At 66.5% G+C, this 56315-nt stretch carries 52 protein-coding genes (1 of these 52 cut by a window edge); 11 read left to right on the top strand and 41 right to left on the bottom strand.

From position 1 onward, the window contains the following. Window positions 1-104: 104 nt before the first annotated feature. On the top strand, window positions 105-248 hold the full coding sequence (locus AC1RQF_RS04345) for a hypothetical protein (protein WP_274004456.1): 144 nt from the start codon (window positions 105-107) through the stop codon (window positions 246-248). Between the two features lie 7 nt (window positions 249-255). Here AC1RQF_RS04345 and AC1RQF_RS04340 read toward each other — a convergent pair whose 3' ends face one another. Together AC1RQF_RS04340 and hemE are read right to left on the bottom strand one after the other, a co-directional pair. Next, window positions 256-2514, bottom strand: a complete 2259-nt coding sequence (locus AC1RQF_RS04340) for a primosomal protein N' (protein WP_492871383.1) — start codon at window positions 2512-2514, stop codon at window positions 256-258. A 434-nt stretch (window positions 2515-2948) separates the two neighbouring features. Next, window positions 2949-4040, bottom strand: a complete 1092-nt coding sequence (gene hemE, locus AC1RQF_RS04335; RefSeq protein WP_337995301.1) for a uroporphyrinogen decarboxylase — start codon at window positions 4038-4040, stop codon at window positions 2949-2951. Between the two features lie 138 nt (window positions 4041-4178). Between hemE and AC1RQF_RS04330 the strand changes: the two genes are divergently transcribed. Continuing rightward, window positions 4179-4955 (top strand): transporter substrate-binding domain-containing protein, encoded by a 777-nt coding sequence (locus AC1RQF_RS04330; protein ID WP_492871382.1) that lies wholly within the window; start codon window positions 4179-4181, stop codon window positions 4953-4955. A gap of 510 nt (window positions 4956-5465) precedes the next feature. Here AC1RQF_RS04330 and AC1RQF_RS04325 read toward each other — a convergent pair. From AC1RQF_RS04325 to AC1RQF_RS04195, 27 genes are all read right to left on the bottom strand, one after another. Next, window positions 5466-7193: an AMP-binding protein gene (locus AC1RQF_RS04325; protein WP_274000179.1), complete on the bottom strand. Its 1728-nt coding sequence runs from the start codon at window positions 7191-7193 to the stop codon at window positions 5466-5468. Between the two features lie 146 nt (window positions 7194-7339). Further along, window positions 7340-7765: a F0F1 ATP synthase subunit epsilon gene (locus AC1RQF_RS04320; protein ID WP_274000177.1), complete on the bottom strand. Its 426-nt coding sequence runs from the start codon at window positions 7763-7765 to the stop codon at window positions 7340-7342. Window positions 7766-7881: 116 nt separating this feature from the next. Continuing rightward, window positions 7882-9276, bottom strand: a complete 1395-nt coding sequence (atpD, locus tag AC1RQF_RS04315) for a F0F1 ATP synthase subunit beta (protein WP_274000176.1) — start codon at window positions 9274-9276, stop codon at window positions 7882-7884. Between the two features lie 66 nt (window positions 9277-9342). Then, a complete protein-coding gene (atpG, locus tag AC1RQF_RS04310) occupies window positions 9343-10218 on the bottom strand; it encodes a F0F1 ATP synthase subunit gamma (protein ID WP_274000174.1) in 876 nt (291 codons plus the stop codon). Between the two features lie 69 nt (window positions 10219-10287). Next, window positions 10288-11829 (bottom strand): F0F1 ATP synthase subunit alpha, encoded by a 1542-nt coding sequence (gene atpA / locus AC1RQF_RS04305; protein ID WP_252982015.1) that lies wholly within the window; start codon window positions 11827-11829, stop codon window positions 10288-10290. Window positions 11830-11877: 48 nt separating this feature from the next. Further along, complete coding sequence (locus AC1RQF_RS04300) at window positions 11878-12417, bottom strand: F0F1 ATP synthase subunit delta (RefSeq protein ID WP_274000172.1); 540 nt, start codon at window positions 12415-12417, stop codon at window positions 11878-11880. 2 nt (window positions 12418-12419) lie between these two features. Beyond that, a complete protein-coding gene (locus AC1RQF_RS04295; protein WP_274000169.1) occupies window positions 12420-12890 on the bottom strand; it encodes a F0F1 ATP synthase subunit B in 471 nt (156 codons plus the stop codon). Window positions 12891-13017: 127 nt separating this feature from the next. Further along, on the bottom strand, window positions 13018-13287 hold the full coding sequence (atpE, locus tag AC1RQF_RS04290; RefSeq protein WP_025990054.1) for a F0F1 ATP synthase subunit C: 270 nt from the start codon (window positions 13285-13287) through the stop codon (window positions 13018-13020). 75 nt (window positions 13288-13362) lie between these two features. After that, window positions 13363-14214, bottom strand: coding sequence for a F0F1 ATP synthase subunit A (gene atpB / locus AC1RQF_RS04285; protein WP_274000161.1), 852 nt, complete (start codon window positions 14212-14214; stop codon window positions 13363-13365). A 113-nt stretch (window positions 14215-14327) separates the two neighbouring features. Then, window positions 14328-14861 carry an ATP synthase subunit I gene (locus tag AC1RQF_RS04280; protein ID WP_274000158.1) on the bottom strand — a complete coding sequence of 178 codons (534 nt, stop codon included), beginning with the start codon at window positions 14859-14861 and terminating at the stop codon, window positions 14328-14330. 546 nt (window positions 14862-15407) lie between these two features. After that, window positions 15408-16538, bottom strand: coding sequence for an SLC13 family permease (locus tag AC1RQF_RS04275; protein WP_274000156.1), 1131 nt, complete (start codon window positions 16536-16538; stop codon window positions 15408-15410). 10 nt (window positions 16539-16548) lie between these two features. Continuing rightward, on the bottom strand, window positions 16549-17436 hold the full coding sequence (locus AC1RQF_RS04270; RefSeq protein WP_274000153.1) for a ParB/RepB/Spo0J family partition protein: 888 nt from the start codon (window positions 17434-17436) through the stop codon (window positions 16549-16551). A gap of 39 nt (window positions 17437-17475) precedes the next feature. Continuing rightward, window positions 17476-18246: a ParA family protein gene (locus tag AC1RQF_RS04265; protein ID WP_274000150.1), complete on the bottom strand. Its 771-nt coding sequence runs from the start codon at window positions 18244-18246 to the stop codon at window positions 17476-17478. Window positions 18247-18300: 54 nt separating this feature from the next. Next, entirely contained in the window at window positions 18301-18939 is a 639-nt protein-coding gene (gene rsmG, locus AC1RQF_RS04260) for a 16S rRNA (guanine(527)-N(7))-methyltransferase RsmG (protein ID WP_274004410.1), read from the bottom strand. Between the two features lie 47 nt (window positions 18940-18986). After that, window positions 18987-20960, bottom strand: a complete 1974-nt coding sequence (gene mnmG / locus AC1RQF_RS04255) for a tRNA uridine-5-carboxymethylaminomethyl(34) synthesis enzyme MnmG (protein WP_274000147.1) — start codon at window positions 20958-20960, stop codon at window positions 18987-18989. Window positions 20961-21124: 164 nt separating this feature from the next. After that, complete coding sequence (locus AC1RQF_RS04250) at window positions 21125-21883, bottom strand: ABC transporter ATP-binding protein (protein WP_443111607.1); 759 nt, start codon at window positions 21881-21883, stop codon at window positions 21125-21127. Then, window positions 21883-23667, bottom strand: coding sequence for a branched-chain amino acid ABC transporter ATP-binding protein/permease (locus tag AC1RQF_RS04245; protein ID WP_492871380.1), 1785 nt, complete (start codon window positions 23665-23667; stop codon window positions 21883-21885). Before AC1RQF_RS04245 ends, AC1RQF_RS04250 begins: the two co-directional genes overlap by 1 nt. Before the next feature lie 5 nt (window positions 23668-23672). Continuing rightward, complete coding sequence (locus tag AC1RQF_RS04240) at window positions 23673-24728, bottom strand: branched-chain amino acid ABC transporter permease (protein ID WP_274000144.1); 1056 nt, start codon at window positions 24726-24728, stop codon at window positions 23673-23675. Window positions 24729-24820: 92 nt separating this feature from the next. Beyond that, on the bottom strand, window positions 24821-25978 hold the full coding sequence (locus tag AC1RQF_RS04235; protein WP_492871379.1) for an ABC transporter substrate-binding protein: 1158 nt from the start codon (window positions 25976-25978) through the stop codon (window positions 24821-24823). 158 nt (window positions 25979-26136) lie between these two features. Then, window positions 26137-27096, bottom strand: a complete 960-nt coding sequence (locus tag AC1RQF_RS04230) for a hypothetical protein (protein WP_492871378.1) — start codon at window positions 27094-27096, stop codon at window positions 26137-26139. A gap of 457 nt (window positions 27097-27553) precedes the next feature. Then, window positions 27554-28528, bottom strand: a complete 975-nt coding sequence (locus AC1RQF_RS04225; protein WP_274000140.1) for a branched-chain amino acid ABC transporter permease — start codon at window positions 28526-28528, stop codon at window positions 27554-27556. Further along, complete coding sequence (locus tag AC1RQF_RS04220; RefSeq protein WP_492871441.1) at window positions 28528-29412, bottom strand: branched-chain amino acid ABC transporter permease; 885 nt, start codon at window positions 29410-29412, stop codon at window positions 28528-28530. The genes AC1RQF_RS04225 and AC1RQF_RS04220 overlap by 1 nt, the downstream gene beginning before the upstream one ends. A 60-nt stretch (window positions 29413-29472) precedes the next feature. Then, window positions 29473-30669, bottom strand: a complete 1197-nt coding sequence (locus tag AC1RQF_RS04215) for an ABC transporter substrate-binding protein (RefSeq protein WP_274000138.1) — start codon at window positions 30667-30669, stop codon at window positions 29473-29475. 106 nt (window positions 30670-30775) lie between these two features. Further along, window positions 30776-31531 carry an ABC transporter ATP-binding protein gene (locus AC1RQF_RS04210; protein ID WP_274000137.1) on the bottom strand — a complete coding sequence of 252 codons (756 nt, stop codon included), beginning with the start codon at window positions 31529-31531 and terminating at the stop codon, window positions 30776-30778. Further along, window positions 31528-32307 (bottom strand): ABC transporter ATP-binding protein, encoded by a 780-nt coding sequence (locus tag AC1RQF_RS04205; protein WP_274000134.1) that lies wholly within the window; start codon window positions 32305-32307, stop codon window positions 31528-31530. The genes AC1RQF_RS04210 and AC1RQF_RS04205 overlap by 4 nt, the downstream gene beginning before the upstream one ends. Before the next feature lie 337 nt (window positions 32308-32644). Further along, on the bottom strand, window positions 32645-34333 hold the full coding sequence (locus AC1RQF_RS04200) for a GMC family oxidoreductase (protein WP_492871377.1): 1689 nt from the start codon (window positions 34331-34333) through the stop codon (window positions 32645-32647). A gap of 116 nt (window positions 34334-34449) precedes the next feature. Beyond that, the gene (locus AC1RQF_RS04195; RefSeq protein ID WP_274000131.1) at window positions 34450-35973 is read right to left on the bottom strand and encodes a CoA-acylating methylmalonate-semialdehyde dehydrogenase; all 1524 of its coding nucleotides are present in this window, start codon (window positions 35971-35973) and stop codon (window positions 34450-34452) included. Between the two features lie 111 nt (window positions 35974-36084). Here AC1RQF_RS04195 and AC1RQF_RS04190 point away from each other — a divergent pair, with 111 nt between their 5' ends. Continuing rightward, window positions 36085-36984, top strand: coding sequence for a LysR family transcriptional regulator (locus AC1RQF_RS04190; protein WP_274000129.1), 900 nt, complete (start codon window positions 36085-36087; stop codon window positions 36982-36984). Window positions 36985-37187: 203 nt separating this feature from the next. Further along, on the top strand, window positions 37188-37721 hold the full coding sequence (locus tag AC1RQF_RS04185; RefSeq protein ID WP_274000128.1) for a class IV adenylate cyclase: 534 nt from the start codon (window positions 37188-37190) through the stop codon (window positions 37719-37721). Between the two features lie 27 nt (window positions 37722-37748). Here AC1RQF_RS04185 and AC1RQF_RS04180 read toward each other — a convergent pair whose 3' ends face one another. Continuing rightward, window positions 37749-38240: an Lrp/AsnC family transcriptional regulator gene (locus AC1RQF_RS04180; protein ID WP_274000126.1), complete on the bottom strand. Its 492-nt coding sequence runs from the start codon at window positions 38238-38240 to the stop codon at window positions 37749-37751. Window positions 38241-38380: 140 nt separating this feature from the next. Between AC1RQF_RS04180 and phhA the strand changes: the two genes are divergently transcribed. Both phhA and AC1RQF_RS04170 read left to right on the top strand, forming a co-directional pair. Beyond that, a complete protein-coding gene (gene phhA / locus AC1RQF_RS04175) occupies window positions 38381-39274 on the top strand; it encodes a phenylalanine 4-monooxygenase (RefSeq protein WP_274000124.1) in 894 nt (297 codons plus the stop codon). 84 nt (window positions 39275-39358) lie between these two features. Further along, window positions 39359-39664: a 4a-hydroxytetrahydrobiopterin dehydratase gene (locus AC1RQF_RS04170; protein ID WP_274000123.1), complete on the top strand. Its 306-nt coding sequence runs from the start codon at window positions 39359-39361 to the stop codon at window positions 39662-39664. A gap of 97 nt (window positions 39665-39761) precedes the next feature. On the opposite strand, the gene AC1RQF_RS04165 is transcribed toward AC1RQF_RS04170, so the two are convergent. Continuing rightward, window positions 39762-39992, bottom strand: coding sequence for a DUF3717 domain-containing protein (locus AC1RQF_RS04165; protein WP_252982067.1), 231 nt, complete (start codon window positions 39990-39992; stop codon window positions 39762-39764). A gap of 121 nt (window positions 39993-40113) precedes the next feature. Between AC1RQF_RS04165 and AC1RQF_RS04160 the strand changes: the two genes are divergently transcribed. Beyond that, window positions 40114-40806 carry a response regulator transcription factor gene (locus tag AC1RQF_RS04160; protein WP_004195796.1) on the top strand — a complete coding sequence of 231 codons (693 nt, stop codon included), beginning with the start codon at window positions 40114-40116 and terminating at the stop codon, window positions 40804-40806. Window positions 40807-40908: 102 nt separating this feature from the next. Further along, on the top strand, window positions 40909-42453 hold the full coding sequence (locus AC1RQF_RS04155) for a sensor histidine kinase (RefSeq protein WP_492871370.1): 1545 nt from the start codon (window positions 40909-40911) through the stop codon (window positions 42451-42453). 19 nt (window positions 42454-42472) lie between these two features. Here the strand turns inward: AC1RQF_RS04155 and AC1RQF_RS04150 are convergent, their stop codons facing one another. The 8 genes from AC1RQF_RS04150 to mnmC form a co-directional block, all read right to left on the bottom strand. Beyond that, window positions 42473-43966: an insecticidal delta-endotoxin domain-containing protein gene (locus tag AC1RQF_RS04150; protein WP_492871369.1), complete on the bottom strand. Its 1494-nt coding sequence runs from the start codon at window positions 43964-43966 to the stop codon at window positions 42473-42475. Window positions 43967-44061: 95 nt separating this feature from the next. Then, window positions 44062-44583: an SET domain-containing protein gene (locus AC1RQF_RS04145; RefSeq protein WP_274000117.1), complete on the bottom strand. Its 522-nt coding sequence runs from the start codon at window positions 44581-44583 to the stop codon at window positions 44062-44064. Window positions 44584-44783: 200 nt separating this feature from the next. After that, window positions 44784-45896 carry an NADH:flavin oxidoreductase/NADH oxidase gene (locus AC1RQF_RS04140; RefSeq protein WP_492871368.1) on the bottom strand — a complete coding sequence of 371 codons (1113 nt, stop codon included), beginning with the start codon at window positions 45894-45896 and terminating at the stop codon, window positions 44784-44786. 100 nt (window positions 45897-45996) lie between these two features. After that, complete coding sequence (locus AC1RQF_RS04135) at window positions 45997-46707, bottom strand: glutamine amidotransferase (protein WP_274000114.1); 711 nt, start codon at window positions 46705-46707, stop codon at window positions 45997-45999. 36 nt (window positions 46708-46743) lie between these two features. Further along, window positions 46744-47385: a MarR family winged helix-turn-helix transcriptional regulator gene (locus tag AC1RQF_RS04130; protein ID WP_274000112.1), complete on the bottom strand. Its 642-nt coding sequence runs from the start codon at window positions 47383-47385 to the stop codon at window positions 46744-46746. 522 nt (window positions 47386-47907) lie between these two features. Further along, entirely contained in the window at window positions 47908-49023 is a 1116-nt protein-coding gene (locus AC1RQF_RS04125) for a YbdK family carboxylate-amine ligase (RefSeq protein WP_492871367.1), read from the bottom strand. Window positions 49024-49066: 43 nt separating this feature from the next. Beyond that, window positions 49067-50281: a cation:proton antiporter gene (locus AC1RQF_RS04120; RefSeq protein WP_274000109.1), complete on the bottom strand. Its 1215-nt coding sequence runs from the start codon at window positions 50279-50281 to the stop codon at window positions 49067-49069. Window positions 50282-50949: 668 nt separating this feature from the next. Then, window positions 50950-52914 carry a bifunctional tRNA (5-methylaminomethyl-2-thiouridine)(34)-methyltransferase MnmC2/FAD-dependent 5-carboxymethylaminomethyl-2-thiouridine(34) oxidoreductase MnmC1 gene (gene mnmC, locus AC1RQF_RS04115; RefSeq protein WP_492871366.1) on the bottom strand — a complete coding sequence of 655 codons (1965 nt, stop codon included), beginning with the start codon at window positions 52912-52914 and terminating at the stop codon, window positions 50950-50952. A gap of 172 nt (window positions 52915-53086) precedes the next feature. Here mnmC and AC1RQF_RS04110 point away from each other — a divergent pair, with 172 nt between their 5' ends. After that, the gene (locus AC1RQF_RS04110; protein ID WP_492871365.1) at window positions 53087-53287 is read left to right on the top strand and encodes a hypothetical protein; all 201 of its coding nucleotides are present in this window, start codon (window positions 53087-53089) and stop codon (window positions 53285-53287) included. A gap of 18 nt (window positions 53288-53305) precedes the next feature. Further along, window positions 53306-53584: an HU family DNA-binding protein gene (locus tag AC1RQF_RS04105; protein ID WP_006401505.1), complete on the top strand. Its 279-nt coding sequence runs from the start codon at window positions 53306-53308 to the stop codon at window positions 53582-53584. A gap of 100 nt (window positions 53585-53684) precedes the next feature. Here AC1RQF_RS04105 and AC1RQF_RS04100 read toward each other — a convergent pair whose 3' ends face one another. Continuing rightward, a complete protein-coding gene (locus AC1RQF_RS04100; protein ID WP_492871363.1) occupies window positions 53685-54995 on the bottom strand; it encodes a GTP-binding protein in 1311 nt (436 codons plus the stop codon). 174 nt (window positions 54996-55169) lie between these two features. Continuing rightward, the gene (locus AC1RQF_RS04095) at window positions 55170-55625 is read right to left on the bottom strand and encodes a lytic transglycosylase domain-containing protein (RefSeq protein ID WP_443111606.1); all 456 of its coding nucleotides are present in this window, start codon (window positions 55623-55625) and stop codon (window positions 55170-55172) included. Window positions 55626-56054: 429 nt separating this feature from the next. Here AC1RQF_RS04095 and gspD point away from each other — a divergent pair, with 429 nt between their 5' ends. Beyond that, a protein-coding gene (gene gspD / locus AC1RQF_RS04090; protein WP_273999798.1) for a type II secretion system secretin GspD crosses the window boundary here: on the top strand, window positions 56055-56315 show its start. 2040 nt of this gene lie beyond the right edge of the window; only the first 261 of its 2301 coding nucleotides appear in the window; its start codon is at window positions 56055-56057; its stop codon lies off the right edge, out of view.

Raw genomic sequence — 56315 nt, 5'->3', positions numbered from 1 at the left:
TTTCCCTTATCCCTGTCAGATTTGCTGGCTACAGATTGCCGTGGATGTGGCCGTATACCCGGGTAGCATGCGGCCGCCCCTTCGCGCGGCCGCGAGGAGGCAAGATGGACGCTTGGGTAGTCATTGGAATTGTGTTGGCGGGCTGGGTGGCGGGCGTGATCATATTCGTGCGCGGCGCCTCGCCGGTCGTGGGCCAGGCCCTCGATCTCGCGCGCCTCGAACGGCGCACGCTGCGGGCGCACGAATAGCGCGGCGTCAGATGTCGAGCGGATCGACCTCGACGCCCCAGCGCAACACCCCCTTCAACGCGCGCAGCACCGGATGCCACGCGCGCAGCGTATGCTGCAGCGCCGCGCGCGACGCGCTTTCGAGCAGCAGTTGCGCGCGGTGGACATTCGCCACCTTCACGATCGTCATCGGCACGGCATCGTAGACCGTGACGCGCTCCGCGCCGGGCAAGCCGGCCAGCGCCGCGGCGGCCTGCTGCAGGAACGCCAGCGCGGCGTCGATCGTGCGCCCCTCGGCGCGCAGCAGCGCCTGATAGACGAACGGCGGCAGGTGCGCGTCGCGCCGCTCGCCGAGCGTCGCATTCGCGAACCCCACGTAATCGTGCCGCGTCAGCGCGTGATAGAGCGCGTGGCGCGGATAGCGGGTCTGGATCAGCACCTCGCCGGGCAGGCCCGCGCGGCCCGCGCGGCCGCTCACCTGCATCAGCTGCGCGAACAGCCGCTCGCTCGCACGGAAGTCGTGCGAGAACAGCGCGGTGTCGGCGTTCAGCACGCCGACCAGGGATACGCGCTGGAAATCGTGCCCCTTCGCGATCATCTGCGTGCCGACCAGGATATCGACCTCGCCCGCGTGCACGTCGGAAAACAGCGCCTGCGCGCTGCCCTTGCGGCGCGTGCTGTCAGCGTCGATGCGCAGCACCCGCGCGCCCGGCACCGCCTCCGCGAGCGTCTCCTCGACCCGCTGCGTGCCGCGCCCGAGCGGCGCGATGTCGACGTTGCCGCACTCGGGGCAATTGTGCGGAATCCGTGATTCCCAGCCGCAATGGTGGCAGCGCAGCGCGCGCTCCGGCTTGTGCAGCACCACGTAGGCGCTGCAGCGCGGGCAGCCGGCGACCCAGCCGCAGGCGTCGCACGCGAGCGCCGGTGCATAGCCGCGCCGGTTCAGGAACACCAGGCTTTGCTCGCCGCGCTCGACGCGCGCCTTCAGCGCGGCGACGAGCGGGCCGGACAGCCCGCCCTGCGAGGCGCGCCCGCGTCGCCGCTCCTCTTCGAGATCGATCAGGCGCACGCTCGGCAGCACCGCGTCGGCCACCGCGCGCCGCGACAGCGTGAGCCGCGTGTAGCGCCCCTGCTCGGCCTGCCACCAGGTTTCGAGCGACGGCGTCGCCGAGCCCAGCACGACCGGAATCGCCAGTTGCTTCGCGCGCCAGACCGCAAGATCGCGCGCCGAATAGCGCAAGCCTTCCTGCTGCTTGTACGCAGGCTCGTGCTCCTCGTCGACGACGATCAGCGCGAGCGTCGGCAGCGACGCGAGCACCGCGAGCCGCGTACCGAGCACGATGCGCGCGCGGCCGGTGTGCGCGGCGAGCCAGTGACGCGCCCGTTCGCCCTCGGCGAGGCCGCTGTGGAGCGTGACGATCGCGTCGCCCGGCAGGCTGGCCGCGAAGCGCGCGCGAAACGCGGCCTCGAACTGCGGCGTCAGGTTGATCTCGGGCACGAGCACGAGCGCCTGTGCGTCGGGCCGCGCGGACAGGAGCGCCGCGAGCGCGCGCAGATACACCTCGGTCTTGCCACTGCCCGTCACACCGTGCAGCAGGAACGGCGCGAAGCCTTGCGCGGCCGTGATCGCGTCGAGCGCCTCGGCCTGTTGATCGGTGAGTTGCGGCGGCGTCGCATCGCGCGCGTCGGCGGCCGCCGGCGCGGCGCCCGCTTGCGCCGCGCCGACCGCGATCTCGTCGCAGGCGACCCAGCCGCGCGCCTGCCATTCGTCGAGCGTCGCAACCGCCTTGGGGTGAAGCGCACGCACCTCGACGAGCGACAGCGCCACGACCGCCTCGCCGAGCGCCAGCGCGAGCCGGCGCAGCGCCCCCGCGCGCGCCGGCAGCGCGTCGGGCAGGGCCTCGCGGCCCGCCGGCAGCAGCCGGTAGCGCAGCTCGGGCGCGAGCAGCCGACCCCAGCGCCCGGCGTCGCGCAGCGCCTGCGGCAACGCCGGCAGCGCCACTTCGCCGCGGCCGCGCTGGTAATAGTCGGCGGCGAACGACACGAGGTCGAGCCAGTGCGCCGACAGCGGCGGCAGCTCCGCGCAGAGCGCCTCGACGTCCTTCACCCGCGCCGCGGGGACGTCACTGCGAGCCGTCACTTCGCAGATGAGCCCAACCGCGAGACGCCGCCCGAACGGCACCTGGACGAGCATGCCGGGCACCGGCGGCAGGTCCATGCGGTAGCGGTAGTCGAACAGCGTCTGCAGCGGATGGTCGAGCGCGACGCGGACGAAGCAATCCGTCATCGCCGCGCCGCCGACGGCGCGGGCGCCCGCGCCGCGCAAACGCCCGTCGCGGAGGCGAAGTTAAAGTAAAACATCACTTTCGGCGCTAAGTTTTGGATTCTCATTAGGAATCGCGGCCACCCGTGCAGCCTGTGGATAACTTTGTTGAGAACTTCCGTCGATCGACGCTGGAACGGCCTTGTGTCCGGCAGCCCGTCGCTTTTTCGAGATTAGGCCCGGTGGCCGCAAAGCCTTATCCCGTAAGGCTGCTATCTAATTTCCACGATCATAGCGAGACGCGGCCTGCGATACGGGTGTCTACCGCGCTGCAACGACTGAAATGTGTATAAGTCAAGTCTTGACAAGCATCGGATCGGCATGCGGTCAAGGCCGGCGAGCGATCGGGGCGGTTCTGCCCCGCATTCTCGCCTTGCAACGCAGCATGCGGAGCGCTTTCAGGCCGTGCCCTGGCGGATCGCGCGGCTATGCCGATGCACCTCGTCGACCAGCTCCGTGACGTGCTCGGGCGGCGTGAACTGCGAGATGCCGTGGCCGAGATTGAACACGTGGCCGGGATGGTTGCCGTAGCTGTCGAGCACCGCGCGCGCCTCGGCGCGGATCGCCTCGGGAGGCGCGAACAGGATGGTCGGATCGAGGTTGCCCTGCAGCGCCACCTGCCCCGCCACGCGCTCGCGCGCGCGGCCCGGGTTGACGGTCCAGTCGAGGCCCACGGCGTCGACGCCCGTCTGCGCGATCTCCTCGAGCCACAGGCCGCCGCCCTTCGTGAAGGTGATCACCGGCACCCGCTCGCCGTCGTGCTCGCGCTTGAGCTGGGCGACGACGCGCCGGATGTAGTCGAGCGAGTAGCGCTGATACGCACCGTCCGCGAGCGCGCCGCCCCAGGTGTCGAAGATCATCACGGCCTGCGCGCCCGCGTCGATCTGTGCGTTCAGGTACGCGGCCACCGCCTGCGCGTTGATGTCGAGGATCCGGTGCATGAGGTCCGGGCGCGCGTAGGCCATCGATTTCACGGTGCGGAAATCGTCGGAGCCGCCGCCCTCGACCATGTAGCAGGCGAGCGTCCACGGGCTGCCGGAAAAGCCGATCAGCGGCACGCGCTGGCGCCCCTGGCCGTCGGTCAGCGCGCGGCGGATCTCGCGCACCGCATCGGTCACATAGCCGAGCGTCGCGCCGATGTCGGGCACCGCGAGCTTCGCGACGTCGGCCTCGGTGCGCACCGGATGCGCGAACTTCGGCCCTTCGCCCGTCGCGAAATCGAGGCCGAGCCCCATCGCGTCGGGAATCGTCAGGATGTCAGAGAACAGGATCGCTGCGTCGAGCGGATAGCGCTCGAGCGGCTGCAGCGTGACTTCCGTCGCGTAGTCCGGGTTCTTCGCGAGACCGAGGAAGCTGCCCGCACGCGCGCGCGTCGCGCGGTACTCCGGCAGGTAGCGGCCGGCCTGGCGCATCAGCCAGATCGGCGTGTAGTCGGTCGGCTCGCGCAGCAGGGCGCGCAGGAAGGTGTCGTTGAGCAGGGTATGGGCCACGGTGAATCCGACGAAGCGAAAGCAAAGGGGCATTCTACCGGACAGCGGCCCGCCGCCCCGCGCTTCGCGTCCATATGACGCGCGGGGCGGCTCCGTTATGATCGGGCGCTTCCCCAGGCCCGTTTGCAAGGAGACTCCATGAAACACTCGCTGATCGCGCTCGGCGCGGCGCTCGCCTGCGCCGCAGGCCACGCCGGCGCCCAGGACGCCGCGCCGTCGCGGCTCGACGACGTGCTCGCGCGCGGCGCGCTGCGCATCTGCACCACCGGGGACTACAAGCCGTATTCATCTGCGCGCGCCGACGGCCGCTTCGAGGGCATCGACATCGACATGGCCGAATCGCTCGCGAAGTCGCTCGGCGTGAAGGCCAGCTTCGTGAAGACCAGCTGGCCGACGCTCACCGACGACTTCATCGCGCGCTGCGACATCGCCGTGGGCGGCGTGTCGACCACGCTGGAGCGCCAGAAGCGCGTGTTCTTCAGCGCGCCGTACGCGATCGACGGCAAGACGCCGATCGTGCGCTGCGCGGACGTCGACAAGTATCAAACCGTCGCACAGATCGACCAGCCGTCGACCCGCGTGATCGTGAATCCGGGCGGCACCAACGAGCGCTTCGCGAAGCAGTTCTTCACCCACGCGAATCTCACCGTCTACCCGGACAACGTGACGATCTTCAAGGAAATCCTCGCCGGCCGCGCGGACGTGATGGTGACCGACGCCTCCGAGACCCGGCTGCAGCAGAAGCTCAACCCGGGGCTGTGCGCCGTGCACCCGGACCAGCCGTTCCAGTACGGCGAAAAGGCCTACATGCTGCCGCGCGGCGACGTGGTGTTCCAGCAGTACGTCGACCAGTGGCTGCACCTCGCGCGCGAGACCGGCGCGTATCGCGCGATCTCCGATCGCTGGCTCAAGTAGTCCGTCGCGCGGCCCTGCCGCGCTCACCCGATCACGAATTCACGGATATCCGACGGCGCCCGCCAGGCGCCGGCACCACCCGCGCGACAGGAGAATAAACATTCACCCGATTCAATGCGGAAAATGCATCCAATATGGCGGTAAAAATGACTTTTTATCACATAAAGGACAGTAAAAAATCCCGGAGAGCCTTATCTGGCGGGCGTTACAACCTGAAACACTTTGTTACCGCGCGGCCTGCCTAATTCGCCCACAATGCCTCTCACGGTTTCAACACGGATGCGGTCTGGTGTGCCGAGTGTGAGCGGATGCAAAGTACACCTCATGTCCGTCGGCCTCGTGCCGAATCCCTTCTAAGGGGCATCCTTGTTGAAGTCGTGGTCGGCTCATACCGATGCGCTTCACCGATGGTCTCCTCGCGCTAACCCCGTAGCGTGTGGTTTTTAGCGGGCTAATAAGCCCGCTTTTTTTCGTCCGTTGAAAACGTCGACAGGCAGCGGGCCCGGCCGCTCAGGCCGTTTTCGGCACGTCGAGGTGCAATTCCTCGATCATCCGGTCGCGCATCACGAACTTCTGCACCTTGCCCGTCACCGTCATCGGCAGCGCGTCGACGAAGCGCACATAGCGCGGCACCTTGTAGTGCGCGATCTGGCCGCGGCAAAACTCGCGCAGCTCGTCGTCACTCATCGCCTCGCCCGCGCGCAGCACGACCCACGCACACACCTCCTCGCCGTACTTCGCATCGGGCACGCCGAACACCTGCACGCTCTGGATCTTCGGATGCCGGAACAGGAACTCCTCGATCTCGCGCGGATAGATGTTCTCCCCGCCGCGGATCAGCATGTCCTTCAGGCGGCCGACGATGTTGCAGAAGCCCTCCTCGTCGAGCGTCGCGAGATCGCCGGTGTGCATCCAGCCGTCGACGATCACCTCGGCCGTCTTCGCCTCGTCGCCCCAGTAGCCCTGCATCACCGAATAGCCCTTCGTGCACAGCTCGCCCGTCGCGCCGACCGGCACAATCGCGCCGAGCGGATCGACGATCTTCGCCTCGAGATGCGGCTGGATCCGGCCGACGGTCGTGGTGCGCTTCTCGAGCGAATCGGTGGTCGTGCTCTGGAACGACACCGGGCTCGTTTCCGTCATCCCGTAGGCGATCGTCACCTCGGCCATGTGCATCGTCGACACCACCCGCTTCATGGTCTCGATCGGGCACGGCGAGCCCGCCATGATGCCGGTGCGCAGCGAGCCGAGGTCGAAGCGCTCGAACTCGGGGTGATCGAGTTCCGCGATGAACATCGTCGGCACGCCGTGCAGCGCGGTGCAGCGCTCCTCGGCGACCGCCGCGAGCGCCGCGCCCGGCTCGAACGCCTCGCCCGGAAACACCATCTTCGCGCCCGCCGACACACAGGCGAGCACCGCCAGCACCATCCCGAAACAGTGGTACAGCGGCACCGGAATGCACAGCGCGTCGTGTTCGGTGAGCTTCATCACGCGCGCGATCGAACCGGCGTTGTTGACGACGTTGCGGTGCGTGAGCGTCGCCCCTTTCGGGCTGCCCGTCGTGCCGCTCGTGAACTGGATGTTGATCGGCTCGTCCGACGCGAGCGTCGCGCCGAGCGCATCGAGCCGCGCGGGATCGTGCGCGGCGCGGCCGCGCGCCAGCAGCTCGGCGAAGCTCAGCATGCCGCGCGGCGCGACGTCCGCCATCGACACGACCGTGCGCAGCGCCGGCACGCGCGCCGCGTGCAGCGCGCCCGGCGCATCGCCGGCCAGCTCGGGCGCGATCTCCTCGAGCATCTCGGCATACGTGGTGGTCTTGAAGCGCTCCGCGGCGACAAGCAGCGTGCAGCCGACCTTGTTCAGCGCGTATTCGAGTTCCGCGAGCCGATAGGCGGGATTGATGTTGACGAGGATCGCGCCGATCCGCGCGGTCGCGAACTGGGTGAGCAGCCACTCGACCCGGTTGGGCGACCAGATGCCGACCCGGTCGCCCTTGCCGACGCCGAGCGCGAGGAAGCCCGCGGCAAGCACATCGACTTCGGCGACGAACTCGCGCCAGGTCCAGCGCACCTGCTGCTCGCGGAACACGACCGCCGGCCGGTCCGGGAAACGCCGCGCGGCGTCGGCCAGGAACGCGCCGATCGTGGCCTCGTTCAAGGGCGCGTCGGTGGCGCCGCGGACATAGGAAACACCGCCCTGGGGCGCGATGAGCGCGTTGCTGCCTTGGACTGCCGCCATATGCTGTCTCCGCGAGAGGAATCTACCGTCGTTATCCGGCCATTGTGCCATCCCCTTACGATCGCCCGACATCAAGTGTTACCCGGGCGCGCCAACGAAAAGAGCAGCCCGAAGGCTGCTCTTGTTCGTGATGCGGAACCGCGCGCTTAGTGCTTGCTGCGGATCTTCGCGAGACGCTGGATCGCCTCGAGCTGCGCCATCGCGGTGGCCAGCTCCGACTGCGCCTTCGCGAGGTCGAGATCCGATTTCGCGTTCTGCAGCGTTTCTTCCGCGCGCTTGCGCGCTTCCTCGGCTTTCGCCGCGTCGAGATCCTTGCCGCGGATCGCGGTGTCGGCGAGCACCGTCACGGCGCCCGGCTGCACCTCGAGAATGCCGCCGGCGACGAACACGAATTCCTCGCTGCCGCTCTCGACCTCGATGCGCACTGCGCCCGGACGGATCCGGGTGATGAGCGGCGTGTGGCCCGGCAGAATGCCCAGCTCACCCGTTTCGCCCGGCAGCGCGACGAATTTCGCCTGGCCCGAGAAGATTTCCTCTTCCGCGCTGACGACGTCTACTTTGATGGTTGCCATATCGACTCCAATCTCATGCACGGGTTGAGCGTATTGCGGCCGGCGCAACCGCCCGGGATAACAGTCGGACTAATAATCCCGGCCGGTACTGCGCCAGCATGCGACCACTCGAACCCTTACTGGATCTTCTTGGCCTTCTCGAAGGCTTCGTCGATCGTGCCGACCATGTAGAACGCTTGTTCCGGCAGGTGGTCGCACTCGCCGTCGACGATCATCTTGAAGCCACGGATCGTTTCCTTCAGCGGCACGTACTTGCCCGGCGAGCCCGTGAACACTTCCGCGACGTGGAACGGCTGCGACAGGAAACGCTGGATCTTCCGCGCGCGCGCGACCGACAGCTTGTCTTCCGGCGACAGTTCGTCCATGCCCAGAATCGCGATGATGTCGCGCAGTTCCTTGTAGCGCTGCAGCGTCTGCTGCACGCCGCGCGTGATCGTGTAGTGCTCTTCGCCGATCACGTTCGGGTCGATCTGGCGCGAGGTCGAATCGAGCGGATCGACTGCCGGGTAGATACCCAGCGAGGCGATGTCACGCGACAGCACGACGGTTGCGTCCAAGTGACCGAAGGTGGTCGCCGGCGACGGGTCGGTCAAGTCATCCGCAGGGACGTACACGGCCTGGACCGACGTGATCGAGCCCGTCTTGGTCGACGTGATCCGTTCCTGCAGCTTGCCCATTTCTTCAGCCAGCGTCGGCTGATAGCCCACGGCCGACGGCATCCGGCCGAGCAGTGCCGACACTTCGGTACCGGCCAGCGTGAAACGGTAGATGTTGTCGACGAAGAACAGCACGTCGAGGCCTTCGTCACGGAAGTGCTCGGCCATCGTCAGGCCGGTCAGCGCGACGCGCAGACGGTTGCCCGGCGGCTCGTTCATCTGGCCGTACACGAGCGCGACCTTGTCGAGAACGTTCGAGTCCTTCATTTCGTGGTAGAAGTCGTTCCCTTCACGGGTACGCTCGCCCACGCCCGCGAACACGGAGTAACCGCCGTGCTCCTTCGCGATGTTGTTGATGAGCTCCATCATGTTGACGGTCTTGCCCACCCCTGCACCACCGAACAGACCGACCTTGCCGCCCTTCGCGAACGGGCAGATCAGGTCGATGACCTTGATGCCGGTTTCGAGCAGTTCGGTCGACGGCGACAGTTCGTCGAACGCCGGCGCCTTCTGGTGGATCGAACGCGTCGTTTCGCTTTCGATCGGGCCCGCTTCGTCGATCGGACGGCCGAGCACGTCCATGATCCGGCCGAGGGTCGGCTTGCCGACCGGCACCGAGATCGGCTTCCGCGTGTTCTTCACCACCAGACCGCGGCGCAGGCCGTCGGATGCACCCAGACAGATGGTGCGGACCACGCCGTCGCCCAGCTGCTGCTGGACTTCGAGCGTCAGTTCCGAGCCATCGAGAATGAGCGCGTCGTAGATCTTCGGCATGCTGTCGCGCGGGAATTCCACGTCGATAACGGCGCCGATGCACTGTACGATCTTGCCTTCTACCAAAGCAGCAGTACTCATCGCTTTTCCTTTAAATACCTGATTCTTTACTCGCGCAAGGGCGCAGTTGTCGTTCCGGGCGCCCGCTTAAACAGCGGCTGCGCCGCCGACGATCTCCGACAGTTCTTTCGTAATCGCGGCCTGACGGCTCTTGTTGTACACGAGCTGCAGTTCGCTGATCACCGTCTTCGCGTTGTCGGACGCGGCCTTCATCGCGACCATCCGCGCCGATTGCTCGGACGCCATGTTCTCCGCGACGGCCTGGTACACCAGCGCCTCGACGTAACGCACGAGCAGTTCGTCGACGACGGCCTGCGCGTCCGGCTCGTAGATGTAGTCCCACGACGTCGACGGCGTGCCGTCATTCGCCTCGAAGTGCTCCGACGACAGCGGCAGCAGCTGTTCGATCACCGCTTCCTGCTTCATCGTGTTGACGAAGCGCGTGTACGCGATATAAACCGCTGACAGCTTGCCTTCCGAGTACAGATCGAGCTGCGTCTTCACGGCGCCGATCAGCTTGTCGAGATGCGGGGTGTCGCCGAGATGCGAGACCTGCGACATCACCTTCGCGCCGAAGCGGTTCAGGAAGCCGAGGCCCTTGCCGCCGATCGCGGTGGCTTCGACCTTCTGGCCCTTCTCTTCCAGCTCCTTGAACTTCTGCACCGTCGCGCGCAGCACGTTGGTGTTCAGCCCGCCGCACAGCCCCTTGTCCGTCGTGACGAGGATGATGCCGGCCGTCTTCGCGCCGTCGTTCGCCACCACGAACGGGTGGCGGTACTCCGGGTTCGCACGGCTCATGTGCGAGGCGATGGCACGGACCTTGTCCGCGTACGGACGCGCGGCGCGCATGCGTTCCTGCGCGCGGCGCATCTTCGATGCGGCCACCATCTCCATCGCCTTCGTGATCTTGCGCGTGTTCTGCACGCTCTTGATCTTGCCGCGAATTTCCTTCATTCCAGCCATAGCTTGCTCCTTGACCGAAGCGGCGCGGGTGCGTCAGCCCCCGCGCAGCCTCAGTGTGTCACTCGCGGATCAATAGGCACCCGATTTCTTGAAGGATTCGATCGCCGCGCGCAGCGCGCCTTCGTCGTCCTTCGAGAGATCCTTGGTGTCTTCGATGCGCTTGATGAGGTCAGCGTGGCTGGTCTTCAGGTTGTCGCGCAGGCCCTTCTCGAACGGCAGCACTTGCTTGACGTCGAGGTCGTCGAGGTAGCCGTTGTTCGCGGCGTACAGCGACACGGCCAGTTCCCAGACCTGCAGCGGCTGGTACTGCGGCTGCTTCAGCAGTTCCGTCACGCGGCGGCCGCGCTCGAGCTGCTTGCGGGTCGCTTCGTCGAGGTCCGACGCGAACTGCGCGAACGCAGCCAGTTCACGATACTGCGCGAGGTCGGTACGGATACCGCCCGACAGCTTCTTCACGACCTTCGTCTGGGCGGCGCCGCCGACGCGCGACACCGACACGCCGGCGTTGATTGCCGGGCGGATGCCTGCGTTGAACAGGTCGGTTTCCAGGAAGATCTGGCCGTCGGTGATCGAGATCACGTTCGTCGGAACGAACGCGGTCACGTCGCCTGCCTGCGTTTCGATGACGGGCAGCGCCGTCAGCGAGCCGCTCTTGCCCTTCACTTCGCCGTTCGTGAACTTCTCGACGTACTCTTCCGAGACGCGGGCCGCACGCTCGAGCAGACGCGAGTGCAGATAGAACACGTCGCCCGGGTAGGCTTCACGGCCCGGCGGGCGGCGCAGCAGCAGCGAGATCTGACGGTATGCCCAGGCTTGCTTGGTCAAATCGTCATAGATGATCAGCGCGTCCTGGCCGCGGTCGCGGAAGTATTCGCCCATCGTGCAGCCGGCGTACGGCGCCAGGTACTGCATCGCGGCGGAATCCGATGCCGAAGCGGCGACGACGATCGTGTACGCCATCGCGCCGGTTTCTTCGAGCTTGCGCACCACGTTCATGATCGACGAAGCCTTCTGGCCGATCGCGACGTAGATACAGATCAGGTCCTTGCCCTTCTGGTTGATGATCGCGTCGAGCGCCACCGCGGTCTTGCCGCACTGACGGTCGCCGATGATCAGCTCGCGCTGGCCGCGGCCGATCGGCACCATCGCGTCGATCGACTTGATGCCCGTCTGCACCGGCTGCGACACCGACTTGCGCCAGATCACGCCCGGGGCGATCTTTTCGATCGCGTCGGTCAGCTTCGCGTTGACCGGGCCCTTGCCGTCGATCGGGTTGCCGAGCGCGTCGACCACGCGGCCGACGAGTTCCGGACCGACCGGGACTTCGAGAATGCGGCCCGTCGTCTTGACGATGTCGCCTTCCGAGATGTGTTCGTATTCGCCGAGAATCACCGCGCCGACCGAGTCGCGCTCGAGGTTCAGCGCGAGGCCGAACGTGTTGCCCGGGAACTCGAGCATTTCGCCCTGCATCACGTCCGACAGGCCGTGGATACGCACGATGCCGTCGGTCACGGAGATCACGGTGCCCTGGTTGCGAACGTCTGCGCTCGCTTCAAGGCCCTGGATCCGGCTCTTGATCAGCTCGCTGATCTCAGAGGGATTGAGTTGCATTATTCGCTCCTGATAGTCAATTCTGTTGCGTGCCGGCTGCCTGGGCGCTCAAGCGCTCAAGGCTGTCTGCATGCTGGCGAGCCGCGCGCGGACCGAGGTATCGAGCACTTCGTCACCGACCGTCACGCGCACGCCGCCGATCAGCGACGAATCGATCTCGACCGTCGGCTTCAGCTTGCGCTTGAACTTGCGTTCAAGGTTGGCGATGAGTTCGGTGAGCTGTGCGCCTTCGAGCGGAAACGCGCTGACGATCTGCACGTCTGCCGCGCCTTCGCGCGCGTTCTTCAGCTCGTCGAACTGCGTGGAGATTTCCGGCAGCAGCGCGATACGGTGATTTTCGACCAGCATCTGCACGAAGTTCTTCGCTTCCACGCTGGCTGCCAGCGGCGATTTCACCGCGGCGAGCAGCAGCTCGTTGACCTGCGCGCGGCTCACTTTCGGGCTCGACGCGACGGACAGCACTTCGGGCAGGTGCGCAACCTGAGCCAGCTCTTGCACGAGCGTGGACCAGGCGGCGATATCACCACCCTCGGCCACGCGGAACAGCGCTTCTGCGTAAGGGCGGGCGATGGTTGCAAGTTCGGCCATGATCAGAGCTCGGCTTTCAGTTGATTCAGCAGTTCGGCGTGGGCCGTTTGATCGACTTCGCGCTTCAGGATCTGCTCGGCGCCCTTGACCGCCAGCGTGGCGACTTCGCCGCGCAGCGTTTCACGGGCCTTCACGATTTGCTGATCCGCGTCCGCCTTCGCCTGGGCGATGATGCGGGCGGCTTCGGCATGGGCTTGCGCCTTGATTTCTTCGGCGACCGACTGCGCGCGCTTTTCAGCTTCGGCAACGCGTTGTTGACCGTCGTTACGGGCCTGCGCGAGTTCCTGATCGACGCGCTTGTGCGCCGCTGCGAGTTCCGCCTGACCCTTTTCCGCGGCGGAGAGGCCGTCGGCAATTTTCTTCGAGCGCTCGTCGAGGGCGTTGATCAACGGCGGCCACACGAATTTCATCGTGAACCACGCGAGGATCAGGAACACGACCATTTGCGCAAACAGGGTTGCGTTGAGATTCACGGTGTTTCCTTATCTGCTATTCCGGAAATTGAAACGAGGAGGAGCGCGTCGAATGTGAGTTCGATTGGCGCTCGTCTTCCGTTCCACCCTGCGCCGGCGATCGCTGGCGCAATGCTTCCGAGGAACCTTAGCCTGCGAGCTTCGACAGGAGCGGGTTCGCGAATGCAAACAGCATTGCCACACCAACGCCAATCAGGAACGCTGCATCGATCAGGCCCGCCAGCAGGAACATCTTGGTTTGCAGCGGGTTGATCAGTTCAGGCTGACGTGCACATGCTTCGATGTACTTGCCACCCATCAGACCGATACCGATACAGGCGCCGATTGCACCCAGGCCGATGATGATACCGATGCCGATAGCGGTCAGACCCTGGATGTTGGCGATGAAAGCTTGCATGATCACTCCTTTGTGAAAAGACTTGGAACTGGAATTAAAAAACTAAAAACAAACCTGCTTGATTCGTCCGGCCGCTTAGTGCGACTCGTGCGCCTGACCGAGATACACCAGCGTCAGCATCATGAAGATGAACGCTTGCAGCAACACGATAAGGATGTGGAAGACCGCCCAGATGCTGCCTGCGAGGATGTGGCCGACGAAGCCGAGCACCGACGCGTCCGCGCCGAAGCCCCACATGCTGCCGAGCAGGGCGATCAGCAGGAACAGCAGTTCGCCTGCATACATGTTGCCGAACAGCCGCATGCCGAGCGACACGGTCTTGGCGACGTATTCCACGATGTTCAGGCCGAGGTTCGGGATCCACAGCAGCGGATGCGCACCGAACGGGGCCGACACGAGCTCATGCACGAAGCCGCCCGGGCCCTTGATCTTGATGCTGTAATAGATCATCAGCACGAACACGCCGAGTGCGATGCCGAGCGTGCCGTTGAGATCGGCCGTCGGGACGATGCGGTGATGCGGGATGACTTGCGACAGGCCGAGCCAGCCGATGATGCGACCCGGCAGGTCGACGGGCAGGAAGTCGAGGGAGTTCATCAGCGCGACCCAGATGAACACGGTCAGCGCGAGCGGCGCAATGAAGGTACGATTGCCGTGCACGACCGCCTTCGACTGGTCTTCGACCATCTCGACGATCATTTCGATCAGGCACTGGAAACGACCCGGCACGCCCGGCGTTGCCTTGCGGGCAGCCATGTACAGGATGAGGATCGTGGCGAGACCGCAGACGATCGACCAGAACAACGTGTCGAGATTCCAGACATGGATATCGAAAATCGACGTCTGGTGCGCGGTGGAGAAATTCTGCAAGTGGTGCGCAATGTACTCGGACGGATCCAGAGCACGCGAGCCTTCGCTGGTTGCCATAATCGTTAGTGCCACCCAAATTGTCGAAAATCGGTCTATCCGCTTCACCGCAACACTCTATTGCGGGAACGCGCCTGCGCATGTTCCGGTCGAACCGCGCAGGGTTTCATAGTCTATCGCCAGGCCAACGCTATCCAGTACGTCTTCAACACGAGCAGGTACGTGACGAGCAGCGGTACCCAGTGCACCCCGGGGTACCACACGGCGATCGCCACAAACAGTGCGATCGTCGCGCCCATCTTCAGTACTTCACCGACCACCCAGCCCATCACGGAGTCGGCACCGCCCCGCCTCAAACGCGCCGCGAACAATGCGCTCGGCACCCAGCCAATCGCCCCGCCCAGGAATGCGGATTGCGCAGCGGCACCCGGCGGCTTCGAGGAAAACAGCCACCACGCCAGCGTTGCAACCAAGGACAGAACCACTTGCGCGATCACTACCCGATAGGGCGTGACCCGCGAGGGTCGGCTTACCTCCGGCCCGAACAGCGTTTCCGCTTCGGCCCGCGTAAGCGGAACGATTGTATTGTCGTCTTGCTGCTCGGCATCCCAGTCGGCGGCGGCCGCGTGCCGCTTCACAGCCGGTTCGATGCTGCGTTGTGCGCTGTGCTTGTCGTGCCCATTGATCGGCTCCTCCTGACCCGCCATCGCAACCTTCCGCAAAATCTCAGTCCGCCCCAAACTTTCCGAAAGCTTTCGGGGGTGCCTAGCTAACAAATCCGGGCGATTGTAAGCGATAGTTGCAGGTGATTCAAGGCTTTAGACACGACAAAAATCTGCGCGAAACGCCACATCATCATGTGAAAAACACGCCGGCCGGCAACGCACAATGGGGCGGATTTTTGCGCCGGTATTGGGTGCCCGAAAAATTCCGGCAAGCATGGAAACAGCGGAAACGTCGCTCGATATGCGCTGCGACGGGCGCGGTCGGGAAGATTTGCCGCGCTGTCGCGGCCTGAAGCCATTCAAGGCAATGCGCAGGACGAGCATCGCGGGCCGCATGCGGGCAGCACGCCGGCCGTCGGCACCCCATGCGATCGCCCGACTGCGAACACACCGATGCCGGGCATCAGTTGTCACACCGCCACAGTCCGGCCGATGCGCCGTGAATCGCCCCGCCGCCCGTGACGCGCAATCGCGACCCACGCTGTGCCCCGCCCTCGCGATCCGGCCCGCACACCTCTGCCGCCACGCTCAGCCATGAAGCAGCAGCCACGCCCCCAGCGCCGCGCTCGCCAGCGCGAACGGAATCGACACGAGGTGGAACGGCAGCCACATGCGCGGCTCCTTCGCGAGGCGCACGGCAATCAGGTTCGCGAGCGAGCCGATCGCGAGACCAAAGCCGCCGACCGACACGCCGAATGCCAGGGCACGCCAGTCGCGCGTGAATTCCGACAGCAGGATCGCCGCCGGCACGTTGCTGATGCCCTGCGACAGCACGGCCCCCGCCAAGAACACGCGCAGCGGCGAATCGAGATGAGTGCCTGCGATCGTCTCGTGCACGACGGGCAGCGCGGCCGCGCTGCGCAGCACGACGAACATCAGCACGAAAATCAGCAGCAGCAACCAGTCGATCTTCAGGACGGCATCGCGCCTCATGACGAACAGCACGATCGCCACGCCGAGCAGGCCGGGCAACGGATGATGCGCATCGGCGAGCGGCACGAACGCGGCGAACAACGCCACGGCGATCAGCGCGTGCATGCGCTGCACCGGCAGCGCGACGACATCGCCCGACAGATCGAGAGGCTTCGCGCGAAACGCGCACGCCGTCAGCACGAGCAGCAAGGCCATCAGCGCGAGCGCAAGCGGCCCGAGCGTGACCACGAAGCGACCGAACGACACGCCGCTCAACTGCCATAGAAAAAGATTCTGGGGATTGCCGAACGGCGTGGCGATCGCGCCCGCGTTGACCGCGATCGCGATGTGGATCACGAGCCGCCGGAACGGCAAGGGCGTCAGCGCGCGCAGCGAGACGACGAGCGGGATCACGACGAACAACGCGACATCGTTGGTCAACCACAGCGACAGCGCCGCCGCGAACACCACGAGCAACGCAGCCAAAGCCCGCTCCGAGCGCACGCGCCGCACGATGCGGTGCGCGAGCCACATCAGGAATCCTGATAATTCGAGCGCCTTGGTCAGCATCAGCAGGCCGGCCAGCGTCGCCACCGTCTGCCAGTCGACGAGCCGCGCGAGCGCGGCCGCCGGCAGCGGACGCACCGCCTGCAGCGCAAGCAGCGCGACCACCAGGATCGACAGGATCGGCTCGCGGCGGACGAGCCCGGCGAGACCGCCGAGCGCGCGCGCGACCGCCGACGTCATACGTGCGCGGTCACGCGGCGACGTTGCCACGCAAGCGCACGAGAATCCCTTCGAGCGCGTCGAGGTCGCCGAAATCGATCGTCAGCTGCCCGCGGCCGCGACGCCCGACCTTGATCTTCACGTTCGATGCGAGCAGATCAGACAGCTCCTCTTCGAGACGGCGGGTATCGCGACCGCCGTCGTCCTTCGCGCGCGCCTTGACGGCAGGCTCCGCCTTCGTCGTGTGCGTGACGAGCTTCTCCGTCTCGCGCACCGACATCCGCTTGTTGACGACCTGGTGCGCCAGCGTGATCTGCGTCGCCGCGTCGACGGCGAGCAGCGCGCGCGCATGCCCCATGTCGAGATCGCCCGCGAGCAGCATCGTCTGCACGGGGTTGGCGAGATTCAGCAGACGCAGCAGGTTCGACACCGCGCTGCGCGAACGGCCGACCGACTCCGCCGCCTGCTCGTGCGTGAAACCGAATTCGTCGAGCAGGCGCTGGATGCCGTGCGCTTCTTCGAGCGGGTTCAGATCCTCGCGCTGGATGTTCTCGATCAGCGCCATCGCCGCCGCGGCCTGATCCGACACATCCTTCACCAGCACCGGCACTTCCTCGAGGCCCGCCAGGCGCGCCGCGCGGAAGCGACGCTCCCCCGCGATGATTTCGAATTTATCAGACGAAATCGGACGCACCAGGATCGGCTGCATGATCCCCTGCGCGCGAATGCTGGCAGCCAGCTCCTGCAGGCTGCCCTCGTCCATGCGGGTACGCGGCTGATACTTGCCCGCCTGCAGCTTGCCGAGCGCGAGCACGTTCGGCGCACCCTCGATCTTGACGGCCTCGGTGATGTCGGCGGTGCCGCCGAGCAGCGCCTCCAGGCCGCGCCCCAGCCCCTTCTTCTTTGCTACCGCATTCATCTCGTATTCCTCGATTCGCTCGTTGCCAAGGCGTCGCGCTTACAGCGCGCGAACCCGCTCGATCATTTCCGCGCCGAATTGAATATAGGCCTGCGCACCGCGCGAGCCGCGATCGAACACCACGCCCGGCAACCCGTAGCTGGGCGCCTCGGCCAGGCGCACGTTGCGCGGAATCACCGCATCGAACACCTTGTCGCCGAAGTGCGCCTTCAGCTGGTCCGACACCTGCTGCTGCAGCGTGATGCGCGGATCGAACATCACGCGCAGCAGGCCGATCACCTTCAGGTCGCGGTTCATGTTCGCGTGCACCTGCTTGATCGTATTGACGAGATCCGACAGCCCCTCCAGCGCGAAGTACTCGCACTGCATCGGGATCACCACGCCGTGCGCGGCGCACAGGCCGTTCAGCGTCAGCAGCGACAAGGCCGGCGGGCAATCGATGAGGACGAAATCGTAGTCGTCCTCGACCTTCTCGAGCGCCGCTTTCAGCTGCCGCTCGCGGTTCTCCATGCTCACCAGCTCGATTTCCGCACCGGCCAGCTCGCGGTTCGCCGGCAGTACGTCGTACTTCACCGCTTCCGGACGCACCCGCGCATCGACAACCGTCACGCCGTCGACCAGCACCTCGTAGACGGTCGATTCACATTCCGCCTTGTCGATCCCGCTGCCCATCGTGGCATTGCCCTGCGGATCCAGGTCGATCAGCAATACGCGCTGATCCTGCGCCGCCAGGCTCGCGGCGAGATTGACCGTCGTCGTCGTCTTGCCGACGCCACCCTTCTGGTTCGCCACGCAGAAGATCTTTGCCATCGTTGGTGTGTCCCTCTTTACTTCAAACAGTCCGGGCGCGACAGCGCGCCCCGGTTAAATTGCTTCGTCGAGCTCGACTTGGATCATGTGCCGCTCCGCCTCGAGCATCGGCACGACCAGACGGATCGTCTGCTTCACGTGCGCCCCATCCGGCAGGCGCGCGATCTCGTCGTCAGGATGCACGCCCTTCATCGCCCAGATCGCCCCACCCGGCGCAACCAGATGCCGGGCAAGTGTAACGAAGTCGGAGAGATCCGCGAATGCCCGCGAGACGATTGCATCGAATTTATTCGGCACCTCGACACCCGGCCGCAACGATTCCACCCGGCCCGTGACCACGGACAGATTGCCGAGCTTCAGCTCGGCCTTCGCCTGGTTCTGGAATGCGGACTTCTTGTGAACGATGTCGTTGAGCGTGACTTGCCAGTCCGGCAAGACGATCGCAAGCACGATGCCGGGCAAACCGCCGCCCGAACCGACGTCCAGCACGGACGATGCGCCGCGCGGGCTCAGGTGCGGCACGATCGACAGCGAATCGAGAATGTGCTGGATCAGCATCTGGCGCGGATCGCGAATCGCGGTCAGGTTGTAGACCGCATTCCATTTCGCGAGCAGCGCCACATAGTCGAGCAGCTTGCCGTGCCGCTCATCGGTCAGCGCGACGCCCAGCGCCTGCGCGCCGTCGGACAACATGGCCGCCAGCGCTTCCCGGCTGGCCTGGGATGACGGATGGCGCGCCGTCATTGCTGCGTCGGGACTTGCGCGCCCCCCGTGTCTGCCGTGGATGCCGCGCCCTTCCCGTTGCCGCGTCTACCCAGCCCGCGCTTCAAGTGAACCATGAGCAGCGAAATCGCCGCGGGCGTGATGCCCGAAATACGCGAGGCCTGCCCGATCGTCTCCGGGCGGAATTGATTCAGCTTCTGGCTCGCCTCGAACGACAAACCGCGCACCTCGGTGTAATCGAGCCCTTCCGGCAGACGGGTGTTTTCATGTGCACCATTGCGCTCGATCTCGTCCGCCTGACGCTCGATGTAACCCTGATACTTGACCCCGATCTCGATCTGCTCGTTGATCTGTGCGAGCAACACCGGATCATCGGCCAGCGCTTCCGCCGGACCACACTCGCCATTGCGCAAACCGCACACGCCTTCGTAGCTGACACCCGGGCGACGCAGCAGCTCGGCCAGGCTGTATTCGTGATCGATCTGCTTGCCGAGCAAGGCCATCGCCTCTTCGGCCGGCAAGGTCTTCGGCGTTACCCAGGTCGTGCGCAGGCGTTCGGTTTCACGTGAAACAGCATCGCGCTTGCGGCTGAATGCATCCCAGCGAGCGTCGTCCACGACGCCCAGCTCACGCCCGATCTCGGTCAGGCGCATGTCGGCATTGTCCTCGCGCAGGCTCAACCGGTACTCGGCCCGGCTCGTGAACATCCGGTACGGCTCCAGCACGCCACGCGTCACCAGATCGTCGACCAGCACGCCCAGATAGGCCTGATCGCGACGCGGGCACCACGCGTCCTGCTCCTGTGCATAGCGGCCCGCGTTGATACCGGCCAGCAAGCCTTGCGCCGCCGCTTCCTCGTACCCGGTCGTCCCGTTGATCTGGCCCGCGAAAAACAGGCCGTTGATCACCTTGGTTTCGAGTGATGCCTTCAGGCCGCGCGGATCGAAATAATCGTACTCGATCGCATAACCCGGGCGCAGGATATGCGCCTGCTCCATACCCCGCATCGAGTGCACGAGATCGAGTTGCACATCGAACGGCAGGCTCGTCGAGATCCCATTCGGGTAGAACTCGTTGGTCGTCAGCCCTTCCGGCTCCAGGAAGATCTGGTGCGCGTCCTTCGAGGCGAAACGGTGAATCTTGTCCTCGATCGACGGGCAGTAGCGCGGCCCGACGCCTTCGATCACGCCTGTATACATAGGCGAACGGTCGAGACCACCGCGGATGATGTCGTGCGTGCGTTCGTTCGTATGTGTGACCCAGCACGGCATTTGCTGCGGATGCTGTTCCACCCGGCCGAGGAACGAGAACACAGGAATCGGATCCAGATCGCCGGGCTGCTCTTCCAGCTTCGAGAAATCGATCGTTCGGCCGTCGATGCGCGGCGGCGTTCCAGTCTTGAGGCGCCCTTGCGGCAGCTTCAATTCCTTCAGGCGCGCCGACAGCGAGACCGCCGCCGGATCGCCCGCGCGGCCGCCTGTGTAGTTGTTCAAGCCAACGTGGATCTTGCCGTCGAGGAAGGTTCCGGCCGTGAGCACCACTGCCTTGGCGAGAAAGCGAATGCCGATCTGCGTGACCGCGCCGACCACGCGATCGCCTTCGACGATCAGGTCGTCGACTGCCTGCTGAAACAGCCACAGGTTGGGCTGATTCTCGAGCCGGTGCCGGATTGCCTGCTTGTACAGCAAGCGATCGGCCTGGGCGCGCGTCGCGCGGACCGCCGGCCCCTTGGACGAGTTCAAGATACGGAACTGGATACCGCTTTCGTCCGTGGCGGCAGCCATCGCCCCGCCCAGGGCATCGACTTCCTTGACCAGATGACCCTTGCCGATCCCGCCGATCGACGGGTTGCAGCTCATCTGCCCGAGCGTCTCGATGTTGTGGGTCAGCAGCAGCGTCTTGACGCCCATGCGGGCGGACGCCAAAGCGGCTTCCGTGCCGGCGTGACCGCCGCCGACAACGATTACGTCGAATTCAGTGGGAAAAAGCATTGCGGACTTCGTGCGAGGGGGGCCGCGCACGAACCTTCAGAGAAATGTATGGGGCGAATTATAGCGGGTTCGCTTTTGGCCCGAATTTCATCCGAATGGCCAACCAACAAAAACGGCGTGTTTCACGTGAAACACGCCGCCTTTTTCCAACACCCGGCGATCGCCTAGGCCGACTTCCTGGCCAGGCCCAGGTAGGTTTCGATCACCCGTGGATTGCGCGCCAACTGCGCCGCCGGCCCCTCCAAGGCGAACTCGCCGGTCTCCAGCACATAGGCGTAGTCGGAGATCTGCAACGCGGCCCGGGCGTTCTGCTCGATCAACAGCGTCGCGACCCCGGTGCTGCGCAGCGCGCTGATGATATGGAAGATCTCCTTCACGATCAGCGGGGCCAGACCAAGGCTCGGCTCATCGAGCATCAGCAAGTCCGGCTTTCCCATCAACGCACGGCCGACCGCCAGCATCTGCCGCTCCCCGCCGGACAGCGTGCCGGCCGCCTGACGGCGCCGTTCCTTGAGCCGTGGAAACAACGAGAACACCGGATCGAGCTGATCGAGAAAGCGCGCGTCCCCGGCGCGCTTGCGGCGGTATGCGCCGAGCACAAGGTTGTCCTCGACCGACATCGACGCAAACAGCTCGCGCTTCTCCGGCACGAGGCACATCCCGCGCGCCACCCGCTGCTCGACGGGCAGCCGCTCGACCTGTTCGCCGCGGTAGCGCACCGCCCCATCCGCATGACCGCTGGCCGGCAGTGCGCCCATGAGCGCATTGAGCAGCGTCGATTTGCCCGCGCCGTTCGGTCCGATCACGCTGACGATCTGCCCTGCCCCGACCGCGATCGCCGCGCCATGCAGCGCCTCGACCTTGCCGTAGCGCACCGAGAGGTCCCGCACGTCGAGAATCGGCGTCGTTGCCTGCTGCGTCATCATTCCACCCCGCCGAGATAAGCTTCCAGCACCGCCGGGTCTTTCTGGACCTCCTCCGGCAAGCCTTCCGCGATCCGCGTACCGAATTCCATCACGACCAGCCGGTCGGTGAGATTCATCACGAAATCCATGTCGTGCTCCACCAGCAGCACGCTCATGCCCTCCGCCCGAAGCCTGCGCAGCAGGTCCGCCAGTTGCTGCTTCTCCTGGTAACGCAGGCCGGCGGCCGGCTCGTCCAGCAACAGCAAGGTCGGATCGCAGCACAGCGCACGCGCGATCTCCAGGATCCGCTGCTGCCCGAGCGCGAGGCTGCCGGCCTCGTCGTGCATGTGCGCTTCGAGCCCAACGCGTCGGATCTGACGCGCCGCTTCGGCCATCAGGCACGCCTCCTCGACCGCATTCAGCCGGGCAATGCTGCGCCACACGCCGGTCGAGCCGCGCAGATGCGCACCCAACGCGACGTTCTCGAGCACGCTCATCGACGGCAGCAGCTTCACGTGCTGGAACGTCCGACCAATCCCGCGCGCGACGATTTCACGTGAAACCAGCGTATCGATCCGCTCGCCCCTGAAGCGGATCGAGCCGGAAGTCGGCCGCAGCACGCCCGTCACGAGATTGAATGTGGTCGACTTGCCCGCGCCGTTCGGGCCGATCAGGCCGATGATCTGCCCTGCCTTCACCTCGAAGCTGACGTCGTTGACCGCGACGAGCCCGCCGAACTGCTTGCGCACGCACTCAACGACGAGCAGCGCATCGCCCGCGCGCGGCTTGTCACGCTGCGGCAGCGACGCCGCCTGTTCGGGCGCCATCGCAGCCGGTTCGCGCGGAAACAGTCGGGCCACAAAGGGCCAGACGCCTTGCCGCGCATACTGCAGCAGCACCACCATCAGCACGCCGAACACGATGATCTCGAAGTTGCCGTCCTCGCCGAGCAGCTTCGGCAGCAGCGTCTGCAGGTAGTCCTGCAGCACGGTGAGGATCGCCGCGCCGAGCACCGCGCCCCACACGTGCGCCACGCCGCCGACCACCGCCATGAACAGGAATTCGATGCCGTGGTTCAAACCGAACGGCGTCGGATTCACCGCGCGCTGCAGGTGCGCGTACAGGAAGCCGGACACCGATGCGAGCACCGCGGCATACACGAAGATCACGACACGCATCCACGCGGTGTTCACGCCCATCGCCTCGGCCATTACACTGCCGCCGCGCAGCGCACGGATCGCGCGGCCGGGCCGGCTGTTCAGCAGGTTCTGGACCGACACCACCGCGCCCAGCACCACGACCCAGATCAGGTAGTAGAAGCCGCGCCCGCTGTCGAGCGTCACGCCGAACACGCTCAGCGCGGGAATGCCGTTGATCCCGTCGTACTTGCCGAGCAGGTCGAGATTGCCGAACAGGAAGAACAACGCGAGCCCCCATGCGATCGTGCCGAGCGGCAGGAAATGGCCCGACAGCCGCATCGTCACCGCGCCGAGCAGCAGCGCGATCAGCGCCGTCAGCACCACGCCGGCGAGCAGCCCGAGCCACGGCGACCACCCCCAGGCAGTCGTCAGGTAGGCGGTCGCATAGGCCCCGATGCCGACGAAGGCCGCCTGCCCGAAGCTCGTCATCCCGCCGATGCCCGTCAACAGCACGAGCCCGATCGCGACGATCGAATACAACCCGATGTAGTTCAGCAGGGTGATCCAGTATTCCGGCACCCGCAGCACGCCGGGCAGCACCGGCAACGCGAACAGCAACGCGAGGAACAGCCAGAACAGCCGGTTGCGGATCAATGTCTTCATCGCCCTCACTCCTCGCCCTCTTCCGCATGCGGCGTCGCCAGACTGCGCCACAGCAGCACCGGGATGATCAACGTGAAAACGATGACCTCCTTGTACGCACTCGCCCAGAACGACGAGTAGGATTCGAGCACGCCGACCAGCAGCGCGCCCGCGGCCGCGAGCGGGTAGCTGACGAGCCCGCCGACGATCGCCCCGACGAAGCCCTTCAGGCCGATCAGGAAGCCCGAGTCGTAGTAGATCGTGGTCAGCGGGCCGACCAGGATGCCGGACAGCACGCCGAGGCCCGCCGCCAGCGTGAACGCGAGCCGGCCCGCCTGCGTGGTGCCGATCCCGACCAGGCGCGCGCCGACGCGATTCACCGCGGTCGCCCGCAAGGCCTTGCCGGCGATCGTGCGATCGAAGTACACGTAGAGCGCGGCGATCAGGACGAGCGCCGTGACGACGACCCATACGCTCTGCAGCGACACCGACAGCGCGCCGATCGAGAGCGAGGCATCGGCGAACGGCGCCGTGCGCGAGCCTTCCGCGCCGAACATCACGAGGCCGAGGCCGACCAGCGCGAAATGCACGGCGACCGACACGATCAGCAGCAGCAGCGTCGAGCCCTCAGCGATCGGCTGGTACGCAAGCCGGTACACGAACGGCCCCATCGGCACGACGATCGCCAGCGTCAGCGCGATCTGCGCGAGCATCGGCATTGCCTGCGGCGCGACGCTGCGCGCGACCGCGAGGATCGCAAGCGGCAGCAGCACGTCGCGCCCCGCGAGCAAGGCGACCGTGCGGGCCAACCGGTGCCGCCGTTCGCGATGCCGAGCCAGCCCGCCCAGTTCGAGCAAAAAGCAGCCGATGCCCATCGCGACCAGCAGCCAGCAGGTCGCCGGCACCTTCTGCGTTTGCAGGGCGGCGAGCGTGAGCACGCCGTACGACACGAACTCACCCTGCGGGATGAAGATCACCCGCGTGACGGAAAACACCAGCACCAGCGCGAGCGCGAGCAGCGCATAGATCGCGCCCGTCGTGACGCCGTCCTGGGCAAGGATCGCCGCAATCGAAATATCCATACCGTTTCTTCATCCGAGATTTCGTCCGGGATCGTCGGGACCGAGCGACGCCGCGGCCCGCGAGCGCGCTCGAACGGGACAGCCGCGCAGCGTCAGTCCGCCTGCAGCTTCCACTTGCCGTCGACGATCTGCACCATCACCCGCGCGCGCGCATCGAAGCCGTTGTGATCGGTCGGCGTCGTGTTGATCACGCCGTGCGACACCGGCAGGTCCTTCACGTTCTCGAGCGCCGCGCGCAGCGCCTCGCGGAACGCCTCGGTGCCCGGCTGCGCCTTCTTCAGCGCCTCGGGAATCGCGCGCGCGAGCATCAGCCCCGCATCCCACACGTGGCCGCCGAAGGTCGACACCGTGCCCGCGCCATAGGCCTTCTCGTACGCCGCCTTGTAGGCCTGCGACGGCCGCTTCGCGGGGTTGGAGTCGGGCAGCTGGTCGGTCACGAGCACGGGGCCTGCCGGCAGCAGCTCACCGTCGCAGTCCTTGCCGCACACGCGCAGGAAATCGTTGTTCGCGACGCCGTGGGTCTGATACACCTTGCCCTTGTAGCCGCGCTCCCGAAGCGCCTTGGCCGGCAGCGCGGCCGGCGTGCCGGCGCCCGCGATCAGCACCGCCTCGGGATGCCCGGCGAGCGTCTTCAGCACCTGGCCCGTCACCGATGCGTCGGTGCGGTTGTAGCGCTCGTTGCTGACGATCTTCAGCCCGTTCGCCGCGGCGGCGGCATTGAACACCGCGTACCAGCCCTCGCCGTACGCGTCGGCGAAGCCGATGAAGCCCACCGTCTTCACGCCGTGCCCGGCCATGTAGCCGCCGATCGCGTCGGCCATCAGCCGGTCGTTTTGCGGCGTCTTGAACATCCAGGCGCGCTTCGCGTCCATCGGCGCGATGATCTGCGCGCTCGCCGCGAGCGAGATCGTCGGCGTCTTGCCCTGCGCGACGGGATCGATCATCGCGAGCGAATTGGGCGTGACGGACGAACCGATGATCGCGTCGACGTGATCCTCGTCGATCAGCTTGCGCACGTTCTGCACTGCCCGGCTCGTGTCGGAGGCGTCGTCGAGCACGATGTAGTCGACCCGCTTGCCGCCGATTTCGCGCGGCAGCAGCGCGACCGTGTTCTTCTCGGGGATGCCGAGCGACGCGGCGGGCCCGGTCGCGGACAGCGTGACGCCGATCTTCAGCTGCGCCGACGCGGCCGTCGCGCTCCCCAGCAGCCCGGCCGCGCAGGCCATCGCCATCCATCGCTTCATCTTCATTGCGTGTCTCCAAACGCTACGCGAAACGCGTATTGATCGATCCGGCCCGGGGCCGGCGCTGACTTCCACGTGAAACCGCGCGTGCCGCGCGCAACAAAAAAGGCGCGTCCTGCCGCACGCGCCTTCCATTCCGCTCCCGTCCTGTCGCGAACCTGCTGCTAGCCCAGCGCCGGCATGCGCCGGCCGCCGGTGAGGCCGACCCATGCGCGGGCGCGAGCGCCAAGGCGCGCGTGATCGGTCGGGTGCAACGTGAAAACGCCGGACAACGCATGCTCGAGCGCCGCCGGTATCGCGGAAGGCGGCAAGCTGTCCGCCTTCCGGGCGCGGCCGTCGACAGTCGAGCCCGGCCTGTGTCCGCAGGCCGGCTCACGCGTGAGCGTGCACGGCCCGGCGGAACGTGTATCGGGCCATGCGCCTGCCGCCGCCAAGCAGATGCCAATGCGATTGTCGTCGCGAGCCTGCGGGAAGTCTTGATTGGAAGCGTTCTGCGTCTGGCGGATCGCGATGGCGTCGTTGCACGCTTGCCTCGGTTGCCCGGAAGGCAGAGCAGCCCTCGCGATCGCCGGCGCGGCGGGAGGCTCGTCCCGCGCCATCCTTCCCTGCCCGCTCGCAACGGTGGCGTTGCGCGCGAAACGTCCGCTTGCCGCCGTCGTGCGCCGGCGCGCCGCGACGGCACCGCTGAGCGCCGTGAGCCGGTCGGCGTTGCAGCCAGCCGCGGTGATCGCGCCGCGCTCAAGCACCCACGAACGGCCGCCTGCCCTTGAGCGATTGGTCCATCGCGCCGCGAACACCCGAGCGCACCTCACGCCCATCGGCTCGACCCGCGACGCGCGCGAGCCCGGGACGACATCGATCATCCCGGGCGAATCCGGTGCCGCGATGGTGATGTCGATCAGATGGAGGGAGAAGTTGACGGTCTGGGCGGCGTCGCCCCTGCCGGCTTGGGCCTTCAGACCGGGGGCTGCCCTAGCCAATCGGGAGATCGCGCGCTCGCCGGTGATGCGGAGCGACACCGCGGCACCCGCGGCCCGATCCCCCTCGCCCTTTCCGGCGCCAGCCTGCGCCGGCCCCGCGAGATATGCCGCCCCGATGCCGAAGAACCGCCACGCCCGCTTCATCAAACCCGTCTCCGAGATTCGCGCTGCTCGTTGCTCTGGTCTATTGTGTGCTGCTATTCCCGACTACCCGGTCAGTGAAAGGCGAGTGTAACGGACGCGCGCGGCACGCGATAATCGGGTAAGCCCGAGGCGGAGGATGGGACGGAGCGGAGCCGCACGACGCGTGCAAATCGCGCGCGCAAAGAAAAAGCGCTGTTGGATTCCGTCCAACAGCGCTTCCGTGGGTCCGGGCACTGAGTGCCTCGATTGTCTCCTCGTTCTCCACCTGCAAATTCGTTTCGCGGTGCATCAGAACTGAGACGAAGATTAAAGCAAGCCTACAGGGCGCGACAACCTAGCATTTACCCCTATGGTGCATCGCCGCACGAAATTGGGGCGCCGGACAGGCGTTTCCAGCGGCATTTCCACGACAAATTGAATCGGATTCCGAACGATTTTGGTGCTCCGCATCATCCGCTCAGGAGGCGCGCAACGGCTTCAATCGCGCGATCGCCTCGCCCACGATTCCACGCCGGAACGCCAGCACGCAGGCGATGAAAATCAGCCCGGTGACGATCGTCGCCGATTCGCCGAGCGACTGGAACCACTCGATGCCAGTCGAGGCCGCGAGCCACGCGCCGATGTCGCCCAGCCGGTCCTCGAGCGCGACGATCAGCGCGGCGCCGACGAGCGGCCCGAACAGCGTGCCCATCCCACCCACCAGCGTCATTAGAATCACGAGGCCCGACATGGTCCAGTAGGCGTCGCCGAGCGTCTCGAAGCCGAGCACGATCACCTTCAGCGCACCGGCGAGCCCCGCGAGCGCCGCCGACAGCACGAACGCGAGCAGCTTGAAGCGATCGGTGTCGTAGCCGAGCGAGATCGCGCGCGGCTCGTTCTCCTTGATCGCGACGAGCACCTGGCCGAACGGCGAATGCACGACGCGCACGATGAACAGGCACGCAAGCACCACGATGGCGAGCACCACGTAGTACAGCGCGAGATCGGACCCCAGGTCGAGCAGCCCGAACAGGCGGCCGCGCGGCACGCCCTGGAGGCCGTCCTCGCCGTGCGTGAACGGCGCCTGCAGGTAGATGAAGTACACCATCTGCGCGAACGCGAGCGTGATCATCGCGAAGTAGATGCCCTGCCGGCGGATCGCGAACAGGCCGACGACGAGGCCCAGCAGCGCCGCCGCGCCGACGCCCGCGAACACGCCGGCCTCAGGCGTCGCGCCCACCGTCTGCAGCGCGTAGCCGGTCACATAGCCGGCCGTGGCGAGGAACATCGCATGCCCGAACGACAGCAGCCCGGTAAAGCCGATCAGCAGGTTGAACGCGGCCGCGAACAGCGCGAAGCACAGCACCTTCATCACGAACAGCGGATACGCGCCCGCGAACGGCGCGACGACCAGGGCGGCCAGCAGCAGGCCATAGAGCGCTTTCTTCTGCATCATCGTTCCTTGCCGAACAAGCCTGCGGGGCGAACCAGCAGCACGATCGCCATGATCACGAACACGACCGTCGCCGACGCCTCCGGATAGAACACCCGTGTGAAGCCCTCGATCACGCCGAGCAGCAGCCCGGTGAGGATCGAGCCGAGAATCGACCCCATTCCGCCGATCACGACCACCGCGAACACCGTGATGATCATCGGCTGCCCCATCAGCGGCGACACCTGGATCACCGGCGCGGCGAGCACCCCCGCGAACGCCGCGAGCGCGACGCCGAAGCCGTAGGTGAGTGTGATCATGAGCGGCACGTTCACCCCGAACGCCTCGACGAGCCGGGGATTCTCGGTGCCGGCGCGCAGATAGGCGCCGAGCCGGGTCTTCTCGATCACGAACCAGGTCGCGAGGCACACGGCCAGCGACGCGACCACCACCCATGCGCGATAGTTCGGCAGGTACATGAAGCCGAGGTCGGTCGCGCCCGCGAGCAGCGCCGGCACGTCGTACGGCTGGCCCGACGAGCCGTAGACCGAGCGGAACACGCCCTCGACCACGAGCGTGAGGCCGAAGGTCAGGAGCAGCCCGTACAGGTGATCGAGCCGGTACAGCCAGCGCAGCATCGAGCGCTCGATCAGGATTCCGAACAGCCCGACCAGGATCGGCGCGATCACCAGCATCGCCCAGTACGGCAGGCCGAGATACGCGAGCCCCATCCAGGCCAGCATCGCGCCCAGCATGAACAACGCGCCGTGCGCGAAGTTGATCACGTTGAGCAGCCCGAAGATCACTGCGAGCCCGAGGCTCAGGATCGCGTAGAAGGATCCGTTGACGAGGCCGAGCAACAGCTGGCTCAGCATCGCCGACATCGGTACGCCGAAGATATCCATCGAATCTGCCATCCGGTTGAAATCATGCCGCGCGCCGCTCCCCGGCGCGCGGCGCGGCCCTCACTTCCAGAGCGCGCAGCGCGATTCCTGCTTGGTCGCGAACGCCTGCTCGCCCGGGATCGTCGCGAGGATCTTGTAGTAGTCCCACGGCTCCTTCGATTCCGACGGCTTCTTCACTTCCATCAGGTACATGTCGTGGATCATGCTGCCGTCGGTTCGCACGTAGCCCTTCGCGTAGAAATCGTCGATCTTCTGCTTCTTGAGCTGCGCCATCACCTTGTCGGAATCCGTCGAGCCCACCGCCTGCACCGCCTTCAGATAGGTCGTCACCGACGAATAGTCAGCCGCCTGCAGGCTCGACGGCATCTTCTTGGTCTTCGCGAAGTAACGCTGCGCCCACTTGCGCGACGCCTCGTCGCGATTCCAGTACCAGCTGTCGGTCAGCACGAGGCCCTGGGTGGTGTCGAGGCCGAGGCTGTGGATGTCGTCGATGAACACCAGCAGCGCCGCGAGCTTCATCGTCTTGGTGATGCCGAACTCCTTGGCCGCCTTGATCGCGTTCACGGTATCGCCGCCCGCGTTCGCGAGCCCGAGGATCTGCGCCTTCGAGGCCTGCGCCTGCAGCAGGAACGACGAGAAATCCGACGCCGACAGCGGATGCCGCACCGCGCCCAGCACCTGGCCGCCGTTCGCCTTCACGACGTCGGAGGTGTTCTTCTCGAGCGCCTTGCCGAACGCGTAGTCGGCGGTCAGGAAGAACCAGGTCTTGCCGCCCTGCTTCGTCACCGCGGAGCCCGTGCCCTTCGCGAGCGCCATCGTGTCGTACGCGTAGTGGATCGTGTACGGCGTGCACTGCTCGTTGGTCAGCGTGTCCGCGCCCGCGCCGATGTTGATGTACACCCGCTTCTTCTCCGCCGCGACCTGGTTCATCGACAGCGCGGTCGCCGAATTGGTGCCGCCCACCAGCAGGTCGAGCCCGCCCCGGTCCATCCATTCGCGCGCCTTCGAGGCCGCGATGTCCGCCTTGTTCTGGTGGTCCGCATAGATCACCTCGATCGGCTTGCCGTTGACCTTCCCGCCGAAGTCGGCCACCGCCATCCGGATCGCCTCGAGGCCGCCCTGGCCGTCGATGTCGGCGTAGAGGCCCGACATGTCCGTGATGAAGCCGATCTTCACCGTATCGGCGGCCTGCGCCGCCGATACGGTCGAAAACGCCGCGACGACGACGCAGGCGCGCGCGAGGGTCTGCAATTTCATGAACGTCTCCTGTGTGATGCGTTGTGGTTGTAGGTGCAGCGACAGCGGAAACGGAAACGGAAACGGAAACGGAAACGGATAGGATCCCGGTTGGACGGCCTCCGGGTCAGACGCCGAGCAGATCGTGCAGCACGGGCATCTTGGCGTCGAGCTGCGGCGCGCTGAAGTGCTCGACGATGCGGCCGTGCTCCATGACATAGAAGCGGTCGGCGAGCGGCGCCGCGAAGCGGAAGTTCTGCTCGACCATCACGATCGTGTAGCCGCGCGCCTTCAGCGTGACGATCATCCGCGCGAGGGTCTGCACGATCACCGGCGCGAGCCCTTCGGAGATCTCGTCGAGCAGCAGCAGGTTCGCGCCCGTGCGCAGGATCCGCGCGACGGCGAGCATCTGCTGCTCGCCCCCCGACAGGCGCGTGCCCTGGCTGTGCCGGCGCGAGGCGAGATTCGGGAACATCGTGTAGATGTCGCCGAGCGACATCGCGCGCTCGCTTGCGCCGAGCGCGGGCGGCAGCAGCAGGTTCTCCTCGCACGACAGGCTCGAGAAGATGCCGCGCTCTTCGGGACAATAGCCGACGCCGTAGTGCGCGATGCGATGCGTCGCGAGCGCGATCGTCTCGGCGCCCGCGATGCGGATCGAGCCGCTGCGCCGCCCCGTGAGCCCCATGATCGCGCGCAGCGTGGTGGTGCGGCCCGAGCCGTTGCGGCCGAGCAGCGTGACCACTTCGCCGCGGTGCACGGTGAGATCGACGCCATGCAGGATGTGCGACTCGCCATACCACGCCTCGAGGCCCGCGATCGCAAGCGCGGGCGTACCGCTCTCGACGCCGCTCAACTCACGCTCCTCCCGTTCGCTGTGCTTCATGCGTGCGCCCCCGCCAGTGCGGCCTCGGCGCTGCCCATGTACGCCTCGACGACGAGCGGGTTCTTCGACACCTCCGCGTACGCGCCTTCCGCGAGCACCTCGCCGCGCTGCAGGACGGTGATGGTGTCGGAAATGCCGGCGATCACGTTCATGTTGTGCTCGACCATCAGGATCGTGCGGCCGCTCGCGACCTTCTTGATCAGCGCGGTCACGCGATCGACGTCCTCGTGCCCCATCCCCTGGGTCGGCTCGTCGAGCAACATCAGATCCGGCTCCATCGCGAGCGTCGTCGCGATCTCGAGCGCGCGCTTGCGGCCATAGGCGAGCTCGACGGTCGGCACCTGCGCGAAATCGGTCAGGCCGACCTGGGTGAGCAGATCCATCGCGCGATCGTTGAGCCGACGCAGGCTGCGCTCGCTGCGCCAGAAATGGAATTCGGTGCCGAGCGAGCGCTGCAGGCCGATGCGCACGTTCTGCAGCGCGCTCAGATGCGGAAACACCGCGGAAATCTGGAACGAACGGATGATGCCGCGGCGCGCGATCTGCGCCGGCCGTTCGTCGGTGATGTCGATGCCGTTGAAGACGATCTGTCCCGCGGTGGGCTTCAGGAAGCGCGTGAGCAGGTTGAAGCAGGTGGTCTTGCCCGCGCCGTTCGGACCGATCAACGCATGGATCGAACCGCGCCGCACGCGCAGGTTCACGTCGTTCACCGCGGTGAAGCCCTTGAATTCCTTCGTCAGTCCGCGTGTTTCCAGAATCGTGTCGCCGAGAATCATGTTCCCTTCCATACGAAGTCAGGCGAAGCACCGGGAGCGTACGTTCAGGTGGCGGCGAATGATTCAGCGGACAAGCGGCTGCCCCCGTTCCGTGTGCCGCATCGGAGGTGGTCTCCCCACGCAGAATGCGCCCTGCACACTGCGCGTCATTGTCGCGCCGTTGGTGCAGTGCATTCATCGGGATTTGCACTTATAGGCCTGTAAGGATTGCGAGCATTGCACACCCGTATTGGCCAATACGCAGGATTTCTTACGACACGGCAAGCGCGCCGCGCGCACGAAAAAAACCGGATGCGGGTTAACCCATCATCCGGTTCGTCACGATCGCGGCGATTGTCTACACGGCGTGCGTCGGTGTCTCGACGGGCGTCTCGCGCGACACCGGCGCGGCGCGTCGACGCTCCGCGCGAATCAGTCCGCTCGCGCGTTCCGCGATCATCAGCGTCGGCGAGTTCGTGTTGCCGGACGTGATGGTCGGCATCACCGATGCGTCGATCACCCGCAGGCCGCTCACGCCGCGCACGCGCAAGCGGCTGTCGACCACCGCCGCCGGATCGTCGTCGCGGCCCATCCTGCAGGTGCCGACCGGATGGAAGATCGTCGTGCCGATCGCGCCCGCCGCCTCGGCCAGCTCCGCCTCGGTCTGGTAGCGCGCGCCGGGCAGCACCTCCTCGGGCGCATAGCGCGCGAGCCCCGCCGCGCCGGCAATGCGCCGCGTCAGGCGCAGCGCGTTCGCCGCGACCCGGCGGTCGTGCTCGGTCGCCAGATAGTTGGGCGCGATCGCCGGCGCGCGCGCGGGGTCCGGCGACACGATGTGGATGCTGCCGCGCGAGGTCGGCCGCAGGTGGCAGACCGACGCGGTGAACGCGTTGAAGCGATGCAGCGGCTCGCCGAAGCGGTCGAGCGACAGCGGTTGCACGTGATACTCGAGATCGGGCCGGGTGAGCGCGGGATCGCCCGGATCCGAGCGCGCGAACGCGCCGAGCTGCGACGGCGCCATCGACATCGGCCCGCTGCGCAGCAGCGCATATTCGGCGCCGATCGCGAGCTTGCCCCACCAATGCGCGGCGAGCGTGTTCAGCGTGCGCACGCCGCGCACCTTGAACGCCATGCGCAATTGCAGGTGATCCTGGAGGTTTTCCCCGACGCCGGGCAGATCGTGCACGACCTCGATGCCGAGCGCCTGCAGCCGCGCGCCCGCTCCGATACCCGACACTTCGAGCAGCTGCGGCGAATTCACCGCGCCCGCCGTGAGCAGCACCTCGCCGCGCGCGCGCGCGATCCGCCGCGCGCCGTCGCGGCGGTAGGCGACGCCCGTGCAGCGCCGGCCCTCGAACAGCACGCGCTCCGCCTGCGCGCCGGTGATCACCGTCAGGTTCGCTCGCGCCTGCGCCGGCCGCAGGAACGCCTTCGACGCATTCCAGCGCACGCCGCGCCGCTGGTTCACCTCGAAGTAGCCGACGCCTTCGTTGTCGCCGCGATTGAAATCGTCGGTGGCGGGGATGCCCGCCTGCTGCGCCGCCTGCGCGAACGCATCGAGAATCTCCCAGCGCAGCCGCTGCCGCTCGACCCGCCAGGGCCCGCCCGCGCCGTGCGCGTCGCTCGGCCCCGCGTGGTGATCCTCGCTGCGCTTGAAGAGCGGCAGCACCGCGTCCCAGCCCCAACCCGCGTCGCCCGTCTCGCGCGCCCAGCCGTCGTAGTCCTCGCGCTGGCCGCGCATGTAGATCATGCCGTTGATCGACGACGAGCCGCCCAGCACGCGGCCGCGCGGATACGACAGCGCGCGCCCGTTCAGCGCGGCCTCGGGTTCGGTCTTGTAGCGCCAGTCGGTGCGCGGATTGCCGATGCAATACAGATAGCCGACCGGAATGTGGATCCAGTGATAGTCGTCCTTGCCGCCCGCCTCGAGCAGCAGCACGGATACGTCCGCGTCTTCGGACAGACGATTGGCCAGCACGCAGCCTGCCGTGCCGGCCCCGACGACGATGTAGTCGAATTCGCCTTCGAGCGTTGCTTCATTGGCCACCCTGAGCCTCCTTCCCGTGTCTCCTTGTCTCCCGCCGCGCCTGCCGCGCGGCCGCCCACGTCGGCGGACATCGATGCGCGCCGCGCGTCGCATGGACGCGCATCGATGCCGGACGCCTACTTCGCGACGGGCATCGTGAATTCCGCGCCCTTCGCGATGCTGTCCGGCCAGCGCTGCATGATGCTCTTGTAGCGCGTGTAGAAGCGCACGCCTTCCTCGCCGTACGCATGATGGTCGCCGAACAGCGAGCGCTTCCAGCCGCCGAACGAATGCCAGGCCATCGGCACCGGAATCGGCACGTTGATGCCGACCATCCCGACCTGGATCTGCCGCGAGAACGCGCGCGCGATCCCGCCGTCCGATGTGTAGCACGATACGCCGTTCGCGAATTCGTGCGCGTTGACGAGCCGCACCGCGCTCGCGAAGTCCGGCACGCGGACCACCGCGAGCACCGGCCCGAAGATCTCCTCGCGATAGATCGACATGTCGGTCGACACCTGGTCGAACAGCGTGCCGCCGAGGAAGAAGCCCTGCTCGCGCCCCGTGACGACATGGCCGCGCCCGTCGACCACGAGCCGCGCGCCGGCCGCCACGCCGGCGTCGATATAGGCGGCCACCTTGGCGCGATGCGCGGCGGTGACGAGCGGCCCCATCTCCGCATCGGGCGCCATGCCGTCGGCGATCGTGAGCGCGCGCACGCGCGGCGCGAGGCGCTCGACCAGCGCGTCGGCCACCTCGCCGACCGCGACCGCGACCGAGATCGCCATGCAGCGCTCGCCGGCCGAGCCGTACGCCGCGCCGATCAGCGCGTCGACCGCCTGGTCGAGATCGGCGTCGGGCATCACGACCAGGTGGTTCTTCGCGCCGCCGAGCGCCTGCACGCGCTTGCCGCGCCGCGACGCCTCCGCATGGATCGCCTCGGCGATCGGCGTCGAGCCGACGAACGACAGCGCGGCGACGTCGGGATGGGCGATCAGCGCATCGACGGCGGCCTTGTCGCCGTGCACGACGTTGAACACGCCGGCGGGCAGGCCCGCCTGAGCGAACAGCTCGGCGAGCCGCAGCGAGGCTGACGGATCGCGCTCGGACGGCTTCAGCACGAAGGTGTTGCCGCACGCGATCGCGATCGGGAACATCCAGCACGGCACCATCATCGGGAAATTGAACGGCGTGATGCCCGCGACGACGCCGAGCGGCTGCCGCAGGTTCCAGTTGTCGATGCCGCCGCCGATCTGGTCGGTGAAATCGGTCTTCAGCAGGTTCGGAATCCCGCACGCGAACTCGACGACCTCAATGCCGCGCATCACCTCCCCTTTCGCGTCCGAGAACACCTTGCCGTGTTCGCGGGTGATCAGTTCGGCCAGCTCGTCGTGATGGCGGTCGAGCAGTTCCTTGAAGCGGAACAGCACGCGGGCGCGCTTGATCGGCGCGGTCTCGCTCCAGGCCGGAAACGCGGCCTGCGCCGCCGCGACCGCCGCGTCGACCTCCGCCGCGCCGCCGAGCGGCACGCGGGCCGTCACCGCGCCGAGCGCCGGGTTGAAGACGTCGCCGTAACGCTCGCTCGCGCCGTCGGCCGCGCGGCCGCCGATGAAATGGGACAGCGTGCGCACGTGTGCCGCGCCGGGTTGGGTCTCGCTCATGTCGGGGTTCTCCTCTGGTGGATCGCGTCGACCTGAAGCCTACCCGCGGGCGCCGCCGCGAATCCAATGAGTAATGTTCAAATGCGTTATAAGCCGCGCTAATATCACGGCATGGATATGATCCTGCTCCGCGCCTTCGTCGCGGTGGCGCGCGAAGGCAATCTGACGCGCGCCGCCACGCAACTGCACCTCACCCAGCCGGCCGTCAGCCTGCAGATCAAGCATCTGCAGGAATGGCTCGACCTCACCCTGTTCACGCGCACGCCGCGCGGCCTCACGCTGACGCGCGACGGGCAGGCGCTGCTGCCGCACGCGGAACGCGCGCTCGCGGCCGCGGCCGACGTGCAGCGCGCGGCCGCCGCGCTGCGCCAGGAAGTGCGCGGCCGGCTGCGGATCGGCACGATCCTCGACCCGGAATTCCTGCGGCTGGGCGGCTTCCTGCGGCAGCTGGTCGAGTCCTATCCGCAGATCGAAACCGCGCTGCGGCACGGGATGTCGGGCTGGGTGCTCGATCAGGTGCGCACGCACGAACTCGATGTCGGCTACTACATCGGCCAGCCGGCCGAGGACGACCCGCGCGACGCGGCGCTGTTCCACACGCTGACGCTCACGCATTTCCAGTACCGGGTGCTCGCGCCCGCGGGCTGGAAGGAGCGGGTGCAGCGCGCGCGCGATTGGCGCGCGCTCGCCGCGCTGCCGTGGATCTGGACGCCCGCCGCGTCCGCGCATCACCGGCTGCTGTCGCGCCGCTTCGGCGAGCTGCGCGTGCAGCCGGTGACGGTGGCGGAAGTGGACCAGGAACTGTCGATGCTGGACCTGGTGAAGTCGGGCGTGGGCCTCACGCTCGCGCGCGATTCGATCGCGCTGCGCGAGGCGCATGCGCACGCGCTGACGATCGTCGAGCGCGTGACGGTGCCGACCGAGCTGACTTTCGTCACGCTCGCCGCGCGCCGCGAGGAGCCCGCGATCGCGGCGGCGCTGCGCCTGATGGAAGCGCAGTGGGCGGACTGAGCGCGGGCGCGGCGAGCCCCGGCGCCTGGCCGGATGGGCGACGCCGCGCGGCGCGCGAACCGGGCCCGGGCCCTTCCTACCGGGCCCGGCCACCCGGGCCGGACCGTGACGTCGGCGCCCCGCCCCACGCGCGTCACGCCGCCGCCCCGGACTTTTTGCTAGATTGTCCGTTCACACCCGACCACCGTTCGAAGGAGATCCGCATGGCCCGCAACATCGAGATCAAAGCCCGAGCCCGCGCGTTCGACCAGTTGCAGGAGCGCGCGGCGGCGCTCGCGACCGACGCCCCGCTGTTCTACCGTCAGCAGGATTTCTTCTACGACGTGCCGCGCGGCCGGCTCAAGCTGCGCCGCTTCGAGGACGGCACGCCCGCCGAGCTGATCTTCTACCAGCGCGACGACCGCGACGGCCCGAAGGCGTCGTACTACACGCGCAGCCCCGTCACCAATCCCGACGCGATGCACGCGCTCCTCGCCACCGCGCTCACCACGCGCGGCATCGTGACCAAGGAGCGCCACGTATACCTCGCCGGGCGCACCCGCATCCACCTGGACCGGGTCGACGGGCTCGGCGACTTCGTCGAACTCGAGGTCGTGCTCGCGCCCGACGACGACGAGGCGGGCGGCGAGGCCGAGGCGCACGCGGTGTTCGCGCGGCTCGGCGTGTCGAACGACGACCTCGTCGCGGTCGCCTACGTCGACCTGCTCAACCAGGCGCAGCAGGACCTGCCCGCGTAAGGCCGCCGCCACGCGCCGGCGGCCGCCTCACGCGGCCGGCGCGCCGGGCTCCAGGTGCGCGAGCGGCAGCGGGCCGTTGCGCTTGAAGGTCGTCAGCACGATGTTCGAGCGCACGCTGTCCACCCCCGGCACCCGCATCAGCTTCTTCATCACGAACGACGACAGCGCGTTCAGATCCGGCGCGACGATCCGCAGCAGATAGTCGGCGTCGCCCACCACCGCATGGCATTCAAGCACTTCCGGCAGCACGTCGATCTGCTGCTGGAACTGCTCGATGATCGAATCGCCGTGGTGCTTGAGCTTCAGGCTCGTGAACGCGGTCACGCCGAGCCCGAGCCGCTCGGGCCGCAACACGACCCGATACCCGTCGATGACGCCCGCCGACTCGAGGCGCTGCAGGCGCCGCCCGATCTGCGACGGCGACAGCGGCACCTCTTCGCCGAGCTGCTGGTGCGTCGCCCGGCCGAAGCGCTGCAGCACCTCCAGGAGCGCGAGATCGAAGTGATCGAGTTCAACCATGAATATTCTCCGCATTGATTCAATATTTGATGCGTGATTATCGCATTACGAGCCAAATCCACGCCACCTTTGCGCCCAATCCGCATGCCCCCCGCTCTACACTTGCATCTATTGAAACCGATGCCCAACCAGAGCCGATCATGTCCACCGTCGTCACCGCGAAACTGAAGGAACAGTTCGACGCGGGTCTCGAAACCCGCGCCGATTTCACCATCGACCAGCCGCTCGAACGCTACGGCCAGGTCGACCACGCGGTGTGGAACCAGCTGTACGACCGCCAGGCGGCCCTGCTGCAAGGCCGCGCGTGCGACGCATTCGTCGCCGGGCTCGCGCGCCTCGACCTGTCGGCGGCCGGCGTGCCGTCGTTCGCGGCCGTCAACCGCCAGCTGAAGGCCGCGACCGGCTGGGAAATCGTCGCGGTGCCGGGCCTCGTGCCCGACGTGGTGTTCTTCGAGCACCTCGCGAACCGCCGCTTCCCGGTCACCTGGTGGATGCGCCGCCCGGACCAGCTCGACTACCTGCAGGAACCGGATTGTTTCCACGACCTGTTCGGTCACGTGCCGCTGCTGATCGATCCGGTCTTCGCCGACTACATGCACGCGTACGGCCGCGCGGCCCTCGCGGTCGCCGACGATCCGCAGGCGCTCGCGCTGCTCGCCCGCCTCTACTGGTACACGGTCGAGTTCGGCCTGATCCGCGACGCGTCGCAACCGGGCCGCCTGCGAATCTACGGCGCGGGCATCGTGTCGAGCAAGGGAGAAACGCTCTACAGCCTGGAAAGCGCGGCGCCGAACCGGATCGGTTTCGATCTCGAGCGCGTGATGCGCACCCGTTACAGGATCGACACGTTCCAGAAGACCTACTTCGTGATCGACGATTTCGCGCAGCTGTTCGCGCTCGCCGACGTCGACGCGCGCGCGCTGGCCCGCCGCCTCACGCCGCTGCCCGAGCATCCGGCGGGCGCCGTGCTCGACGCCGACCGCGTGCTGACGCGCGGCACGGGCGAGGGTTGGGCGGACGATCCTGACGCATGAGCCGCAAGTTGTGAAAGAATGTCCGGCACGGTGCGCCGCCGCGAAGCCTGCGCGCGGCCGCGCCGCTACCGAACGAGGCCTGCAATGATTCACAAACTGACATCCGAAGAACGCAAGACCCTGCTCGAAGGCCTGCCCCACTGGTCGGCCATGCCCGGCCGCGATGCGATCCAGCGCAGCCTGCGCTTCGCCGATTTCAACGAAGCCTTCGGCTTCATGGCGCGCGTCGCGATCAAGGCGCAGGAAATGGATCACCATCCCGAGTGGTTCAACGTCTACAACCGGGTCGACATCACGCTGTCGACGCACGACGCGAACGGGCTCACCGAACGCGACATCAAGCTGGCCCGCTTCATCGACGAGGTCGGGCGCGAGGCGCATCCCGCCTGAGCAAATATTGCGTAATAACCCTGACCGGAATAAAAAAACCTCGCGTCAACGTTTCGCTTTCAGCAAGCGTTTTCTATGATGAATGACGCGAAAGCCTTCAGCTTTCCAAGCCGTCCTTAAGGCGCACGTAAGACTCCCAGGCCTTGCGTGCGCCAGGGTCCAATCCTTCCAGTTGCAGCGCACTCCGGCGCTGTACAATCAGCAGCGCATACGGCTTGGAAAGCGCGCTTGCCTCTTCGCAGAGTTTGAGTTCGTCGCCGCTCGAAGGCGAGCGGGCGCGCCAGAAATTGATCGCGGCTTCAAGTTCGTGGATCGAGATGTCGGACATGTTGGTATGGATGTGTTCGATGGCCGCCTTGCTTGTCGTCAGGCATGCGATGTTCCTGTGGAAACGGCGTCGTGCTGTCCGCGTGCCTGAACCGCCAACCCATTGTACTTGAGCGAATCTCATGCGACTCCTTCTGATCGAAGATGACCGCCCCATCGCCCGCGGCATTCAAAGCAGCCTCGAACAGGCTGGCTTCACCGTCGACATGGTCCACGACGGGATTTTTGCCGAGCAGGCGCTCGCGCAGAATCGCCACGAACTCGTAATCCTCGATCTCGGCCTGCCCGGCATCGACGGCATGACCCTGTTGTCGCGCTTTCGTCAGACCAACCGGCACACGCCCGTCATCGTGCTCACCGCGCGCGACGAGCTGAACGACCGCGTGCAGGGCCTGAACTCCGGCGCCGACGACTACATGCTCAAGCCGTTCGAGCCCGCCGAACTCGAAGCGCGGATCCGCGCGGTGATGCGCCGCAGCGGCCCGCACAGCGACATGCCGCGCCCCGAGGTCTCGCTGGGCGGTGTGCGCCTGTCGGGCGTCGACCGCCGCATCTTCAACGACGACAAGCCGCTCGAACTGTCGCCGCGCGAGTTCGCGGTGCTCGAGATGCTGCTGCTGCGCCACGGCCGCGTGGTCAGCAAGGCCCAGCTGCAGGACCACCTGACCCACTTCGGCGGCGATCTTGGCGACACCGCGATCGAAGTCTACGTGCACCGGGTGCGCAAAAAGCTCGAGCAGTGCCGGGTCGAGATCGTCACGGTGCGGGGCTTCGGCTACCTGCTGCAGGAAATCCGCCAGACCGCGAGCGTCTGACGCGCCCGTGCGGGCCGGCGTGCAGCGCGCGCCCGCCCGCGATCGCCTTGATGCCAGACCGCGCCGCTCGGCCGAGCGGCGCTTATCTTTTTTATCCGCGCGATGTCTTCTGATCCGGCTGTGACCAGCCTGCGCCGTTCCTTGCTGCGGCGCCTCGCCGCGCCGCTGTCGATGCTCGCGCTGATGAGCGGCCTGATTGCCTACTGGCTCGCGTGGCAATACACGCAGCACGTGATCGACCGTTCGCTCGCCGATCTCGCGACCGCGATCTCGAAGCAGATCCAGATCGCCGGCCCCGACGCCCCGTTCACCGTGCCGCCGCTCGCGCAGGCGATGTTCTCCGACCCGACCGACCAGCTGATCTACCGGATCAGCGACGGCGAGCACGAGCTGGCCGGCGATCCGAAGCTGCCGCTGCAGGGCACGAGCGTGCGCCGCATGCACAACGCCTACGTGTTCGAGGCCGACTACGAGAATCACTCGGTGCGGGTCGCGCAGGTGCGCGTCGAACAGGCGGACGGCGGCAATCCGATGATCGTGCTGGTCGCGCAGCCGGTGCGCCACCGCTACCAGATCGCCGCGGAATTCCTCGTTGCGATCATGATGCCGCTGCTGTTGCTGCTGCTCGCGGGCTGGGGCATCGTGTGGCGCGTCGTCAACCAGCAGCTCGGGCCGCTCACGCATCTCGCCGATTCGCTGAACCGGCAGACCCACACGTCGCTGGAACCCGTCGACGAGACCGAGGTGCCGCTCGAGATCCGGCCGCTGACGAGCGCGATGAACGCGCTGCTCGGCCGCCTGAAGACCGCGCTCGACGCACAGCGCAAGTTCATCGCGGACGCCGCGCACCAGCTGCGCACGCCGCTCACCGCGGTCAAGCTGCACGCGGAACAGGCCGCGGTCGCACGCGATCCGCAGCAGACCCTGGGCGCGGTGCGCGAGCTGCGCGCGGCCGCCGATCGCGCGGTGCGGCTGTCGAACCAGCTGCTGTCGCTCGCGCGCGCGGAGCCCGGCGAGCAGGCCGCGCGCTTCGTCGACGTCGACGTCGCCGCGCTCGCGTTCGAGACGGGCGCCGAGTGGGTGCCGCGCGCGCTCGCCGCGCATGTCGACCTCGGTTTCCAGCGCACCGACGAGCCGGCCTCGAACGATCCGGATCATTCCCACGCCGACGATCCGCCGCTGATCGCGCGCGGCAATCCGGTGCTGCTGCGCGAGGTGATCGCGAACCTGCTCGACAACGCGCTCAAGTACGTGCCGCTCGCGCGCCCCGAAGGCGCGCGCATCACGGTGAACGTGTCGCGCTGCGTCCTCGCGGAATCCGACGCCGCCGAGATCAGCGTGGAAGACAACGGCTCGGGCGTGCCCGCGAACCAGCAGGCCGACCTGTTCAAGCGCTTCTTCCGCGGCGACGCGCAAAGCGGCAACGGCGTCGAGACCGGCGCGGGCCTCGGCCTCGCGATCGTGCACGACATCATCGTGATGCACGGCGGCACCGTCACCTATCGCGACGCGCCCGACGGCGGCTCGCGCTTCATCGTGCGCATCCCGCTCGTGAACCCCGCTGCCGCGCCTTCCGCTGCGTCGGGCGTCGCTGCGCCGGGCGTCGCCGCACCAGGCGCGGCCGAAGCGTCGACCCCTTCCACGTGATGACCGCGCCCGCGTCCGTTCAGCGGCGCGGGCGGTCGTCGATGTCGCGCCAGAACGCCTCGCGCCGCGCCTGCAACGTCGGCGAGATGGCCCTCGGCAAATAAGCCGGCCCCGTATTCGGCTCGGCAACCGCGCCGATGTACAGCAGATCCTTCACATGAGGCGGCACGTAGCGCGCGTCGCGGCTGAAACCGAAGATCACGCAGCCCAGGTCGCTGTCGTAGTACCGGCTGCGCGACCACATGTTGAGCGTCGTCAGCATGCGGCCGGGAATCGTCACCTCGTGAGTCGGCGTCCCCGGCAGATCCGTGCGGTTCCACAAGGTCTTGCGCGTGCCGTCGGCCAGCACGAGCGTCAGTGCGACCGGGATGCTGCCGCTCGTCACGACCGCCTTCGCGACGTTGAAGCGCCGCTCCGGCCCGGGCGCGGGAAACGCGACCGTGTAGCGCTCGACGCCGCCCAGCGGATCCGCGAGGATTCCATAACGATCGCTGCGCGCCGCTCCCCACACGCGCGGCCCCTGCCCCGTCGCGTGCCGCACGTTCACGACGCGCGGCGTGGCGTTGAACAGCTCGATGTCGATCGCGGTGAAGTCGGCCAGCGGCGTGCCGAACGGCGTCGCCACGCCGTTCGCGGCCCAGCCGCGGCATGTGCCGTCCCAGTCGTCCGCGGTCCCGTAGGCGAGGCTGTATACGTCCTTGAACGGCAGCGTCGTCGCGACGCCCGGATGACGGACCGGATCGAGCAGTACGAGCAGCACTCGGTAATCGTCGATCAGCACGATCCGCTGCTGCTCGAACGGTTGCCAGTAGTCGTGCAGCGCCGTCTGATGCGGGCCCGGCGAGGCGGGCGCGGAAGACGCGAGCCGGGCCCGTTCGTGCGCGACCGCCTGGTCGAGATGGGCGACGTACGCGTCGGTGGTGTCGCGCGCCTGCTGCACGACGTCGGCATAGGCCGCCGCGTTCCAGCCCCAGTCCTTGCCGTTCAGCACGCAATCGCGCAGCAGGCTCATATGCAGCTGCGTAAACAGCGCGAACAGCGGCGCGAGCGTCCATTCGTGGTCGGGGTTCCGGAATTCGGCGGCCGCCGCGACGAACAGCGTGTTGGTCGCGATGAACTGCATGCGCATCGTCGGGCCGTCCTTCGTCGCGACCGCCTGCACATACAGCTTCAATGCATCGCCCAGGCCCGCGAGCTTCGCCTTCAGCAGGCTGAACACCGCGGCGTCGAGCTTGCGGTCGATCATCGCCTCGACCTGCTGGCGCACCTGTTCCCAGGGATCCGGGCCGCTCGACGGCCACAACAGCGACACCAGCGTGGACAGCAGGCCGCCCACCTCCGGAATTTCCGATACGCCCCAGGTCAGCAGGATCTTCAGCGTGTTGAGGATGTCGCCGTCAGCCAGGTTGCCGAGCGGCGCGGCCGAGGCGACCGGTGCGCCGTGAACCGCCGGCAGCGTCAGCGCGAGACCCAGCGCCGGCACGGTTTTCAGCAAGGAACGTCGTGTGAGCATCGTCAGCGTCTCCCGTTCTTTTCACGGTGTGTCCTTCCTGACTGACGATCATTTTCGGGATAGGTTCCGGCGGGGACGCCGGCGCACCCGCCCGATCACTTCTTCTTTTTCTTGTCCTTGCCGCCCTTGGCGTCCTTCTTGTCCTTCTTCTTTTTCTTTTCGCCGGCCTCATCCGTGGTCGCGAGCAAGGTGCCCCGACACGTGCTCGCGCCGCAGCGGCATGCGTACTCGCGCTTGAGCTTCTTGGTCAGGCGCGCGTCGATCACGAGGCCGTAGTCGTAGAACAGTTCCTCTTCCGGCGCGATGTCGCGCAGCGCGTGCACGTAGACGCGGCCGTCCACTTCCTCGGCCTCGCAGTTCGGCGCGCACGAATGGTTGATCCAGCGCGCGCTGTTGCCGTTGATCTTGCCGTCGATCACGCCGCCCGCGTCGAGCGCGAAGTAGAACGTGTGGTTCGGCTCGTCCGGATCGTGCGGATGACGGCGCAAGGCTTCCTTCCAGGAGATCCGCTCACCCTTGTATTCCACTACGCGCTCGCCCGCCTTGATCGGCGCCACGGCATAGACGCCCTTGCCGTGCACTCCCGAGCGGCGCACCGCGATCCTGCGTGAACTCATCGAACGAATCCTTGTGAAGACAGCTTGTACGTGAAGCGTCGCAAGCACCGACGGCGCGCGCGAAGCGCCGCCCCAAATGGAAACGCGGCGCCGCCTGGCGCCGCGTGCGGCCCGCGACAAAACACCCGCATCCTACACGGTTGATGTCGCTTCGTTCAACATCAGGCGTCGAAAACGCGCCGGCTCGCGGCGCGATCCGTTCAACGCTGGCCGAGCGTCGTGTCGCCGAACAGGTGCTTCTGCTCGCGCGGTTGCGAGCGCCAGTATTGCGGCGGCGCCGTGACCGTCGCACCGAGCTGGGCGGCCGCATGCCACGGCCAGCGCGGATCGTAGAGCATCGCGCGCGCCATCGCGACGAAGTCCGCGTCGCCCGCCTCGATCAGACGATTCGCGTGTTCGGGATCACTGATCAGACCGACCGCGAAGGTCGGCATGCCGACCGCGCGCTTCACCGTCTGCGCGAACGGCACCTGGTAGCCGGGCGACAGCGGGATCTTCTGCAGCGGCGACACGCCGCCCGACGATACGTCGATCCAGTCGCAGCCGCGCGCCTTCAACGCGTGGCCGAACGCGACCGTGTCCTCGAGCTCCCAGCCGCCGTCGACCCAGTCCGTCGCGGATACGCGCACCCCGACCGGGCGATCGTCGGGAAACGCCGCGCGCACGATCTCGACGATCTCGAGCGGGAAGCGCATCCGGTTCTCGCGCGTGCCGCCGTATTCGTCGGTGCGTTGGTTCGCGAGCGGCGACAGGAACTGGTGCAGCAGGTAGCCGTGCGCCGCGTGCACTTCGATCGCGTCGATACCGAGCCGCGCCGCACGGCGCGCGGCCGCGCGAAACGCCTCGCGGACCCGGTTCAGGCCCGCGGCGTCGAGCGCGAGCGGCGGCGTCTCGCCGTCCTTGTGCGGCACCGCGGACGGCGCATGCGGCAGCCAGCCGCCGTCCGCGACCGGCACCAGCTGGCCGCCGAGCCAGGGCACCTGGCTCGACGCCTTGCGGCCCGCGTGCGACAGCTGCATCGCGATCCGGATCGGTGAATGCTTGCGGATCGCGGCCAGCACCCGCGCGAGCGCCGCCTCGGTGACGTCGTCCCACAGGCCGAGATCGGCCGCCGAGATCCGCCCGTCCGGCTCGACCGCGGTCGCCTCCAGGCACAGCAGCCCCGCCCCCGACAGCGCGAGATGGCCGAGATGGATCATGTGCCAGTCGCTGGCCTCGCCGCGCTCGGCCGAGTACTGGCACATCGGCGAAATGACGATGCGGTTGGGTAGCGTCACGCCGCGCAGCGTGAACGGGGAGAACAGTGCGCTCATGAAATTCGCCCGCAGGAAATAGAAGTGCGAACGAGGTTAACACGCGGCGCCGCGTCGTGCAGGCTTCGTGTCAGACGAATTTCAAAGGGATTTCAGGCGCTCAGGCGCCGACCGCGTCGAGCCAGTCGCCGAACATCCGGCGCGCCGCGCCTTCGAGCGTCGGACCGTGGCGCAGGGTCTGCGCGCGCAGCTGCTTCGCGTCGGTTCCCGGGGTCGCCGCCAGTTCGCCCGCATGACCGATCAGCCAGGGCTCGAAACCGTCGGCGCGGATCTCCGGATGGCATTGCAGCGCCAGCACGTGGCCGCCCCACGAAAACGCCTGGTTGCGGCAGGCCGGCGTCGACGCGAGATGGATCGCGCCGGGCGGCAGGTCGAAGGTGTCGCCATGCCAATGCAGCATGGACGTGGCCGCGCCATCGAGATGGCGCAGCGGCGACGCGCGGCCGGCGTCCGTCAGCGTCAACGGCGTCCAGCCCAGCTCCTTGTGCGCAGCCGGGTAGACCTTCGCGCCCAACGCGCGCGCGATCAGTTGCGCGCCGAGGCAGATGCCGAGCGTCGGCAGGCCCGCCTCGATCCGCCGCCTGACGAACGCCGCCAGCACCGCGGTAGTCGGATAGAGGTCGTCGTCGTAGGCGCTGACCGGCCCGCCGAGCAAGACGAGCAACGACGGCTCGAGCGGATCCAGCACCTCGAAGCGCGACCCGCCGACGTCGACATAGCGTACGCGCGTGCCGCGCTCGCCGAGCACCCGTTCGAAACTGCCGAGGTCCTCGAAATGCACGTGGCGGATCGCAACGACTTCAGCCTTCATCAGCGGGCTCCGGGCGAACGAGCTGCGCGACGCGGATTACGCCTGCGCGAAGATCTTCCAGGTTTTCTTCTGCGTGGCGGCGTCGGCCTCTTCGTGCACCGAACAATCGAGCCGCAGATCGCTGTCGGCCATCGACAGGTCGAGCAGCGCGCAGCGGTACACCGTCTTCTTGCCCGACTTCGCCGGCTGGAAGTGCTTGCAGGTCACGCACATGCGATGCGGCGGCACATCGCCGTTCATCTGCAGTTCGCGCAGCGTCTTCAGCAGCGCGCGGTACAGCGCACCTTGCTCGTCCGCGCCGAGCAAGCCGACCGCCTTCGTCAGGAAGTCCGGCCACTGCAACGCTTTCTTCGCCGCGGTCCGGCCGCGCGCGCTCAAGCGTACGGCCAGCGCGCGGCCGTCGTCGAGCGCACGACGTTTTTCGACAAGACCCTTGTGTTCGAGCGTGCTCACCGCATCGCTCGTCGTCGCCGCCGTCAGCTGCGTCTCGCGTGCGATCTCGCCGAGGCGCATCGGCCCCTTCCGCTGCAACAGCAGAACTAGGATCTCACCCTGCGTCGGCGTCAATCCCGCGCCTTCCGCCCAATCCCATGCCTGACTCCGCATGGCCGTGCTCAACCGCAACAGACTGTGTGTCACACGTCCTGCTGCCTGGTTCCCGTATACGCCTTCGCTCATAGTCTTTTCGCTGTTGCCGGTCGCCTTCACCCCGGGCGACCATTGTGGGGAGATCTGATCCGGATCCCTATCTCAAATGGACGCGCCTGGACAAGCGCGTCCCGCACGCTCGCATCGAGGCACACGACGCGAACCTGCGCACGGTGCGACACTCCCGTCAGCGTCGGTCACCGCGAAGCCGACATTCTAAGCGAGAGAGGAAAATCGCACAGCTAAGTTATCCAATCCAGACTGTGGATAATGGCTGGATAACCACACCTTCATCCTGTGCGGGATTTCTTGATGAATATCAAACCGCGACGGTGGAGCAATTTCCGATCCCGGCGCGGCGCCATCGACTGCGCCTTGCTCCACACGGTTATCCAGTTTACAGCTCTTTGACTTTACAACGGAATCCGGGGTTATCCACAGTACCTGACGCACGCGCGCAAACGATTTGCGGTTCGTATGCGGAAAGCCGGAGGAAACCTGGGGTTAACCGGAACTCCGGGTAATCGAGTACTCGAATGGAAAAACTATTTTTCATTCGCGCCAGCGTAGACACTGCTGTCGCACCGTCTCGTTCAACGATTTTTCCTGTTTGAATACGGTTCTCAGCCACGCCGCGTCATTGACGCGCGCCTTCGCGAGCGAGCCGATCTGGTCGAGCGCGGCGCGCGAGCCCAGCGCGGCCGCGTGCGGCGCGATGCGGTCGAGCGTATCGAGGATGTCTTCGGCGATCGTGCGGCGCTCACTTGTCTGTGGGTTCACGCAGGTGCCCTCCAGTCCAAATCTGCACGCTTCGAAACGATTGAACGTATAGACCAGATAATCGTCCTCGGACAGCGTGAGCGGTTTGTCGAGCAGCAGGTAGCGCGCGAGCGTCTGAATGTAGCAGGCGATCGCCGCCGCGCGGTCGACCGACAAGGGCGTGTCCATGACCCGCACCTCGATCGTGCCGTAGCCGGGCTTCGGGCGGATGTCCCAGTAGAAGTCCTTCATGCTGTTCACGACGCCGGTGTTCACCATCTTCGTGAAGTACTCCTCGAAGCCGTTCCACGACAGCACGAACGGCGCGCGCCCGGACAGCGGGAACGCGAACACCGAATTCAGGCGTGCCGAATGAAAGCCCGTGTCGACGTTCTGGACGTAGGGCGACGACGCGGACAGCGCGATGAAGTGTGGAATGAAGCGCGACAGCGAGTGCAGCAGGTACAGCGCGCTGTCCGGATCGGGACAACCGATGTGCACGTGCTGGCCGAACACCGTGAACTGCTTCGCGAGGTAGCCGTACAGCTCCGAGATGTACTGGAAGCGCGGCGCATCGAAGATCTGCCGCTCGCTCCATTGCTGGAAGCCGTGCGTGCCGCCGCCGCACAGCCCGACGTTCAGCTGACCCGCGGCCTTCACGAGCGTATCGCGGATGGCGTGCAGTTCGCCCAATGCCTGATCGTGCGTTTTGCACACCCCGGTCGACAGCTCGATCATGCTTTCGGTGATTTCCGGCGTGATGTTGCCGGGGAACTGCTCGTCCTTGATGAGCCGCATCAGATCGGACGCGGCTTTCGTCAGATCGTAGTTGTGCGTGTTGACGATCTGCATTTCGAGTTCGATGCCGAACGTGAACGGCTCCGAATTGTTGAACGTTTCGAGTGCCATGGCGATTTCCGGATAACGGGAGGACGCGCGCGAGGCGCGTCGGTCAGTTGCTGTCGCGTCGCTCGCCGACGGCTGACAGGCAGCGGTAGACGAGGAACGGCCCCGCCAGTTGCAGGATGACGATCGAGCACATGATCACTGCGCGCAACTGCGGATCGAAGTTCGGGTAGAGCTGGTAGGTATCGTCGGTCAGCAGGTAGGCCAGCGCGGACATCGGCGCGAGCGACAGGCCGAGCGCGATGCCCTGCTTCGCGCCGATCCCGCTCGGCTTTGCGAACGCGAGCACGCCGACCAGCTTCGCGATGAGCCGCGCGACGATCAGCACCACGGCAATCAGGCCGCCCGCCGCGAGATCGCCCCATTCGAACGAGGTCAGCGTGAGCACGAACAGGATCACCGTGAGCAGCCAGCCGGCCGTGCCGAAATGCTCGGGCCACAGCTGCGGCCGCGCTTCGAGATTCTTCACGATGATGCCCGCGAGCAGCAAGGTCAGCATGGTCGACAGCCGCAGCGCCTGCGCGACGGCGATCGCCAGCACGACGAGACCGAACAGCGCGACGAACGAATGCTCGTCGCGCAGGGTCGTCGCGACGTGACGGAACAGGAAATTGCAGGCGCGCGCGAACAGGTACGCGACGATCAGCGATCCCGCGAGCAGGTAGAGCGGCTGGAGGATGGTCGCGAACACATTGCCGTACGCCTCCTGATGCAGCCAGCTCGTGACGAGCTTGGTCAGCACCACCGCGTAGACGCTGTTGAGCGCGGACAGCGTGATGAGACGCTGCGACACCTGCCCTTCCGCGCGCAGCTCGGTTTTCAGCTGGAGCACCATCGCCGGCGAGGTCGAGATCGCGATCGCGGCCAGCACGATCGCCACCATCCCCGGCACCTTCAGCAGCAGCAGCGCGGCCAGCACCAGGACGAAGGTCAGGGTGGCTTCCGCGAGACTCGATGCGATCAGCCACGGGTTGCGGCGGATCCAGCGCAGGTCGAGGCGGTTGCCCAGTTCGAACAGCAGCAATCCGAGCGCGACGTTGATCAGCAGCCGGGAGGTGTCGTCGGTGCTCGCGTCGATCACGCCGAATCCGAACGAGCCGGCGATCAGGCCGATCACCGCATAGCCGGTGATGCGCGGCAGGCGCCAGGCGCGATGACAGAGTTCGCCGCACAGGCCGGCGGCGAACAACGCGAACCCCGCCCAGAACACGGCATCGGGCGTCAGCGGCCAGCTAGGCAGAAATGAGAATGCCGACTTCATCGTGGTGACTTCTCCTTTGGAAGGCAACCGCCAGCGACACGACGGACAAGCGAAATGAACGAGTGGTGCGCGCGCCGACTGGGTCGTTGCCCCGTGATTCGTCGTTGATAGGTGGATGCAGGGTATGGGTGAGCCCGCATCGCTGCCCTGGATGCGTATGGGGCAGACTCACGGCCGATCGTATGCCGGCCTGATGGGTGAAGGAACGCGCGGTCCTGATTCTTCAGATCGGGATCATCGCCAACCGTTCCGTTGATACGCCTGCGGCAGAGGCCGCGGGCATGCGAAGGAGACCGATTGTGCCACAGCTCGAACGGTCTGGACCGAATTTGCCGGGGCCCCGGCCGTCCAGCCAGGGCGTGTTGTATACCACAGTGGTTAACCTGTATGTATACGTAGTAGAAGTTAACAAGCCCCCTGCTTTTCTGTGGATAACCCAATTTTATTCAAACGGATCATGGGCTTGCATTCCGCAAAACCGGTTGCACAGTTGGTCCGGGTGCACAGGGATTCATTGAATAACTTTTTGACTACTGTGCGGCTGTGCGGAGTTACCCCGTTTACGTCCACATCGACTACACACGAGGATCACAGTCAATCAGCCCGGTTATCCACAGTGGTGCGTGGATAACTTTTCCGCCCGACTGTGCAATTTCCCCCGCCCAGGCTCAACCGACCCTGCGTTGCCGCAGCGCGCGAACCAGGAAACGGGCCGGATCGATCGCTTCCGCGAGGTCGCGTTCGATCGGCCAGGGTTCACCGTCGAGTTGCGCGGCGATCAGCTCCGCGCCGAGCGCGGCCCAGACGAGCCCGCGCGAACCGTAGCCGAACGCGCCATAGAGGCCCGCTGCGCGCGGCACGTCGAGCAAGCGCGCGCCGGTCAGGGCGTCGGCGTGCGCGGCGGCGGCGGCTTCGTCGCCGAGCATGCCGATCAGCGGCAGCCGATCGCTCGCGACGCAGCGGAATGCGACGCGGCCGTCAAGCGTTGCCGCATCGAGTCCGTTGGTTGCGCGATCCGGCAGCAGGCGCGCGAGGCGCGCCAGGTTCTCCGCGTGTCCGCTCGCGCGAGGCGTGGGGTCGAGGTCGTCCGGCTCATAGGTCGCACCGGTCAGCGTGCGTGAGTCCGCGAGCGGCACCGCATAGCCGTCGCCGATCACGGGCGCGCGCAACGAGGCAAACGCCGATGCCGGCAGGATGCTCAACTGGCCGCGCACCAGCTGGGTGGGCGCATGGCGCAGCCCGATCACACGCGCCGCGTCGCCGGCGTTCGCGACGATCGCGACGGGCGCTTGCGCAAGCAGCGTGCCTGTCGGATCGAACGCCTGCCAATCGCCGTCGGCGCCGCGCGCGAGTCGCGCGACGTCGACGCCCAGGCGTCGCGTGACGCGCGCCCCGCCCTGTTCGCACTGTGCGGCCGCGAGCGCGGCCGGGCTCACCGATCCGCCCGACGGGAACAGCCATCCACCGTGAGGAACGGCGGCGTCCAGCCGGTCGCGTGCGGCATCGCGCGACAACATCGACACCAGTGCGTCCGGCAGGCCCAATGCATCGAGCGCCGCCTGCATCCGCGCGAATTCCTCTTCGGACTCGGCAAGCTGCACGAGGCCCGCCGCGCTGCGGTCGAACGCATGGCCCGCCTCCTCGAGCGCGCGCCAGCGCAGCAGCGCATGCTGGAAGCCGGCGCGCGTGAGGCGCGCCGCGAGGTTGTCGTCGCGCGTGATCAGCGGATGGAACACGCCGGCCGGATTGCCCGAGGCCTCGGCGGCCGGTGCGGGATGCCGGTCGAGCAAGGTCACCTGCCAGCCGCGCGCCGCGAGTCGCTCAGCGAGCGCGCAGCCGGCGAGCCCCGCTCCGATCACGAGCGCGTCGCGGCGTGCGACGGGCGCGGCGCGTGGAGGTTCGTGACGCCGCACGCGCCAGCGTGGCGCGAACGCGCCGACCAGCATCGCGCGCTTGCTCGCGAAACCGTCGACCTTGCGCGGCGTGAAACCCGCGTCGTCGAGGGCGCGCCGTACCGCGCCCGAACTCGTATAGGTTGCAAAGGTCGCGTGTTCGTCGGCCAGCCGCGCAAGCGCGCGGAACACCGCGGGCGACCACATGTCGGCATTCTTCGCGGGCGCGAAGCCGTCGAGATAGATCGCATCCGCACGCAGCACCAGGTTCGGCAGCAATGCGCCCACGTCGCCGAACGCGAGCGTCAGCACGACGCGCCCCGCCTCGAATTCGAGACGATGCAGGCCGGGCGTGAGCATCGGCCACGCCCGCACGAGGGCCTCGACCTCGACCTCGATCGTTGTGTTCGCAACGATATGCGCGATGGCGCTTCGCAGGTCCTCGCGGCTGAACGGATGCTTTTCTATCGACACGAAATGCAGCCGTTCGCAGCGCGCGGGGTCCTTGCGCCAGGCTTCCCAGGTCGCGAGAAAATTGCATCCCGTGCCAAAACCAGTCTCGACGATCGTGAAAATGTGCCGGCCGTGCCAACGTTCCGGCAGGTCGTTGCCGCGCAGGAACACATGCCGGGCCTGCGCGAGCGCACCGGCCGCGCTGTGATAGATGTCGCCGTAACGCGGCGAAACGAGCGTGCCGTCGTCACGAAGGACGAGGGCGGCGGGAACGATTCGGTCGGGCATGCGAAACAAAAAAGAGTGACGCCGACGCGCGACCGATCGCCGCGAAAGCCCCGCCCGGCAAGGCGTTGGCAAAAACCAACGCGTTTGCGCAAAGGTGGCTCGCGCCGCGTCGCATCAGGCTCGAAGGCCGTGCGCAAGCCTTGCGGACGGCCTTCGATTCGGCAAAATACGGATGAAAATCTTTGAAACCCTTGTCGTTATTGGGTTTGCGCTGCGCTATCATAGCAAGCGCCGTATCAACGGGCCTGCCGCCGGCGGGTCTGGCGGTACGTCGCGCGGCGCAGTATTCGGCGCTGTGCCGTCCACAGCAACTATCGACGGCACCGTTCGCGCACGTATAATCGGCGCGTTCGCGCTGTTCGTGTCAACCTAACCTGAGAAAGGAACCTTAATGAACAAACAGGAACTGATCGACGCCGTCGCCGCACAGACGGGCGCCAGCAAGGCTCAAACCGGCGAAACGCTGGACACGCTCCTCGAAGTCATCAAGAAGGCTGTGTCGAAAGGCGACGCAGTGCAACTGATCGGCTTCGGCAGCTTCGGTTCGGGCAAGCGTGCAGCACGCACCGGCCGTAACCCGAAGACGGGTGAAACCATCAAGATCCCGGCAGCCAAGACGGTCAAGTTCACGGCTGGCAAGGCGTTCAAGGACGCAGTGAACAAGCGTTGAGTACAGCGCTTGCGAACGGAAAAACCCGCCTGTGAGCGGGTTTTTTCATATCTGCGCGCAGCTTTTTCGCCACACTCCGCGCCGCGCTTTCAAGATTTAACTATTGGTGACGAGGGAGGATTTCGCCGTCGTGGTCATGATCGTGGTCGTGGTCATGCTCGTCGATGTCCCATGACGGGAACGGGTCCGGGTAGTGCGACCAGGCGGCTTGACCCTGCGCGTATTCGTCGTCGGTCAACAGACACGCGTCGAACTTCGCGCGCCAGGCCGGTGCGTCGAGGTGGATGCCGATCAGCACCAGTTCCTGGCGGCGATCGCCGATGCTCGAATCGTCGAGGTCGCCGTGCCAGTCCGCGGTGATTTCCGCGAGCAGCGCGTCGTCGCCCTCGGGCCATTCGGCACGATCCTGCGCGGCCCACCAGAGGCCGGCCGGCCCATGCCGGCACACCCCGCCCGCCTGCGACAACGAACCCGCGACATCGGGGCGGGTCGCCAGCCAGAAGAATCCTTTGCTGCGCAACACGCCCTTCCACTCTTCGTGCAGCAGCGCCAGGAAGCGCTCCGGATGAAACGGCCGGCGCGCGCGATAGACGAAGTTGCCGATGCCGTACGCCTCCGCCTCGCCATGCACATGATCGTGATCGTGATCATGCGCATGATGATGATCGTGGCCGTGCTGCTCGAGCGAGGCGAGCCAGCCAGGCGCGCTCGCGGCCGCATCGAAATCGAAGCGGCCGGTATTGATCAGTTCAGAGAGCGGCACGTCGCCGAAGCGGCTCACCACTTGCCGCGCGCGTGGATTGAGGCTCGCGAGGATCTTGCCCAGGCGCGCGAGCGCATCCGCGTCGACGAGGTCGGCCTTGTTGAGGACCAGCACGTCGCAGAATTCGATCTGCTCGATCAGCAGTTCGACGAGTGTGCGATCGTCGCCCTCGGACGCGGCGATGCCGCGTTCCGCGAGCGCGTCGTCGGAGCCGTAGTCGCGCAGGAAGTTGAACGCATCGACCACCGTGACCATCGTGTCGAGCCGGGCGAGATCGGCGAGCGACGCGCCGTCGTCGTCGACGAACGTGAAGGTCTCGGCGATCGGCATCGGTTCCGCGATTCCGGTCGATTCGATCACGATCGCGTCGAAGCGGCCCGCGGCGGCGAGCTGGCGGATCTCGACCAGCAGGTCGTCGCGCAGCGTGCAGCAGATGCAGCCGTTCGACATTTCGACGAGGCGTTCCTCGACATGCGACAACGCCGCCGCGTCGCGCACGAGCGAGGCGTCGATGTTGACCGCGGCGAGGTCGTTGACGATCACGGCGACCCGCAGGCCGGCGCGATTCGCGAGGATATGGTTGAGCAGCGTGGTCTTGCCGGCGCCGAGGAAGCCGGACAGCACGGTGACGGGCAATGGCTGGTTCATCGCGGTACGCACCAAGAAAAAAGGGAAAAGCGGCCGCGGCGCCCGAAAAGGACGGACCGGCGCCCCGCCGCGACGGCGGGCGCCGTGCATGTGCGGCGTGAAAGCCGCATTGTGCATCAAACGGGACGGCGGGTCGCCTTCGGCGCGGGGCCGGCGCGCATGTCTGCTGACGGTCTACTGACGCGGATCGGCTGCCGGCAGCAGCTTCCACTGAGTGAGGATCGCGGCGATCTGGCGTGCGTACTTGTCGCGCAGCGACGGCGTTTCCGAGTGGTACGAGCCGATCGCCTGCCACGTGTTGCCGTACTTGTTCATCTTCTGGCGCAGGTGCCACGCCGCGATATAGACGTTCTTGCACGGTTCCATCAGCGTGTCGCGCGTGATGCCGTACTGCTTGAGCGCCGGCAGATGGATCGAATTGATCTGCATGATCCCGTAGTCGGTCGAGCCGTTCGCATTCTTGTTCAGCGCATCGGGGCGATTGCGCGACTCCTGCCATGCGATCGCGCGCAGGATCAGCGGATTGACCTTCTGATAACGGGCGGCCTCGTCGTAGCAATCGGCGCGCGCGGACGCGCTGGCGAATCCGGCGCCGGCAACGAGCACTGCGATCAGGAAACGGCGTTTCATCATCCCAAAAATAAACCGCTGATTGTTGATTGTTTACTGATGGTGTTGAATCGAGCCCCCAAACGGCCCGAGACCGGGAAAACCCGCAGACAGTTTTCACGCGTGGCCGACTGAGGCGCCCGTATCATACCGGCACCCGGGCGGGCCCACGAGGGCGGCCGGCGCGGGCTGACGGAATCTGACAGTAGCCGTTTATACCGCATTTTCGTTTTGGTTCTTATCAAATTAACGAAGAAGGCGATTCCCGGGCGAAGGAGGATGCTTACATACGGCATACGTCGCGCACGTCAATTTTTTATGTCGTATAGGAGACAGTGTTCGGTTCGATGTGATATTTCGGACACGAAAAGCTGCTAATGTCTGCGTTTTGAAATTGACTCAACGCATTACCGTCGGAAACGGCCACCGCCGGCATTGATCTACTACTCCATGACAAGAACTCGCATTGTTTTGCGGCGCGTCTCGACGGCGCTCGTCGTCGCCGGAATTGTCGCCGCACAGGCCGTCCACGCACAGGTCACGCTCAATTTCGCCAATGCGGACATCGACCAGGTCGCCAAGGCGATCGGCGCCGCGACGGGCAAGACGATCATCGTCGACCCGCGCGTCAAGGGCCAGCTGAACCTGGTATCCGAACGGCCGGTGCCCGAGGATCAGGCGCTGAAGACGCTGCAGGCGGCGCTGCGCATG

It is taken from the genome of Burkholderia sp. GW821-FHT14F03, assembly GCF_058803765.1.
The sequence above is the reverse complement of the archived record's forward strand: the minus strand, read 5'-3'. Positions and strand labels throughout refer to the sequence as shown.

Bases quoted from the DNA above. Each gene is read 5' to 3' on its own strand.
- AC1RQF_RS04205 (WP_274000134.1), bottom strand. From the start codon at position 32,307: ATGATTCTCGGCGACACGATTCTGGAAACACGCGGACTGACGAAGGAA.
- AC1RQF_RS04280 (WP_274000158.1), bottom strand. From the start codon at position 14,861: ATGGCGGGTCAGGAGGAGCCGATCAATGGGCACGACAAGCACAGCGCA.
- AC1RQF_RS04235 (WP_492871379.1), bottom strand. From the start codon at position 25,978: ATGAAGATGAAGCGATGGATGGCGATGGCCTGCGCGGCCGGGCTGCTG.
- AC1RQF_RS04095 (WP_443111606.1), bottom strand. From the start codon at position 55,625: ATGAAACGCCGTTTCCTGATCGCAGTGCTCGTTGCCGGCGCCGGATTC.
- AC1RQF_RS04140 (WP_492871368.1), bottom strand. From the start codon at position 45,896: ATGAGCGCACTGTTCTCCCCGTTCACGCTGCGCGGCGTGACGCTACCC.
- AC1RQF_RS04230 (WP_492871378.1), bottom strand. From the start codon at position 27,096: ATGAAGCGGGCGTGGCGGTTCTTCGGCATCGGGGCGGCATATCTCGCG.
- AC1RQF_RS04325 (WP_274000179.1), bottom strand. From the start codon at position 7,193: ATGGCGGCAGTCCAAGGCAGCAACGCGCTCATCGCGCCCCAGGGCGGT.
- AC1RQF_RS04165 (WP_252982067.1), bottom strand. From the start codon at position 39,992: ATGTCCGACATCTCGATCCACGAACTTGAAGCCGCGATCAATTTCTGG.
- AC1RQF_RS04185 (WP_274000128.1), top strand. From the start codon at position 37,188: ATGGCCCGCAACATCGAGATCAAAGCCCGAGCCCGCGCGTTCGACCAG.
- AC1RQF_RS04345 (WP_274004456.1), top strand. From the start codon at position 105: ATGGACGCTTGGGTAGTCATTGGAATTGTGTTGGCGGGCTGGGTGGCG.
- AC1RQF_RS04265 (WP_274000150.1), bottom strand. From the start codon at position 18,246: ATGGCAAAGATCTTCTGCGTGGCGAACCAGAAGGGTGGCGTCGGCAAG.
- AC1RQF_RS04145 (WP_274000117.1), bottom strand. From the start codon at position 44,583: ATGAGTTCACGCAGGATCGCGGTGCGCCGCTCGGGAGTGCACGGCAAG.
- AC1RQF_RS04220 (WP_492871441.1), bottom strand. From the start codon at position 29,412: ATGGATATCTTCGGCGTACCGATGTCGGCGATGCTGAGCCAGCTGTTG.
- AC1RQF_RS04245 (WP_492871380.1), bottom strand. From the start codon at position 23,667: ATGAAGACATTGATCCGCAACCGGCTGTTCTGGCTGTTCCTCGCGTTG.
- AC1RQF_RS04195 (WP_274000131.1), bottom strand. From the start codon at position 35,973: ATGAGCGAGACCCAACCCGGCGCGGCACACGTGCGCACGCTGTCCCAT.
- AC1RQF_RS04130 (WP_274000112.1), bottom strand. From the start codon at position 47,385: ATGAGCGAAGGCGTATACGGGAACCAGGCAGCAGGACGTGTGACACAC.
- AC1RQF_RS04120 (WP_274000109.1), bottom strand. From the start codon at position 50,281: ATGAAGTCGGCATTCTCATTTCTGCCTAGCTGGCCGCTGACGCCCGAT.
- AC1RQF_RS04300 (WP_274000172.1), bottom strand. From the start codon at position 12,417: ATGGCCGAACTTGCAACCATCGCCCGCCCTTACGCAGAAGCGCTGTTC.
- mnmG (WP_274000147.1), bottom strand. From the start codon at position 20,960: ATGCTTTTTCCCACTGAATTCGACGTAATCGTTGTCGGCGGCGGTCAC.
- rsmG (WP_274004410.1), bottom strand. From the start codon at position 18,939: ATGTTGTCCGACGGCGCGCAGGCGCTGGGCGTCGCGCTGACCGATGAG.
- AC1RQF_RS04105 (WP_006401505.1), top strand. From the start codon at position 53,306: ATGAACAAACAGGAACTGATCGACGCCGTCGCCGCACAGACGGGCGCC.
- AC1RQF_RS04240 (WP_274000144.1), bottom strand. From the start codon at position 24,728: ATGGATATTTCGATTGCGGCGATCCTTGCCCAGGACGGCGTCACGACG.
- AC1RQF_RS04150 (WP_492871369.1), bottom strand. From the start codon at position 43,966: ATGCTCACACGACGTTCCTTGCTGAAAACCGTGCCGGCGCTGGGTCTC.
- AC1RQF_RS04135 (WP_274000114.1), bottom strand. From the start codon at position 46,707: ATGAAGGCTGAAGTCGTTGCGATCCGCCACGTGCATTTCGAGGACCTC.
- AC1RQF_RS04270 (WP_274000153.1), bottom strand. From the start codon at position 17,436: ATGAATGCGGTAGCAAAGAAGAAGGGGCTGGGGCGCGGCCTGGAGGCG.
- phhA (WP_274000124.1), top strand. From the start codon at position 38,381: ATGTCCACCGTCGTCACCGCGAAACTGAAGGAACAGTTCGACGCGGGT.
- AC1RQF_RS04180 (WP_274000126.1), bottom strand. From the start codon at position 38,240: ATGGTTGAACTCGATCACTTCGATCTCGCGCTCCTGGAGGTGCTGCAG.
- AC1RQF_RS04340 (WP_492871383.1), bottom strand. From the start codon at position 2,514: ATGACGGATTGCTTCGTCCGCGTCGCGCTCGACCATCCGCTGCAGACG.
- atpB (WP_274000161.1), bottom strand. From the start codon at position 14,214: ATGGCAACCAGCGAAGGCTCGCGTGCTCTGGATCCGTCCGAGTACATT.
- AC1RQF_RS04275 (WP_274000156.1), bottom strand. From the start codon at position 16,538: ATGACGTCGGCGGTCGCGCGCGCGCTCGGCGGTCTCGCCGGGCTCGTC.
- AC1RQF_RS04215 (WP_274000138.1), bottom strand. From the start codon at position 30,669: ATGAAATTGCAGACCCTCGCGCGCGCCTGCGTCGTCGTCGCGGCGTTT.
- AC1RQF_RS04170 (WP_274000123.1), top strand. From the start codon at position 39,359: ATGATTCACAAACTGACATCCGAAGAACGCAAGACCCTGCTCGAAGGC.
- atpD (WP_274000176.1), bottom strand. From the start codon at position 9,276: ATGAGTACTGCTGCTTTGGTAGAAGGCAAGATCGTACAGTGCATCGGC.
- AC1RQF_RS04320 (WP_274000177.1), bottom strand. From the start codon at position 7,765: ATGGCAACCATCAAAGTAGACGTCGTCAGCGCGGAAGAGGAAATCTTC.
- AC1RQF_RS04225 (WP_274000140.1), bottom strand. From the start codon at position 28,528: ATGCAGAAGAAAGCGCTCTATGGCCTGCTGCTGGCCGCCCTGGTCGTC.
- AC1RQF_RS04190 (WP_274000129.1), top strand. From the start codon at position 36,085: ATGGATATGATCCTGCTCCGCGCCTTCGTCGCGGTGGCGCGCGAAGGC.
- AC1RQF_RS04155 (WP_492871370.1), top strand. From the start codon at position 40,909: ATGTCTTCTGATCCGGCTGTGACCAGCCTGCGCCGTTCCTTGCTGCGG.
- AC1RQF_RS04125 (WP_492871367.1), bottom strand. From the start codon at position 49,023: ATGGCACTCGAAACGTTCAACAATTCGGAGCCGTTCACGTTCGGCATC.
- AC1RQF_RS04110 (WP_492871365.1), top strand. From the start codon at position 53,087: ATGAAAATCTTTGAAACCCTTGTCGTTATTGGGTTTGCGCTGCGCTAT.
- AC1RQF_RS04250 (WP_443111607.1), bottom strand. From the start codon at position 21,883: ATGACGCAGCAGGCAACGACGCCGATTCTCGACGTGCGGGACCTCTCG.
- mnmC (WP_492871366.1), bottom strand. From the start codon at position 52,914: ATGCCCGACCGAATCGTTCCCGCCGCCCTCGTCCTTCGTGACGACGGC.
- atpA (WP_252982015.1), bottom strand. From the start codon at position 11,829: ATGCAACTCAATCCCTCTGAGATCAGCGAGCTGATCAAGAGCCGGATC.
- AC1RQF_RS04100 (WP_492871363.1), bottom strand. From the start codon at position 54,995: ATGAACCAGCCATTGCCCGTCACCGTGCTGTCCGGCTTCCTCGGCGCC.
- atpE (WP_025990054.1), bottom strand. From the start codon at position 13,287: ATGCAAGCTTTCATCGCCAACATCCAGGGTCTGACCGCTATCGGCATC.
- atpG (WP_274000174.1), bottom strand. From the start codon at position 10,218: ATGGCTGGAATGAAGGAAATTCGCGGCAAGATCAAGAGCGTGCAGAAC.
- AC1RQF_RS04210 (WP_274000137.1), bottom strand. From the start codon at position 31,531: ATGAAGCACAGCGAACGGGAGGAGCGTGAGTTGAGCGGCGTCGAGAGC.
- AC1RQF_RS04330 (WP_492871382.1), top strand. From the start codon at position 4,179: ATGAAACACTCGCTGATCGCGCTCGGCGCGGCGCTCGCCTGCGCCGCA.
- AC1RQF_RS04160 (WP_004195796.1), top strand. From the start codon at position 40,114: ATGCGACTCCTTCTGATCGAAGATGACCGCCCCATCGCCCGCGGCATT.